This window comes from Enterobacter cloacae complex sp. P14RS (assembly GCF_014895895.1).
Classification (GTDB): Bacteria; Pseudomonadota; Gammaproteobacteria; order Enterobacterales; family Enterobacteriaceae; genus Enterobacter; species Enterobacter bugandensis.
Window position 1 is genome coordinate 284587 of the sequence record NZ_JADBQM010000004.1, and the last position, 56121, is coordinate 340707.

Sequence of the window (56121 nt, forward strand, 5' to 3'; positions counted from 1 at the left end):
CCGTGGCGACCTGCGTTTGTTGCAACATCACCTCGGAGAGCCATACTTTGTAGGGCGTTTTTTCAATTTGCCAGGGCAGGGTTTTACGCCCGTATTTGTCGTACCAGTCCAGCACCTGGGCTGAAAATTGAGAGGCTTGCATGGTCATCGATTCGCATAATCAGGGACGCAGATTGCAGCACAGCGTCAATCTGCTGTAAACCGGATCTTTCCCATGCTTGCATAGAAGCCTTAACTTTGGATAATGCCCGTTTCCCGAACATTCTCACAAGCAGACAACTCTTTTATGAAAAACGACGTCATTTCACCGGAATTTGATGAAAACGGTCGCCCGCTGCGCCGTATTCGCAGCTTTGTCCGCCGTCAGGGCCGCCTGACAAAAGGGCAGCAACACGCGCTGGACAACTACTGGCCGGTGATGGGCGTTGAGTTCAGCGAGCAGCCGCTCGACTTTACCGAGCTGTTTGGCCGCGACGCGCCCGTCACGCTGGAGATCGGGTTTGGTATGGGCACCTCGCTGGTCACTATGGCGAAAGCGCGCCCGGAGCAGAACTTCCTCGGCATTGAAGTACACTCGCCGGGCGTCGGCGCGTGCCTGGCAACGGCCCACGAAGAGGGCGTTGAGAACCTGCGCGTGATGTGTCACGACGCGGTGGAAGTGCTGCACAAAATGATTCCTGACAATTCTTTGAACATGGTTCAGCTCTTTTTCCCTGACCCATGGCACAAAGCGCGTCATAATAAACGCCGTATCGTTCAGGCACCGTTTGCCGAGCTGGTGAAAAGCAAGCTCAAGCTGGGCGGCGTTTTCCACATGGCGACCGACTGGGAACCTTATGCGGAACACATGCTGGAAGTGATGTCGTCGCTGGACGGGTACAAAAATCAGTCCGAGAGCAACGACTACGTACCGCGTCCGCAATCGCGTCCGGTGACAAAATTTGAACAGCGTGGCCATCGTCTTGGTCACGGCGTATGGGACTTAATGTTCGAGAGGGTGAAATAATGGCAAAGAATCGTAGCCGTCGTCTGCGTAAAAAGATGCACATCGAAGAATTCCAGGAAGTGGGCTTCTCCGTTGCCTGGCGTTTCCCGGAAGGCACCAGCGTTGAGCAGATCGACCAGGACGTTGATGCGTTCATCAACGAGGTAATCGAGCCAAACAAGCTGGCCTTCGACGGTAGCGGCTACCTGGCGTGGGAAGGTCTGATCTGCACCCAGGAAGTGGGCAAATGCACCGAAGAACATCAGGCCCTGGTTCGCAAATGGCTTGAAGAGCACAAGCTGGAAGATGTCCGCGTGAGCGAACTTTTCGACGTTTGGTGGGACTAATAAAGCAGTAAGCGGGCCAGCATTAGCTGGCCCATTTTGTCTGAGGGAGTGTTTAAGATGCGCAAAACGTTGCTGGCTGTTGCTTTGATGGCAACCGGATTCACCGCCCATGCGGATTATCAATGTAGCGTCACCCCGCGTGATGACGTGGTGTTAAGCCCGCAAACCGTGCAGGTCAAAGGCGAGAACGGCAATCTGGTGATTACGCCGGAAGGAAACGTCACCTTTAACGGCAAACAGTACAACCTGACTGCCGCACAGCGTGAGCAGGCGAAAGATTATCAGGCCGATTTGCGTACCGCGCTGCCATGGATTAATGAAGGCGCCCTGACGCGCGTCGAAAAGAGCCGCGTCGCGCTGGACAAAATCATCACTAAAGAGGTGGGGGAGAGCAGTAATATGCGCTCCCGCCTTACGAAGCTCGACAAGCAGCTCAAAGAGCAGATGAACCGCATTATCGAGACGCGCTCTGATGGCCTGACGTTCCACTATAAGGCGATCGATCAGGTCCGCGCTGACGGCCAGCAGCTGGTGAACCAGGCGATGGGCGGCATCCTGCAGGACAGCATCAACGAGATGGGCGCCAAAGCCGTGCTGAAAGGCGGCGGTAACCCGCTGCAGGGCGTGCTGGGCAGCCTGGGCGGCTTGCAGACTTCCATTCAGAACGAGTGGAAGAACCAGGAAGATGATTTCCAGCAGTTCGGCAAAGACGTGTGTAAACGCGTGGTGTCGCTGGAAGACAGCCGGAAGGCGCTGGTGGGAACGCTGAAGTAAGTTCCCCTCACCCTAGCCCTCTCCCTTTCAGGGAGGGGGCTGGAGTGAGAGTTGCAGCATTTGCAGCGTCTCAAAGATCCTCTCTAACACCAACTCTTCGTATCCCAGAGTTCGTTGTTCCAGAAAACGAATAATTTCCATCCCCACACTCTGCCAGCCTTTCCCTTAGCCGGCAGAACGGGATGCGAAATCCTGAATCAGCCTTCAGGAATCTTCAGCGAGGAACAGCTCAAGAAGGGAGTTTAAGAACAGCTTGCCGTGCTCGGTGATCTGCCAGCATTCCGCACTCTCGGTGAGATACCCCTTTGCCAGCGCTTCGTCAATCTGCGGACGAATCACCGATTCCGCCAGGCCAGTGTACAGCGAAAACTCCGCGCGCGGCGCGGCTTCCAGCAGGCGGAAACGGTTCATAAAGAACTCAAACGGCTTATCCGCCGCCTCAACGTCGTGCTGACGCTCCAGGTAGCGGCCTTCCATATACCCGCGCGGGTGGCGGGTTTTGGCGGTGCGAAGGATGCGACCATCCGGGAAGGTCACCTTGCCGTGGGCGCCGCAGCCAATCCCCAGATAATCACCAAAACGCCAGTAGTTCAGGTTGTGCTGACACTGGAAGCCCAGCTTCGCGTAGGCGGACGTTTCATACTGCTGATACCCGGCAGCGGTCAAAAGCTTGTGGCCCTGCTCGAAGATATCCCACAGCGCGTCGTCATCCGGCAGCACCGGCGGGCGGGAGCCGAACAGCGTGTTTGGCTCGATGGTGAGCTGATACCACGACAAATGCGGTGGGTTCAGTTCAATTGCCTGGCGCAGATCGTCCAGCGCCTCTTCCAGCGACTGATCCGGCAGGCCATGCATCAAATCGAGGTTAAAGCTGCGCAGCCCAAGCCCCGTTGCCAGGTTCGCCGCGCGCTTCGCCTCTTCCGGGCCGTGAATGCGACCCAGACGCTTCAGCTTCGGCTCGCTAAAGCTCTGCACGCCGATGGAGATACGGTTCACGCCCGCGCGCTGATACTCGACAAAACGGTCGGCCTCAACGGTGCCGGGGTTGGCTTCCATCGTAATTTCCGCATCCGCCGCCAGGTTCAGACGCGCACGCACGCCGTCCAGCAGCGTCTGCATTGCCGGGCCTGACAGCAGGCTCGGCGTACCGCCACCAATGAAAATGGTCTTAACTTCACGTCCCTGTGCGTACGGCACATCGGCGTCCAGGTCGGCCAGCAGATGCGCGACGTAGTCATCGTGCGGCACTTCGCCCTTCAGCGCGTGCGAATTGAAATCGCAGTACGGGCATTTCTGCACGCACCACGGGATATGAATGTAAAGACTCAGAGGCGGCAAATTAGCCATTACGCAGTGCTTCCAGTAACAGTTTCAGCGCGCGTCCGCGGTGGGAAATCGCACTTTTCTCTTCGCGGGTCAGTTCCGCAGCGGTTTTGCCCTCGGTCGGGACAAAGAAAATCGGGTCGTAGCCAAAGCCGCCGTTGCCCGCCGCTTCACGGGTAATCACGCCCGGCCAGCTGCCGTGACAGACAATCGGCGTCGGGTCTTCCGCATGACGCATGTAGACCAGCACGCAGTGGAACTGCGCGGTACGCTGTTCGTCGGGAACGTCCTTCAGGGCCACGAGCAGCTTTTCCAGATTCTGCTGGTCGGTGGCGTCCACCCCGGAATAGCGCGCGGAGTAAATTCCCGGCGCGCCGCCGAGGAAATCCACGGCCAGACCGGAGTCGTCGGCAATCGCGGGCAGGCCGGTTACCTGCGCCGCATGGCGCGCTTTCAGAATGGCGTTTTCGATAAACGTCAGGCCCGTCTCTTCGGCGGACTCCACGCCCAGCTCGGTCTGAGCCACCACGTCCAGCCCAAAATCATTTAATAGCGAGGCCAGCTCGCGCACTTTACCGGCGTTACCGGTCGCGAGAACAACTTTCTGCATGGTTTAGTCCTGTTCTGTCAGAGCCGCGACTTCCGTCGGGATAGATTGCGGATTAAGGATTTTTACCTGTTTATGCCGCCCAAGTTCACCTTTTTCAATGATGACCTGGCTTTTGGCGACGCGAAACTGTTTTGCCAGATATTTGGTCAGATGCGCGTTCGCCTGGCCATCGACCGGTGGGGCGGTGATGGCGACCTTTAGCTCGTCGCCATGCAGCCCAACAATACTGTCACGGCTGGCTTTTGGCTGAATATACAGCCGTAAAACCAGCCCGTCGGTGCAGGTGCTTACTGCACTCATAGCGCCATCCACAGCCCCGGCAGCAGCATATCGCCCGTAGACTGGAGCAGTTCGGCGATCCCCATGTTGATCACATAGAGCAGCAGCACCAGGATCATCGGGGAGAAGTCGATGCCGCCCATGGACGGAAGCAGGTTACGGATCGGACGCAGCAGTGGCTCGGCCAGCTGAATCAAGGCGTACTCTACCGGGCTACGCCCCTGGCTTACCCAGCTCATGATCGCCATCACCAGCAGTACCCAGAAGATCAGCAAACCGACGGTTTTGATCAGAATCAGGACGGCGGCAATCCAGATAATCGGCTGGAAGGTGATGACCATAAACAGCACGATGGCTTTGAGCACGCTCAGAATAAACGCCACCAGCAGCGAAGCGCTGTCGATGGGGCCCATGGCCGGGATAATACGGCGCAGCGGTCCGACAACAGGTTGCGTGATTTTCACGACAAACTGGGAGAACGGATTGTAAAAGTCACAGCGGGCCCACTGCATCCAGACGCGCAGCAAAAGCGCCATCGTGTACAGCTCAATGACCGTTGAGAGCAGGAAAGTCAACGTCTTCATGGCGTTCCTCAGGTTTCCTTATTATTTGGTGTAGTCGCGCGCACCGAAAATGGCTGTGCCGATGCGCACCATAGTGCTGCCTGCCGCGATGGCGGCTTCCATATCATCCGACATGCCCAGTGAAAGCGTGTCTACCGTTTCATAGCGCGCTTTAAGCGCCTCAAATGCTACAGCCATTTGCTGTGCCACGGCAAACTGCCTTTCATAACTTGACTCAGGTGCCGGAATGGCCATCAGCCCGCGCAGGGTTAAGCGCGGCAGAGCGGCCACCTCTGCGGCCAGCGCATCCAGCTCGCTCAGCGCAATGCCGGACTTGCTGTTTTCATCACTGATGTTGATTTGAATCAGCACGTTAAGCGCAGGCATCTCCGCCGGGCGCTGGTCGCTCAGACGGGAAGCAATACGCAGACGGTCGATGGTATGGCACCAGTCAAAGTGCTCTGCTACCAGACGGCTTTTGTTCGACTGCAGGGGACCAATAAAGTGCCATTGCAGATCGGACGTCTCCTGCTCCTGGAAGTAGCGAATTTTATCCACACCTTCCTGCACGTAGTTTTCGCCAAACGCCCGGTGACCTGCAGCAATCGCTTCTGCGATAGCGCTCGCAGGCTTGGTTTTGCTGACTGCAAGCAACGTAATTTCTTCTGAAGCACGGCCGCAACGCGTTGCAGCGGCTGAGATTTTGTCCCGGACCTGTGCCAGGTTATGCGCAATGTCGTTCATTTTCCGAGGAGTAGTCTATGGATGTGGAAGAAATTGTGGCCCTTAGTGTAAAGCATAACGTCTCCGATCTACACCTGTGCAGTGATTCACCACCGCGCTGGCGCAGATTGGGCCGCCTTGAGCCGGCCCCGTTTCCGCCGCCCGATGTCGGGGCGTTGCTAAAGGCGTGGCTCAACGACGAACAGCAGGGCGCATGGTGGGCAAACGGGCAGGTCGATTTTGCCGTGACGGTCGCAGGAGACCAGCGTCTGCGCGGCAGTGCGTTTAAGCAGATGAAGGGCATCTCCGTTACCCTGCGGCTGTTGCCGCGTTCCTGTCCGCAGCTCCCTTCGCTTGGGGTGCCGCGCGCTATTCCCGAACTGTTGTCCAGCGACAACGGGTTGATTCTGGTAACGGGAGCGACCGGCAGCGGTAAATCCACCACGCTGGCCGCAATGGTCGACTTCCTCAACCGCCATACTGACGGCCATATCCTCACGCTTGAAGATCCGGTGGAGTTTATGTACCAGAGTGAACGTTGCCTGATTCAGCAGCGGGAGATAGGCCAGCACAGCCCGTCATTTGCAGAGGCGCTGCGCAGTGCGTTACGCGAGGACCCGGACGTTATTTTGCTGGGGGAGCTGCGCGACAGCGAAACGATCCGCCTGGCGCTGACGGCGGCGGAGACCGGGCATCTGGTGCTGGCGACGCTGCACACGCGCGGGGCAGCACAGGCGATTGAACGGTTGATCGATACGTTCCCGGCGCAGGAGAAAGATCCGGTGCGTAACCAGCTGGCTGGCAGCCTGCGGGCAGTGCTGGCGCAAAAGCTGCTTCCCGATCTTCAGGGCGGGCGCGTCGCGCTGTACGAGCTGCTGGTAAACACCGCGGCGGCGGCGAATCTGATTCGTGAGGGGAAGACGTGGCAGCTGCCCGGCATCATTCAAACCGGCCAGCAGGCGGGAATGCAGAACTTTGACCAGAGCCTGGCGGAGAGACGGGCACAGGGGCGGCTGTAGGCCCCTGCCTTTAAAAGCCCTGTTCGAAGTAGCTTTCGAGGATGATAACGGCTGAAGCGGAGTCTACGCTGCCTTTGTTGAGCGCCCGGAAGCCACCGTGTTCAAACAGGCCTGCACGCGCTTCGACGGTGCTGAGACGCTCGTCGTGAAGCTTCACGGAGACGCCAAAGCGGCCATGGATTTTATTGGCGAATTTACGCGCACGGGCGGTAAGCGGTTGCTCGGTGCCGTCCATGTTCAGCGGCAGGCCGACAATCACGTCGTCCGGCTGCCACTCTTTGAGCAGGCGCTCAATCAGGTTCCAGTCCGGCGTGCCGTCGTTAGCTTTCAGCGCCGTGAGCGGGCGGGCGGTGCCGGTGATCCGTTGACCCACGGCGACGCCGATGCTTTTGGTGCCGAAGTCGAAGGCGAGAAGGGTGCCGCTCATTACGCGTGCCCCGCTACGCCAGGCATGGTCAGAATATCAATGCCTATCAGCTTTGCCGCGTCACGCCAGCGATCGGCAATAGGGGTTTTAAACAGAATATTCATGTCCGCAGGTGCGGTAAGCCAGGCGTTATCGAGGATCTCTTGCTCAAGCTGGCCTTTCTCCCACGACGAATAGCCCAGCGCCACCAGCACTTCGGAAGGCTGCTCAGCGGTGCCCAGCGTTTCAAGCACGTCGCGCGAGGTGGTGATCACGGTGTTATCGGAGATGCGAATGCTGGAAGAGAATACCGGCGGGGTATGCAGGATAAAGCCGCGATCTTCGGCAAGAGGTCCACCCAGCATCACCGGTTTATCAAGCCGGATTTCCGGCAGGCGCGCTTCAGCCGAGATTTTCAGCTTGTCCAGAATCCCTTCAACCTGCAGGTTTTCCAGCGGTTTGTTGATGATAATACCCATCGCGCCGTCTTCATTGTATTCACAAATATAAACCACGGCGCGGCGAAAAATCGGATCCTGGAGAGCAGGCATGGCAATAAGAAAGTGATGCTGTAAATTCATTGTCAGAGGTACTGTTTCCTGGTTTAAAAAGCGACAGCGCCCAGTATGGGGATAAACCCAGGCGCTGTCACAGTTTATTTCTGTAAACGTTTTTCGATAGCGTCCATCAGCATTCCGGTGATCGAGATCGGGAACTCCGCTTCGATTTCGCGAATGCAGGTTGGGCTGGTGACGTTAACTTCAGTCAGGCGATCGCCGATGATATCCAGGCCAACGAAGATCAGGCCTTTGGCTTTCAGCGTTGGGCCAACGCGGCGGGCAATTTCCCAGTCGCTTTCGGTTAGCGGACGCGGCTCGCCGCGGCCACCTGCCGCCAGGTTACCGCGGGTTTCGCCACCCTGTGGGATACGCGCCAGGCAGTAAGGCACCGGCTCACCGTCCACGACCAGCACGCGCTTATCGCCATCTTTGATCGCTGGAATATAGTTTTGCGCCATGCAGTAACGCGTGCCCAGCTCGGTCAGCGTTTCGGCAATCACGCCAATGTTCGGGTCGCCTTCCTTCACGCGGAAAATAGACGCGCCGCCCATGCCGTCCAGCGGCTTCATGATGATGTCGCCGTGCTTCTGCCAGAATTCTTTCAGCTGCGCTTTGCTGCGGGTTACCAGCGTTTCCGGCGTCAGGTCAGAGAACCAGGCGGTGTAAAGCTTCTCGTTGCAGTCGCGCAGGCTCTGCGGCTTGTTGACGATCAGCGTCCCTTTCTCTTCGGCACGCTCAAGGATGTAGGTGCTATAGATGTATTCGGTGTCAAACGGCGGATCTTTACGCATCAGGATGACGTTGAGGTCGGCCAGGGCAATGTCCTGCTCGGTGCCGAATTCGTACCATTTGTCGTAGTTCTGCTCGACGTTAACGATGCGGGTGCGTGCGCGGGCTTCACCGTTGATCAGATAAAGATCGTTCATCTCCATATAGTGGAGCTCATAGCCACGACGCTGCGCTTCCAGCAGCATGGCGAAGCTGGAATCTTTCTTGATGTTAATGTTTGCGATGGGATCCATCACGATGCCGAGCTTTATCATGTTCTTCTCCGTTAATACTTCAACCCAGATCGCCAAACCGTACCTGTAGCGCGGTTATGGCCGTGAGTGCCGTTGTCTCAGTGCGCAGAACGCGAGGTCCCAACAGAATATCAGTAAACTGGTAGCGCGCCGTCATCGCAATTTCGTCCGCCGACAGGCCGCCTTCGGGGCCAATCAGCAGGCGTACGCGCTCAACGGGCAGCGGCAGCGTATTGATGCTGGCGCTGGCGCGCGGATGAAGATTGAGCTTCAGCCCGCTATCCTCTTCTGCACACCAGTCCTCCAGATCCATCGCCGGGCGGATCTCCGGAATACGGTTGCGGCCGCTCTGTTCGCAGGCCGCAATGGCGATTTTCTGCCACTGCTGGATCTTTTTGTTCAGACGTTCCGCATCCAGTTTAACGCCACAGCGCTCGGAAAAAAGTGGCGTAATGAGGCTTACACCCAGCTCAATGGATTTTTGAATGGTGAACTCCATCTTTTCTCCGCGCGACATCACCTGCCCAAGGTGGATGTGCAGCGGCGATTCACGGTCGTCCACTTCGCCGCGCAAGACATTTACATGCACGCTTTTTTTATCCGCCCGCGTGATTTCCGCGTCGAAAACCTGATTAGAGCCGTCGAACAGCTGTATTGCCTGGCCAGCCCCCATGCGCAGCACGCGGCCAACGTGGTTAGCGGCGTCGTCAGACAGGGCGATTTCGCGGCCTGCGGTAATCAGTTCAGGGTGGTAAATGCGGGGAATGCGCATAGTCAAAAATTCCATATGTCATGCGGTATAAGCGAATTGCCGTAGTGTAGGTTAGCTCTTTTGCGCCTGGCAAGCCCGCTGGACGTAAGGGTTATGATTCCCCTGGACTCTGGCGATACGTTCGTCGCGCTGGCATTCCCATTCCGTCACCGGATACTGCTTATCCCAGGCATTGAACAGCTGCGTCTGCTGGCGTGAAAGGTTGAGGTCATAACGGTCACGCATGTAGAAGTAGGTGCGGGCGATGCTGCCGCGCGCGCGGGCAGGGGGCTCGGCGACTTTCTCTTTGAAATCTACCTTCATACCGCACTGGCCGTACTGGCCTTCGCCACCGTTCCACTGGCTGTACATGAAATTGCCGCGGTCGCCGTTCACTTCACCTACCGCAGGCTGCAGGTTATGCATGTCGCTTTCCATCTGGCGATAAACCGGATCTTTGGCGCAGTTTTTACGACCGCCGTCCTGCCAGCACTGGCGCTGGTGACCAAACTGCCAGGCCGGAACGACATGCTCCCACTCGATGCGGCTGGCGCGGTTTTCGTTTTTACGCACCTTATAGCCGCAGGATTCGAGGTCAACGACCCCTTTTTTGCCCTGCCAGTTAATTTTGCAGCCGCAGTAGAAATCGCCCGGCACATCGGCGTTCACCTTCACGCCTGCTGCCTTGGCCTGGGAAAAACTGTTGATACCGTCGGCCAGGGCCTGACCGGAAAGCGCCGTCGCCAGAAAAGCGACCGCGAGAGAAACATTACGGGACATCTTACACTCCGTGTCAAAACGAGCCCGCAACGTAACGAATGTTGTTCCTGTATGCAATCAGTCAGATCAGAAAAGTTCCTGAAAGTTCAGGTGATTACTCTGCAATCAGCGGTTCGCCGCATTTGACGCAGCGGTAGGTCGCCTCGCCGCGCACCACGCGGTTATGGCGGCGGACGGTAAGCTGGTGCTGCTGACACTGGCAGCGATAGGGGAAGGTATTGCGGCGTACCGATTCCAGCTCGAACTGATGGGTACGGCGCGCCGGAACGCCGAGCACCGCTTCCATCATCCACTTCCACTCTTTGCCGTGCGGTGCGACGCGGCCAAAATGCTTCCATACCAGAAGGTGCGCCAGCTCGTGCGGCACCACTTCTTCAATAAACGCCTGCTGGTTTTCCATCATCAGCACCGGGTTCAGGCGGATCTCGTACGGTTCCAGCCAGGCGGTGCCGGCTGCGGTGCCGCGCTGCTGATAGACCAGCTTCGGTTCAGGGTAATTGCGGCCGAGTTTCAGATTCGCCTGGGCAAGTTTTTCCCGCAGGCTGCGCATAACGGCTTGCTGAATGGCGATGGGGAGACGGGGAGCTTTCATAGGGGCAGAGCATAAAGCGGGAAGCGGGGAGGCGCAAGAGGCGCCTCCCGCAAGAGGATTAGTCGTGGGCGCCGATTTCGCGCAGCGGACGACCTTTCATCAGGTTACGTTCAATATGTTCCAGAGAAACATGTTTGGTTTCTGGAACCAGCCAGACGGTCAGCACAATAAAGAAGATATTCAGACCGGCGTAGACCCAGAAGGTGTTGGCATTGCCCAGGGTGTTGAGCATGGTCAGGAACGTTGCGCCGACGATCATGTTGGCAATCCAGTTGGTTGCGGTAGAGCAGGTGATACCAAAATCACGCCCTTTCAGCGGCTGGATTTCAGAGCACAGTACCCAAATCAGCGGACCGGCGCTCATCGCAAACCCGACGATAAACATCAGCAGCATGCCCACCGCGAAGTACTGGGCGGTTGGGGAGTGAATGCCCACATGCATCATCGTACCGAGTACGCCCATACCCGTCGCCATCACCAGGAAGCCCAGGGTCAGGGTTGGCTTACGACCCCAGCGGTCCACCAGGCCGATGGCGATAAAGGTCGCCAGCACGTTGGTCAGGCCCACAATAACGGTGCCCCACATCTGCTCGGTGGTGTTGGTGTAACCCGCCAGTTCAAAGATTTTTGGCGCGTAGTACATGATGACGTTCATCCCGGTGAACTGCTGCATCACCTGCAGCAGCACGCCGAGGAACACCGCCCGACGGAAGTTGCTGTTCTCTTTAAACAGCGCCCAGCCGGACTGTTTTACCTTCAGGCTTTCGCGGATCTCTTCCAGCTCGTTTTTCGCTTCCGCGCTGGTATCGCGCAGGCGGAGCAGCACGCGTTCGGCATCAACGAAGCGGCGCTTGGCGGCAAACCAGCGCGGGCTGTCCGGCAGGAAGAAGACGCCAATCAACAGCAGAATAGCCGGGATGATGATCACGCCGAGCATCCAGCGCCATGCGCCGCTGTAGCTGAACGCGGTATCGGACAGGTAAGCGCCGAGAATACCGATGGTGATCATCAGCTGGTACATGGAAATCATACTGCCGCGGATTTTCTCCGGCGCTATTTCGGAGAGGTAGAGCGGGGCGGTGTAAGACGCCACGCCCACCGCAAGGCCCAGCAGCACGCGGGAAAGAATAAGCACTTCAACGTTAGGGGCGGCAGCGGAGAAGAGCGAACCGGCGACGAAGAGGATCGCACCGATCATCAGGCTCTTTTTGCGTCCGAGCTTGAAGGAGAGCCAGCCGCTGCCGACGGCCCCAACGGCCGCACCGAACATCATGGAGCTAACCACCCATTCCTGGGTATGCGCGTTAATCTGGAATTCGTCTGCGATGAAGGGAAGAGCGCCGGCAATGACGCCGATATCCAGGCCAAAGAGTAATCCTGCCAGGGCGGCGAGGAAGCAGACGAAGAAAGTCATCGCCTTGTTGGACGTACGCCCCTGTTTTTTATTGTCAGGCATTATGCCCTCCAGTTGGGTTATCAGTTTTATTGATGATAAGGGTAGGTGAGCGACCCATAAAAATATGTGAGATTAATCACAATGGTGTAATCGGTTACACTAACGTGAAACCGTAAAAATTATTAAAGCTTTGAAAATATAGAGGTAAACGAGGTGATGCGCATCGCGTTTGTTTGAATTTCAGACTTAACTGAAAGTAAATGTAACAGCAGAAGAAAGGCGATCATGCAAAGAGAATATTCTGAAAGAGGGATATATCCGGTGCGGTGTAATCGCTTTCAGTTGTGCGGCTTTAGCCGCGCCCCGACATAAAAAAAGCCAGCACAAAGGCTGGCCTGTTTAATACTCTCGGCTGTCGATTACTTCAGACCGGCAGCCTCACGCAGCAGAGCGGCTTTGTCGGTTTTTTCCCATGGGAAATGTTCACGACCAAAGTGACCGTATGCAGCGGTTTCCTGGTAGATTGGGTGCAGCAGATCCAGCATCTGAATCAGGCCGTATGGACGCAGGTCGAAGAACTCGCGCACCAGCAGGGTCAGCTGTTCTGAAGGCACTTTTTCAGTACCGAAGGTTTCCACCATGATGGAGGTTGGCTCAGCCACGCCGATAGCGTAGGAAACCTGAATTTCACAGCGGTCGGCCAGGCCGGCAGCAACGATGTTTTTCGCCACATAACGTGCAGCGTACGCGGCAGAACGGTCAACTTTAGACGGATCTTTACCGGAGAACGCGCCGCCACCGTGACGCGCCATGCCGCCGTAGGTATCAACGATGATTTTACGACCGGTCAGGCCGCAGTCGCCCATTGGGCCGCCGATAACAAAGCGTCCAGTTGGGTTGATGAAGAATTTGGTTGCTGAGCTCAGCCATTCGGTCGGCAGTACCGGCTTGATAATCTCTTCCATCACTGCTTCCTGCAGGGATTTCTGATCGATCTCTTCGGCATGCTGGGTAGACAGCACCACAGCGTCAATACCGACGATTTTGCCGTCGTCGTACTGGAAGGTGACCTGGCTTTTCGCATCCGGGCGCAGCCACGGCAGGGTGCCGTTTTTACGCACTTCAGCCTGACGCTGCACCAGACGGTGTGCGTAGGTCACAGGTGCTGGCATCAGCACGTCGGTTTCGTTGGTTGCATAACCGAACATCAGGCCCTGGTCGCCCGCGCCTTGTTCCAGCGGATCGGCACGGTCAACGCCCTGGTTAATGTCCGGAGACTGTTTGCCAATCGCGCTCAGCACAGCGCAGGAGTTGGCATCAAAGCCCATATCAGAATGCACATAGCCGATCTCACGCACCGTGTTACGGGTAATCTCTTCGATATCAACCCATGCGCTGGTGGTGATCTCACCGCCAACCAGAACCATGCCGGTTTTGACATAGGTTTCACACGCTACGCGCGCTTTAGGATCCTGCGCCAGGATCGCATCCAGCACCGCATCGGAGATTTGGTCAGCAATTTTATCAGGATGTCCTTCTGATACGGACTCGGACGTAAACAGGTGTTTTGCCATGTTTTATTTCACCTAAGAGGAATTTGGTTAGCTCAAGCTGCTGTGTGGAATAGCCAAAGGAGATAATTCTACCAAGGCCTGCAGGTTTTTGACACTGGCAGTATGAGTGTTAATCAGTATAGATGGATTAACATCTGGATGGCTATTTTAGGTCACTTCTTCGCCCGATTTCCAGTTTTTTTTGATTCATCTCTCACTGCGTTGAAATGGTTGCTGGAAATTTTTCCTGACGCTGCTGGCAACACGCGTATTTTTGTTTTGCTTTTTAGCCCCCTTCTCGGTATAAAACGCGGCGCGCGGCTCATATAAAATCAGCGCTCGATGAATACATCGTGTCGCCACTTCCAGCCGGGTTGAGCAGTGAACTGTTAGCTTTGGCTTGGGGTCCGTTTCATCAGAGGCGGCCGTGGAGGTGATACGAGATAATGAACCATCGTTTTCCGCTAATTCAGCGCTGCCGTTCTGGCGCGCCATTGATTCCCGCAACCCGCATTTCTAGTCTGCAAACCTGCCGATGTTATACCCATCTCGGCGCTTCTCAGGATTCAAGGGCCGGTTACGCTCTGTGAAAACTGAACAAGGGCGCTCTTGTTAATACAAGAGTTTTCTCGTGGTTTCGCCGAACCTTGTCATACAGAGTTCGGATACGTGTTTTACAATGATATGAATAAGAAACCGGTCGCACGGTCTGGATTTCAGCATACTCTGCTGGGAAACAGAGCCGTTTATGGGTTGTTATCGCCGTATAACGCTGCGATAGTAGTCAACTGTTTTACACTTAATACAAAGAGTTGAGGTTCGCTATGTCTGACGACATGTCTTCTTTTTCGCCTTCGTCAGCGGGCGAACAGGGTGTACTACGTTCTATGCAGGAGGTTGCGATGAGCTCCCAGGAAGCCAGCAAGATGCTGCGCACTTACAATATTGCCTGGTGGGGCAATAACTACTACGACGTCAACGAACTGGGCCACATCAGCGTCTGCCCGGACCCGGACGTCCCTGAAGCGCGCGTGGATCTCGCTAAGCTGGTGAAAGCCCGTGAAGCGCAGGGCCAGCGTTTGCCTGCACTGTTCTGCTTCCCGCAGATCCTGCAACATCGCCTGCGTTCCATTAACGCCGCGTTCAAGCGCGCGCGTGAATCCTACGGCTATAACGGCGACTACTTCCTGGTTTACCCGATCAAGGTGAACCAGCACCGCCGCGTAATCGAATCCCTGATCCACTCCGGCGAACCGCTGGGACTGGAAGCAGGCTCCAAAGCGGAGCTGATGGCGGTTCTGGCGCACGCGGGCATGACCCGGTCGGTGATCGTCTGTAACGGCTATAAAGACCGCGAATACATTCGTCTGGCGCTGATTGGCGAGAAGATGGGCCACAAGGTCTATCTGGTTATCGAGAAGATGACCGAAATTGCCATCGTGCTGGAAGAGGCCGAGCGTCTGAACGTGATCCCACGCCTCGGCGTGCGTGCGCGTCTGGCGTCGCAGGGTTCCGGTAAATGGCAGTCTTCCGGCGGTGAAAAATCCAAGTTCGGCCTCGCGGCGAACCAGGTGCTGCAGTTGGTGGAGATCCTGCGCGAGCGCGGTCGTCTGGACAGCATTCAGCTGCTGCACTTCCACCTCGGCTCGCAGATGGCCAATATCCGCGACATCGCCACCGGCGTGCGTGAGTCCGCGCGTTTCTACGTTGAGTTGCACAAGCTTGGCGTGAATATTCAGTGCTTCGACGTGGGCGGCGGCCTGGGCGTGGACTACGAAGGGACCCGCTCGCAGTCCGACTGCTCGGTGAACTACGGCCTGAACGAATACGCCAACAACATCATCTGGGCGATTGGCGATGCCTGTGAAGAGCACGGCCTGCCGCACCCGACGGTGATCACCGAGTCCGGCCGCGCGGTTACCGCGCACCATACGGTGCTGGTGTCTAATATCATTGGCGTTGAGCGCAGCGAAATCACCGAAGCGACGCCTCCGCAAGATGATGCCCCGCGTTCCCTGCAAAGCATGTGGGAAACCTGGCAGGAGATGCACGAGCCGGGCACGCGCCGTTCCCTGCGCGAATGGCTGCACGACAGCCAGATGGACCTGCACGATATCCACGTCGGCTACTCGTCAGGCACCTTCAGCCTGCAGGAGCGCGCGTGGGCGGAGCAGCTCTATCTGAACATGTGCCATGAAGTGCAGAAACAGCTCGACCCGAGCAACCGCGCGCATCGTCCGATTATCGACGAGTTGCAGGAGCGTATGGCGGACAAAATGTACGTCAACTTCTCCCTGTTCCAGTCGATGCCGGATGCCTGGGGTATCGACCAGCTGTTCCCGGTTCTGCCGCTGGAAGGGCTGAACCACGCCCCGGAACGTCGCGCAGTGCTGCTGGACATCACCTGTGACTCTGACGGCGCGATTGACCATTACGTTGACGGTGACGGTATCGCAACGACGATGCCAATGCCGGAGTACGATCCGGAGAACCCGCCAATGCTGGGCTTCTTTATGGTGGGTGCGTATCAGGAGATCCTCGGCAACATGCACAACCTGTTCGGCGATACCGAAGCGGTTGACGTGTTTGTCTTCCCTGACGGCAGCGTCGAGGTTGAGCTGTCCGACGAAGGGGACACCGTGGCGGACATGCTGGAATACGTGCAGCTGGATCCGAAAAAACTGCTCACCCAGTTCCGCGACCAGGTGAAAAACACCGGTCTGGACGACGCGCTGCAGCAGCAGTTCCTGGAAGAGTTTGAAGCGGGTCTGTACGGGTACACCTACCTGGAAGACGAGTAGGTAAAACTCCCTCTCCCGGTGGGAGAGGGTTGGGGTGAGGGCATCAGACCGCACAATGCCCTATACTCACTTGAACCCGTATGAATTAACGGCGATAATTCGCCCCAATATGCGATTTACGAATCAATCCCTTCCTCGTCGGGTTTAACGACGCGGAGGGGATTTTTTTTCATCTGTTTTTAATGTATCGACGTTAAAAGAGGTCAGGACATGAGCACTTTAGGTCATCAGTACGATAACTCTCTGGTATCTAACGCGTTTGGTTTTTTACGCCTTCCAATGAACTTCCAGCCGTACGACAGCGATGCGGACTGGGTGATCACCGGCGTGCCGTTCGACATGGCAACCTCCGGTCGTGCGGGTGGACGTCACGGCCCGGCGGCAATCCGCCAGGTTTCCACCAACCTGGCCTGGGAGCACAACCGCTTCCCGTGGAACTTCGACATGCGCGAGCGCCTGAACGTGGTGGACTGCGGTGACCTGGTGTACGCCTTCGGCGACACGCGTGAGATGAGCGAAAAGCTGCAGGCGCACGCCGAGAAGCTGCTGGCTGCCGGTAAGCGCATGCTCTCCTTCGGCGGTGACCACTTTGTCACTCTGCCGCTGCTGCGCGCTCACGCGAAGCACTTCGGTAAAATGGCGCTGGTGCACTTCGATGCGCATACCGACACCTACGCGAACGGCTGCGAGTTCGACCACGGCACCATGTTCTACACCGCGCCGAAAGAAGGCCTGATCGATCCGAACCACTCCGTGCAGATCGGCATCCGTACCGAGTTCGACAAAGACAACGGTTTCACCGTGCTGGACGCCGGCCAGGTGAACGATCGCGGCGTGGACGATATTCTGGCTCAGGTTAAGCAGATCGTCGGCGATATGCCTGTATACCTGACCTTCGATATCGACTGCCTGGATCCGGCGTTTGCACCGGGTACCGGTACGCCGGTTATTGGCGGCCTGACGTCAGACCGCGCCATCAAGCTGGTGCGTGGCCTGAAGGATCTGAACATCGTTGGGATGGACGTGGTGGAAGTGGCGCCAGCCTATGACCAGTCCGAGATCACCGCGCTTGCCGCGGCGACCCTGGCGCTGGAAATGCTCTACATCCAGGCCGCGAAAAAAGGCGAATAAGCCTTACGCGCTGATTGCTGCTGCGCGACGCATGCGCAGCAGCAACATTCCCCCGGCAAGCAGGGTGATTACCTGCGAGACGACCAGCACCGAAAAGCCTGAGCTGACTGACCCTACCGACCTCATCACCATCCCCATCAGCAGCGGAATAAACGCCGCGCAGATATTGCCGATCCCGTTGATAATGCCGTAAGCGCTGCCCACCGCTTCCCGCGCGGCGTGATGCTGGATCACCGCCGGAATAGCCGCCCCCTGTAGCCCCCAGAAGATATTCGCCGAGAGCATAAACAGCGCCAGCCAGGCAGGCTGATGGCTGAGCATCAGCGCGACCACGGACAGCGCCGTCAGCGCGCCGCCCACCACAAACAGCATTGGTGCCTGTTCCGGGCGCATTCTGTCGAGCAGCACCCCGCCGAGGAACTTCGAGCCCAGACTCAGCAGGAAGGGAATGGCCGCAAGCATGCCCGTGGCGTGCAGCGAGAAATGATGCTCGTCGCGCAGCCACGCGGGCAGCCAGGCGCTGCTCCCCCAGAGATAGCTCAGGGTGGCAATCTCAACCAGCAGGATCCACCCGAGCAGCGGCGTTTGCCAGGCCAGCGAAAACGTCTCTGCGAAGCCCGGTTTTTTGATTTTCTCCGCACCCCGCGGCGCGGGCAGGAAGCGCCAGACAAGGCCGCCACCCAGCACCAGATTTAATACCGCCAGGGCATAAAACGACCCGGCCCAGCCGAGATGCGCCATCAGCCACGTTACCAGCGGAAAGCCCACGGCCAGCCCGAGCGAGACGCCCAGCGCGGTCACGGCGTTGGGTTTGCCGATCTCCTGCGAGCTAAAGTGATTGCTGATGAAGCGCGTTTTCAGCGAAAAGAGCGGCCCCTCAGCGATCCCCAGGATCGTGCGCGCGACGAGCATGCCCATCAGCGATCCGAGCAGCGGTGAAATGGCGCATACCGCTGCCCACATCGCTATGCTGCTCAATAATCCCTGTCGATAATGGAGTTTGCTTTCAATAACTGGAGTTAATAATAAAGCTGAAAATCCATAACCCAGCAGAAAACAGGTCATAAGCATTCCCTGTAACATTCTGTTTTCATTTAGCTGAAAATGCTGAGCAAATTCCGGGTTTAAAATCATTACAGAAATATTCACCCGGTCAACGTAGGAAATAATAACCAGTAATAACAATGCCACTGTGCCTTGCCATCTTGCCGTCATAACGCCTGCCTTATGTTTTTGCTTATTTCTATTTTTATGCGCGTGATTATCACGTGGGTAAAATGGTTCACCTGTGAAACTCATTGTTTATTAAAGAAAAAATAAAATTAAGTTTCACAGGTGAAACACGATGTTTTTCACTTCTTTTATTTTTAAGGAACAAAAAGAAAAGAAGTCAATCACTGATTATTAAAATTTAAGGCCATCGATAAATCGTATTCTTTCACACCGAAATAATGAAAATTTCATATCGCTGCATTTTTTCGTGATCCTTTGCACACTTAGTTAATTAATTGCTGTTTGATTAACAAATTCGTCACATTGCGGCTTGACGAAACATTCATCGCTTTTATATTGACCGTATTAAATAAGAAACAGAGTTTCATATATGAAACAAAAGCCTGGAGGATCGTGATGAGCTGGATAGGCGTATGTGACGCAGAACAAGTACAGGAAGATTTCCCTTTTAGCGGCAACGTCGACGGTAAAGAGATCGGCGTGTATTTGATTGACGGTGAATATTACGCGCTGGAAGACGTATGCCCCCACGCCTATGCCCTGCTGAGCCAGGGCTTCGTGGAGGACGGCAAGGTGGAATGCCCGTTGCACGAGGCGGTATTCGACGTCAAAACCGGTCAGTGCCTGCACGGCCCCGGCGGGCGCAACCTCAACCGCTACCCGGTTCGGGTTTTTGAAAACCAGATTCAGATTACCTTCGTCGAGGAGACCGTGGCATGAGCGACACCCTGAACTACAACCCGGCGCTGCCGGAAAGCCGTCAGTTTGCCCCACCGGCTGAGGGCGGTAACGGTGCGATCCATAAGCCGGGTGATTACCAGAACCTGATCTGGCAGACCCGCAGCCGCGAGCCGGAAAGCTGGGAAGTGAACCTTATCGCCACGCTGGAAGATCTCTTCGAGCAGGGAGTTGAAACTTTACCGGAGCTGGTGAACGGGCTGAACGCGGTGCGCATGCACGATCAGCAGGGCGAGCCGTGGAGCGAGGCCAGCTTCCAGGCATTCTTACAGGTTAACGGCTACTGAGGGCAACGCGATGACGACTACCGTACAACACTATCTCGATAAAGGTCTGCGCGGCCTCTGGTATCCGGTGCTGGCGAGCTGGGAGGTGCAGTCTGCACCGGTGGGCATTACCCGCCTGGGCGAACAGATTGTGGTCTGGCGCAACAAAGACGGCCAGGTGCAGGCGCTGGAGGACCGCTGTCCGCACCGCGGCGCACGCCTGTCGATGGGCTGGAACCTGGGCGACCGCATTGCCTGCTGGTATCACGGCGTGGAGGTCGCGGGCAACGGCGAGGTGAAAGACGTGCCCGCCGTGGACAAATGTCCGCTGGTCGGCCAGCAGTGCGTGCGCAGCTACAACGTGCAGGAGGCGCACGGCGCAATCTTTCTGTGGTTTGGCGTCACCGCGGACCAGCAGCCGGACGAGCTGACCTTCCCGGACGAGCTCGCCGATACGGACAGCTTCAGCAACTTCCTCTGCACCGCCGCGTGGAAATGCAATTACCAGTACGCGCTGGAAAACGTGATGGACCCGATGCACGGCACCTATCTGCACTCCTCGTCGCACTCAATGGCGGAAGGGGATCGCAAGGCCGACATGGTGCTCCAGCCGACCAAAACCGGCTTTATCTTCGAGAAGAAAGGGCAGAGCGGCGTCAACTTTGACTGGGTGGAGCTGGGCAACAGCGGCACCTGCTGGATGCGCCTCTCCATTCCGTACAAGAAGCGTTTCGGGCCGGGCGGCCACTTCTTTATCGTCGGCATGGTGGTGCCGGAAGATAACGACAACTGCCGCGTCTTCTTCTGGCGCATTCGCCGGGTGCAGGGCTGGCAGCGCGACATGTGGCGCTTCATGTACCGCAACCGTCTGGAAAAACTGCACTGGGAAGTGCTGGAGCAGGACCGCGTGGTGCTGGAAAGCCTGGCGCCAAACGCCCGCGACCATGAATACCTGTATCAGCACGACGTCGGCCTCTCGCGCCTGCGCCGCATGATGCAAAAGGCCGCCAAAGAGCAACTGGCGATGCGCGAAGAACAGCAGGGAGCCGCCTGATGAACGGGCTGCTGAGCGGCAAGCGCATCGTCATAACCGGCGCCGCGCGCGGGCTGGGCTTTCACTTTGCCAAAGCCTGCGCGGAGCAGGGCGCGGCGGTGGTTATGTGCGACATCCTCAAGGGCGAGCTGGCCGAAAGCGCCCACGCCCTGAGCGAGCGGGGCTATGCGATCGAACCGCACGTTATCGATCTGGCCGATCCGCAGTCCATTGAGCAGGTGTTCAGCGCGATTGGCGAGCAGGGTCAGATCGATGGCCTGGTGAACAACGCGGCGATGGCGACGGGCGTCGGCGGCAAAAATATGCTCGATTACGATCCGGATCTCTGGGATCGGGTGATGAGCGTCAACGTCAAAGGCACCTGGCTGGTGACGCGCGCCGCGGTGCCGCTGCTGCGCGAGGGCGCGGGTATCGTGAACGTTGCGTCCGACACCGCGCTGTGGGGCGCGCCGCGCCTGATGGCCTACGTCGCCAGTAAGGGCGCCGTGATTGCCATGACCCGCTCAATGGCGCGCGAACTGGGCGAAAAGCGTATACGCATTAATGCCATCGCGCCGGGGTTAACCCGCGTCGAGGCGACCGAATATGTTCCGGCCGAGCGCCATCAGCTCTACGAGAATGGCCGCGCGTTAACCGGCGCGCAGCAGCCGGAAGACGTCACCGGCAGCGTAGTCTGGCTGTTAAGCGATCTGTCGCGGTTTATCACCGGGCAGCTGATCCCGGTCAACGGCGGTTTTGTCTTTAACTAAGGTGTGGCGATTATGGCAAACGATCAGGAAGTGAAGTATCTGGTGCCGGGGCTGGAGCGCGGTTTACAGCTGCTGTTGGCCTTTGGCGAGCAGCATCGCGATCTGACCTTTGCCGAGCTGCACCGGCTGGTGGATATGCCGAAGGCGACCGCCTATCGCGTGGTGCAGACGCTGGAGTACATGGGCTTTCTGGAGCGCAACGCGCGCACCAATACCTTTTCGCTGGGCATGAACGTGCTGCGTCTCGGCTTTGAGTACATCGCCTCGCTAGACGTGGCGCAGGTCGGCCAGCCGGTGATTGAGCAGCTGCGCGACGTCAGCCAGTGCAGCAGCCATCTGGCGATCCGCGACGGGCGCGACATTATCTACATCGCCCGCGTCAGTGCCGCCGGGTCGCGCATCAATCAGGTCAGCATTGGCACCCGCCTGCCGGTGCACTGCACCTCGCTGGGCCGCATGTTGCTGACCGATATTACCCGCGCCGATTTCGAACAGTTGTTCCCGCACGAGCGCCTGCCGGGCAACACGCCGGGGCAGCTTCACGACCGCGAGGCCCTGTGGCAGATGGTGCAACAGGACAAAGCCCGCGGGTTTGTCATCGGCGAATCCTTCTTCCGCCACGGCATCTCCTCCATCGTCTACCCGGTGTATGACCGAAGCGGACGCGTGGCGGCGGTGGTCAGCATTCTGGTGCCGTCGGAGGAGATCCCGCAGACCGACCGCGAGCGGTTGCAAAACGAGGTTCGCCTCGCGGCGGATAAAATTTCTGGCTTCTTAGGCTATTTGCCACAGGCCAGCTAAATCAGTGAGTTAACGTCAGGCGCTTGACTGCGTCAGGCATGTTTTACGCCCAATTTGGGCCAGATGAGGCAACGAACGATGAGTGTAACCGGAATTGAAAAGCTGGAATTTGGCGTGGAAGACCTGACGCACTGCGCCAAATTTATGCGTGATTTTGGCCTGACGGGCGATGCCAGCGGCCAGCGTTTTACCACCTTGAGCGGCGCGCGCGTGGAGCTGAACCCCATCGACAGCCCCGACCTGCCGCCGGCGTTTGAAGCGGGCAACACCCTGCGCCGCATGACCTGGGCGGTTGCCGCACAGTCCGATCTCGACGCGCTGCGCCCGAAGCTGGCGCAGCAGCCCGGCTTTCGCGAAATGGGCGACGCGCTGGAATGTCTCGATCCGAACGGCATGACCCTGCGTGTGCAGGTCAGCCAGCAGACTGACGTGGAGCTGAACGTTGAGCCGATTAACCAGTGGGGCGATGCCCGCCGTATCGACACGCCCAGCCCGGTTTACGATCGCGCGCAGCCGATCAACGTCGGGCACGTGGTGTTCTTCGTGGAGGAGCTGGCGGCGGTGGAAAAATTCTACCGCGAGGTGCTCGGCTTCCAGGTTTCGGACCGCTACATCAACCGCGCCGTGTTCCTGCGCTGCGGGGTGCGCGGCGGACATCACAACCTGTTCCTGCTGCAACTGCCGAACCGCAGGCGCGGCCTCAACCACGTGGCCTTCACCGTGCGCGACATCCACGAGGTGATCGGCGGCGGTATCGCGATGAATAAAAATGAATGGAGCACCTTTATCGGGCCGGGCCGCCATCCGGTGTCGTCGGCCTATTTCTGGTACGTCAATAGCCCGACCGGCGGCGCGTTTGAGTATTACACCAACGACGACTATCTGACCGAAAACTGGCAGCCGCGCGAGCTGGAGCACTCCCTGGTCTCCTTTACCGAATGGGCGGTAGAAGGCGGGATTGACCACGACACGCGCCGCCAGCAGAAAAAGCCGGAGGCGGTATGACGTCGCGCATTGTCATTATCGGTGGCGGTCAGGCGGGTGGCTGGGCGGCGAAAACCCTGCGCGACGAGGGCTTCGACGGCGAGATCTGCGTGGTGGCGGAAGAGGAGTGGGATTTCTACGAACGTCCGCCGCTGTCGAAAGCGTCTCTGCTGGAGCCGGACGCGGCGCTCCCGCGGCTGTTTAGCGAAGAAGCACAGCAGGCGCTGAACCTGACCTGGTACCGCCCGCTGCGTGCTGAATCAGTCGATCGTGAAGCGAAAACCGTGCGTTTAAGCAACGGCGAACGTCTTAGTTACAACATTCTTTTAATGGCCACCGGCGGGCGGGCGCGCCTGCCTTCGCAGGCGTGGGCGGCGCATCCGCAGGTCTACACTCTGCGCCACTGGCAGGATGCGCAGCGCCTGAAGGCGCGTCTGACGGAAAGTAAAAGACTGGCGATTGTCGGCGGCGGCTGGATCGGCCTTGAGATTGCCGCTTCCGCACGCAAAAGCGGCGTAGCGGTCACGCTGTTCGAGCAGCAGCCCGCGCTGTGCATGCGCTCGGTGAGCGGCGAGGTGTCGCAGCGCTTAGAGGCTATCCATCGCGAGCAGGGGGTGGATATCCGTACCGGCTGCGGCGCGCTGGAGCTGGAGGACGATAACGGCCTGCCGGTCATCCACTGCGACGGCCAGCGCGAAACCTTTGACGCGGTGGTGGTGGGGATCGGTGTCGATCTCAATCTTGAGCTGGCGCGCGATGCGGGACTTCGCTCCGAGCGGGGGATCGTGGTGGACGCCCAGGGGCGCACGTCCGATCCGTTCATCTTTGCCGCAGGCGACGTGGCGCAGCACCATCACTACGGCCTGTGCATCCAGTCCTGGGCCTTCGCGCAGAATCAGGCAGTGGCGACGGCGAAAGCCATGCTTAACCCCGAGGCGCCAGGCTACGACGACGCGCCGTGGCTGTGGTCGGATCAATATCAGCACAACATCCAGATCCTCGGCATTCCGCAGCCGGGCAGCCGAACGATAGTGCGTGAAGAGGCGCTGTATTTCTCGCTGGACGACAACGGTCGGCTAACGCAGCTGGTGGCGTTCAACGATGCGCGCACCGTCAAGCTGGCGAAGCGCTGGATGGCGGCGGGGCGGGACCTGTCGGACGTACCGCTCGCCGATCCGGCTTTTTCACTGATGTCATTGCGATAGCTAACCCGCACCCGTAGGGGGAGACATGACCACATTAGAGACCAACACCGCGCCCGTTGAGGCGAGCGGTGAGGGAACCCGCACGCCTGAAAAAGCGGTGCGCTGGGCCATCCCGCTGTCGCTGCTGGCCTGCGTGCTGCTGGCGTTTTTCGACAAAATCAGCATCGCGGCGCTCTTTTCCGACGGCCATTTCCAGCAGGCGATGGGCATCGATTTTGACACCACGCGCCTCGGCATTCTGATGAGCGCCTTCCTGCTGAGCTACGGCTTTTCGTCGGTATTTTTGAGCGGTTTAGGCGACAAAATCGCGCCGCTGCGCCTGCTCACCGGGATGATGGCGATCTGGTGCGTGCTGATGGTGGCGATGGGTTTTACCCATAACTACACGCTAATGATCGTCCTGCGCATCCTGCTGGGCGTGGCGGAAGGACCGCTGTTCCCGCTGGCTTTCGCCATCGTGCGCCACAACTTCCCGCAGCATTTACAGGCGCGCGCCACCATGCTGTGGCTGCTGGGCACGCCGGTAGGGGCGGCAATTGGCTTCCCGCTCTCCCTCTGGCTGCTGAACACCTTCGGCTGGCAGAGCACCTTCTTTGTCATGGCAATGCTGACCGTGCCGGTGCTTATCTTTGTGCGCGTTGGCCTGCGCGGGATCCGTCTGGAAGCAAAACCCGGTACCTCGCAGGCGTCTCAGGACGAGCGGCGCGCGGCGCGGCGCGAGCTGTTTGTCAGCCCGCACTTCTGGATCATCTGCATCTTTAACATCGCCTTTCTGACCTACCTGTGGGGCATCAATGGCTGGCTGCCGGGCTATCTCATCAAGGGCAAAGGCATTCATCTGGAGCACGCGGGCTGGCTGTCGTCGATGCCGTTCATCGCCATGCTGGCGGGCGAGGTGATTGGCGCGTGGCTCTCTGACCGGGTCGATAAGCGCGCGGCGGCCTGCTTTATCTCCATGGCGGGGGCGGCCATCGGGCTGGCGGCGGTGATGCACCTCGACACCCCGCTTGCCATCATCGCGGCGATGAGCTTCAGCACCTTTATGTGGGGCACCGGCGCACCCAACATTTTCGCCCTGCTGGCGAAGGCCACCCATCCCCGGGTGAGCGCCACGGCGGGCGGCATTTTCAACGGGCTGGGAAACTTTGCGGGCGCGCTGTCGCCGGCGGTGATGGGCGCGCTGATCGCCTTCACCCACAGCATGGATTCCGGGCTGATTTTTCTGGCGGTGATGGCGGCGGTGGGCTGCGTCCTGTTACTGCCGCTGCTGAGACGTTACTGAGGAGAGTGTCATGACTGATTCAACCGTAACCAACAAAACAGGCATCAAACCTGACCACCTGACGATGGAAGAGTGGGTCGAGTCGCGCATCGCGCGCTTCGAAGGCCGTAAATACGACTGGAACGCGCTGAAGTTCCAGGCCGATTTTGACCCGAAATACCGCCGGGCGCAGATGCGCTACATCGGCACCGGCGCAACCGGCGTGGCGAACGACACCAATACCGTGCAGGCGGACCATTTTACCTTCTCCACCATGGTGCTGCCGTCGAAGTGCGAAGGGCCGCTGCACCTGCACGACGACGTGGAGGAGGTGTTCTTCATGCTCAAAGGGCAGATCACGCTGATGATCCAGGACGGCGACAACTACACCGAAACCGTGCTGCGCGAGCGTGACCTGATCTCCGTCCCGCCGGGCATCTATCGCGGCCTGTTTAACCACGGGGAAGAAGAGGCGCTGATGTGCGTCATGCTGGGAACCAACAAGCCGGAAATCCCTACCTATCCCTCCGATCATCCGCTCTCAAAAGTGAAGCGGAACTAAGGGGGCGACATGACGGGTTTTCGTGAACAGGGAAGCGGCATCCCGCTGATGATGCTGCACGGGATCAGCTCTGGCGCTGCGTCCTGGCACAAGCAGATGGCGCTGAACGGTTTTCGCGTGCTGGCGTGGGACATGCCCGGTTACGGCGAAAGCCCGATGCTGGCGGTTGAGCGGGCTAACGCGGGAGATTACGCCGACGCGCTGGCGGCGATGCTCGACCGCGCCGGTGTCTGGCAGGCGGTGCTGGTGGGCCATTCCCTGGGGGCGCTGGTGGCCAGCGCGTTTGCGGCGAAGTTCCCTGAACGCGTTATTCATCTGGTGCTGGCGGACGCCGCGCAGGGCTACGGTAATGCCGCGCCGGCGCAGCGGGAGCAGGTCTGGCGTAATCGCGAGCAGCAGATGGCGCTCGGCGGCGACATCCTCGCGCAGACCCGCGCCGCGAAGCTGCTGCGCCCCGGCGCGCGCCCGGACGATATCGCCACCGTCGCGGCGGGCATGCGCAGGCTGCGCCCCGAAGGCTACCTCGCTGCCGCGTGGATGCTGGCGCATGACGACATTCACGGCTGGCTTAAGCGTTACGCCGGTCAATTTGAAGTCTGGTGCGGCGAGCAGGACGCGATCACACAGCCCGAGCTGGTACAGGGGCTGGCGCTGCGCTACGGCATGCCGTTTACCGCGATTCCCCAGGCCGGACACGCGAGCTATCTCGATAACGACGCGTTTTTTAATCAACAGCTTTTACGCATTAACGAAGAGGTGCGCGATGAATGCACACATTGACGGCCGCGTAGCGGTCGTTACCGGCGGTTCGTCCGGCATTGGCTTTGAAACGCTGCGCCTGCTGCTGGGCGAAGGGGCGAAAGTCGCCTTCTGCGGTCGCGACCCGGACCGGCTCGCCAGCGCCCATGCGACGCTGCAAAACGACTATCCCGACGGGGAGATTTTCTCTTACCGCTGCGACGTGCTGACTGCCGACGAGGTGCAGGCCTTCGCGGTTGCGGTGCAGGCGCGCTTTGGCGCGGCGGATATGCTGATCAACAACGCCGGTCAGGGCTACGTGGCGCACTTCAGCGACACGCCGCGCGAGGCGTGGCTGCACGAAGCCGAACTTAAACTGTTTGGCGTCATTAATCCGGTGCAGGCGTTTCAGCCGCTGCTGGAACGGTCCGATATCGCCTCCATCACCTGCGTGAACTCCCTGCTGGCGCTTCAGCCGGAAGAGCACATGATCGCCACATCGGCAGCCCGCGCCGCGCTGCTGAACATGACGCTGACGCTCTCGAAAGAGCTGGTGAGCAAAGGGATTCGCGTCAATTCCATACTGCTCGGTATGGTCGAGTCCGGCCAGTGGCAGCGCCGCTTTGAAAGCCGGGCGGACAAAAGCCAGAGCTGGCCGGAGTGGACGGCGGAGATCGCGCGCAAACGCGGCATCCCGATGGCGCGCCTCGGCAAGCCGCAGGAGCCCGCGCAGGCGCTGCTGTTCCTCGCCTCGCCGCTGGCCTCGTTTACTACCGGCGCGGCGCTGGACGTTTCCGGCGGCTTTTGCCGCCATCTGTAAGGACACATCATGAAAAAGGTAATGTTAATTGGTTATGGCGCCATGGCGCAGGCGGTGATTGAGCGTCTGCCCGCTGGCGTGGCTATCGGCTGGATCGTGGCGCGCGCGTCTCACCATGCCGCCATTCGCGATCAGTTTGGCGATGCGGTCGAGGCGCTGACCTCGCCGATGGCGTGCGCACAAACGCCCGATCTGGTGCTGGAGTGCGCCAGCCAGCAGGCGGTTGCGCAGTACGGCGAAGCGATTCTGCGTCGCGGCTGGCATCTGGCGGTCATTTCCACCGGCGCGCTGGCGGACAGCGCGCTGGAGCAGCGCCTGCTCGCGGCGGGCGGAAAGCTGACGCTGCTTTCCGGGGCGGTGGCCGGCATCGACGGGCTGGCGGCGGCGAAGGAGGGCGGGCTTGAGCGCGTCACCTATCAGTCGCGCAAAAGCCCGGCCAGCTGGCGCGGCAGCTACGCCGAGCAGCTTATCGACCTTAACGCAGTGTCAGAAGCGAAAGTCTTCTTCGAAGGCAGCGCCCGCGAGGCGGCGCGCCTGTTCCCGGCGAACGCCAACGTGGCGGCGACCGTGGCGCTCGGCGGCGTCGGGATGGATGAAACCCGCGTGCAGCTGATGGTTGACCCGGCAACGAAACGTAACACCCACACGCTGCACGTAGAAGGGCTGTTTGGCGAATTCCATCTGGAGCTGAGCGGGCTGCCGCTGGCGTCTAACCCTAAAACCTCCACCCTGGCGGCACTCAGCGCGGTGCGCGCCTGCCGCGAGCTGGCCCTGAGCTGAGGAGTGACGATGGACGATCTGAAGATTTTTATCGGCGGCCAGTGGCGACGCGGCGGTGGCAACCCGATGCAGAGCTACTTCCCGGCTGACGGGTCGCTCAATGCGACGCTAAACGCGGCAAACCTTGACGATCTGCACGACGCGATCGAGGCCGGCGAGCGCGCGTGGCGCGATCCCGTCTGGCGCAACAGCCTGCCGCACGTGCGGGCGAAGATCCTGCACAAGGTCGCGGATCTGATTGAGTCCCGCGCTGACGAGCTGGCGCAGATGCAGAGCCGGGATAACGGCAAGCCTCTGGCGGAGACGCGCGGGCTGGTGATGAGCGCGGCGGGAACGGCCCGCTACTTCGCCGCCGCCTGCGAGCTGCTGGAAGGGGAGCTGCCCACGCCGCGCCAGCCGGATCTGCTGACGCTAAGCCGCTATGAGCCGCTCGGCGTGGTGGCGGCCATCACGCCGTGGAACTCGCCCATTGCCAGCGAGATGCAGAAGGTCGCCCCGGCCATCGCCGCCGGGAACGCGGTGATCCTCAAGCCTGCCGAAGCCACGCCGCTGATGGCGCTGGAGCTGGCGCGCATTTTTGAACAGGCCGGGCTGCCCGCCGGGCTGCTGAGCGTGCTGCCGGGCAAAGGCTCGGTGATTGGCGACGCGCTGGCGCGCCATCCCCGCGTGCGAAAAATTTCCTTTACCGGCGGCACCGCCACGGGCCGCCATCTGGCGCACGTGGCTGCGGAAAAGCTGATCCCGGCGTCGCTGGAGCTGGGCGGTAAATCCCCGACCATCGTGCTGGAGGATGCCGACGTTGAGCAGGCCGCGCGCGGGATCTGCTACGGCATTTTCAGCTCAGCAGGGCAGGCGTGCATCGCCGGGTCCCGGCTGTTTATCCACGAAAGCCTGTACGCGCCGCTGATGGCGCGGCTGCTGGAATTAACTCGCGGGCTGCGCGTAGGGCACCCCTTCACCGACGGCGTTCACGTTGGGCCGCTGATCAATGAGAAACATCGCCAGAGCGTGCAGGAATACGTCGAGCTGGCGAAGCGCGAGGGGGGCCGGGTGCTGTGCGGCGGGGAGATCTCGGCGGATCCTGACCTCGCAAACGGCAGCTTCTTCCAGCCGACCATTATCGAAGGGCTGACGAACGGCGCCCGCGCCTGCCAGGAGGAGATCTTCGGCCCGGTGCTGGTGGCGATGCCGTTTCGCGATGAAGCGGCGTTGATCCGCGAGGCGAACGACTCGGTTTACGGCCTGGCGGCAGGGATCTGGACCCGCGACACCGGGCGGGCGCTGCGCCTGAGCGAGCAGCTGGAGGCCGGTACGGTGTGGATCAACACCTACAAAGTTTTTGCGATTTCGACCCCGTTCGGGGGCTTTAAAGAGAGCGGTCTGGGCCGCGAAAAGGGCATTCAGGGGCTGAAAGCCTGGATGCAGCAAAAGAGCATTTATCTGGCGACGGGTAACAGCGTCAACCACTGGTGCGACTGAGAAAGGGTGAGCAATGAGCGAAATGATAACCGTCGGCGACGCCATCGCCAGAACGCTGGAGCAGTATCAGGTTGAGGCCATCTACGGCGTCATCTCCATTCACAACCTGCCGATCGCGGACGCGGTAGGGCAGCGGGGCAAAATCCGCTTCGTGCCCGCGCGCGGCGAGGCGGGTTCCGTCACCATGGCCGACGCCCACGGGCGATTTTCCGGCCTCGGCGTGGCGCTGACCAGCACCGGCGCGGGGGCGGGGAACGCGGTAGGCGCGCTGGTGGAGGCGATGAACGCCTGCACGCCGCTGCTGCATTTAACCGGACAGGTTGAGAAGGCCTGGCTGGATGCCGACATCGGGTTTATCCACGAGACCCGCGACCAGCTGACCTTCCTGAAGGCCAGTTCAAAACGGGCGTACCGCATCAGCAATGCCAGCCAGGCGATAGCGATTCTGCATAAAGCCATTCAGGAGGCGCAGACGCCGCCGTGCGGGCCGGTCTCCGTGGAAATCCCGATTGATATTCAGGGGGCTAAAATTCCGCTGTCTCTGGTGACCGCACCGGTGAAACCGGCTTCGGTTGCAGCCGTGGATCCCGCGATGGTGGATGCTTTATGGGCGCAGCTCAGGCAGGCTAAACAGCCGCTGCTGTGGCTGGGCGGCGGGGCGCTGGGAAGCGCTGACGCGGTGAAAAAACTGGCGGATGCGGGCATGACGGTGATCTCCAGCACCCACGCGCGCGGCGTGCTGCCGGACGGCCATCGTGCCAGCCTGCGGGCGTTCCACAACTCGCCGTCGGTTGAGGCGCTGATTGCGCAGTGTGATTTTGCGCTGGTCGCCGGTTCTCGCCTGCGCAGCAACGAAACCCGCTCCTGGACGCTGGAGTTGCCGTCTCCACGCGTGCAGATTGATATCGACCCGGCGGCGGCGAGCCGTAACTATCTGATGGACAACACGCTGATAGCCGACTGTTCAGCGCTGCTTGGCGCGCTGGCTGAAAAAGCGCAGGGCCGCGAGTGGGGCAACGCCCAGTGGGACGCGCAGGTGCAGCTGGTGGTCTCGCAGGCTGAACAGGGTCTGCGCGAGCAGTGCGGCGCCTATGCGAAGCTCAACGACGCCATTGAAAAAGCCCTGCCGCAGGACGGCCTGCTGGTGCGCGATATCACCGTTTCCGGCAGCCTGTGGGGCAGTCGTCTGTTCCGCGCTAACGGCCCGCTGATGAACATTCACTCACTTGCCGGGGCGATTGGCATGGGGCTGCCAATGGCGATTGGTACCGCGATTGCCAACCCGCAGCGCAAGGTGGTGGGGCTGGTGGGCGACGGTGGCCTGAGCCTGAATTTAGGCGAGCTGGCGACGCTGGCGCAGGAGAAAGCTAACGTGACGCTGCTGATCATGAACGACGGCGGCTACGGCGTGATGCGCGGCATTCAGGATAAGTACTTCGGCGGGCGACAGTATTATAACGAACTGCATACGCCGGACTTTACCCTGCTGGCACAGGCAATTGGCCTGCAGGCGTGGAGCGTTGAGCGGGCAGAGGATTTTGAAGCCGTGATGACGGAGGCGCTGGCGATGCCGGGACCGTCGGTAGTGGAAGTGCGGATGGGTCAGATTGGCGCGCTGAAGTTTGCCGGGCCGCCGCAGAAAACGCTTTACTAGCTTTTTCCCCTCTCCCACGGGGAGAGGGAGAAAACAGTAGTCCGGGTAAGGCGAAGCCACCACCCGGCTTGTTTTATCAGAACACGTTAAACGGGTATTCCACGTAGGCGCGGATCTCGTCCCCGCCCACGTTATAGTCGCTGGCGTTGCCGGAGACGCGCAGCACGGAGTAGCGCAGTTTCAGCTTCAGATCTTTCGCCGGGCCGTCCTGCACCTGGTACTGGATCTGGTTAAACCACTCGTGCTCTTTGCCGTTGCTGGTTTCAGACGTCTTAATGTTGTCGCCGCGCACGTAGGCGGTGGTCCAGCTCAGGCCCGGCAGGCCGAGTCCGCCGAAGTCCAGGCCGTAAGAGGCCTGCCATGAGCGTTCGTCTTCACCGTTAAAATCAGACCAGTAGGAGTTCGCCAGCCAGATGGTGTTGCCGCCGTCCCCCACGCCGCCCTTGTCGCGATATCCGCCGTAGTTGTAGCCGGTGCTGCCGCTGCTCTGCTGGTACGCCACTTTGAACGTGTGAATATCCCAGATGTAGCTCGCCGCCAGGCTCCAGATGGTGTTGCTGCGGCCCGTGTCGAGGCTGTCAGCGTAGCCCTGGTCCAGACGCGAGTTATAGCCGTTAAAGTCGAGCACCAGCTGCTGCCCGGTGCTGAACGGCTGTTTGAAATTCAGCCCCAGGTACTGTTTGTCCATCACCTCTTCGTTATGAGAGGCGTATAGCGCGCCGCTGAACTGGTCGTTGAACTGGTAGCTTGCGCCACCGAAAGTCAGGCTTTTCAGGCCGCTGTCGTGGCGGTCGTCGCTTTTACGCTGCTCGTCGGTGAAATAACCGGCGTTCACTTCCAGCCCGTCGATCTCTTTCGAGGTCAGCATGGCACCGGTGTAGCTTTCAAACAGCAGGCGGGAGCTGTCGGCGTTAACGATAGGCAGTTCAGGACGCTGGTTACCGTAGCTCAGCACGGTATTCGAGATCCGCATTTTGGCGGTAGCGCCAAATTTCGCTAAATCGGATTTGGCCCGGCCATCGTCTTCCTGTTTAAAGAAGTCGATACCGCCCGCGCCGCTCTTGCCGCGACCGCCGTCCAGGCGCACGCCGTATTGAGCAATACCGTCCACGCCAAAGCCCACCAGCCCTTCGGTATAGCCGGATTCAAAGGTGGCGATGATGCCCTGACCCCATTCGGCTTTATCCTGCTGGCCCTGATGGTAGTCACGGCTGATATACGCATTGCGTAAAAACAGGTCTAAATGGCTGTCGTCGATAAAACCCTTGCTGTCAGATTGCTGGCTTGCAGCGGCGGGTAATGCGGCGAATAAACTTAAAGCAATTAACGATAATTCTTTTTTCACGGAGGGAACGTCTCTGTCTTAATATATTAAATTGAATTACTGCGCGTTTGATAATTACCGGAAAGATTAACGATTGCAATAAATATGTGACCAGACGTTTCAGCCGGAAAGGGTAGATTTGACGGGGCTTTCAGAGGTGTTACCGATACGTGCGATTTAGTTAGCAATTCATGCGAAATAAAAAGGAGGCAAAATTGCCTCCTTCCAAAATTATTTAATTCCGTCAGCGGCCATTCGGTCGCGAATATGCTGCGCGCGCGCTTCTGAGGCCGGGTGATCGTCAAACATGGAGCTCTGGCGACCCGCTTCCAGTTTTGCCAGCTTTTCGAAGCTGGTGGCTAAACCGGATGGATTAATACCGCGTTTGCGCAACAGATCGTAGGAGTAGTCGTCCGCTTCGGACTCCTGACGCTGCGAGAACTGGGAGTTAACCAGTTTTTCACCTACGTCACCAAGCTGCGACTGGGACAGGCTGCCAACGATGCCGCCCGCAGAGGCCGCCGCCGCGCGAATGGCGTTGGTGCCTAAGGCAACCTGCATCCCTTTCTTCACGTGGCCGAGCGCAACGTGACCCATTTCATGGCCGATAACCGCTTCCACTTCGTTGTCGGTCATCATATCCATCAGCCCGCTGTAGACGCGGATACAGCCGTTAGCCATCGCGAAGGCGTTGACGTCTTTCGCCATGTAAACCTTGTAGTTCACCGGCTGGCCGTTGATGTTATCGCCGAGCGCGGAAGCAATCTTATTCAGACGCTGTGTGTAGGTACTGTCAGCCGGCGCAAGCGTGGCTTTTCCGTCCATATCTTTACAGGCCTGATCGCTCAGCGCTTTAACCTGCGCGTCGCTCAGGGAGTAGGCCTGAAAGGCTTCTGCACCTGAGGTCATCAGACCGTTAGAGTCCATATTCTGACAGCCGCTCAGCACGAGCGTTGTACCCAGGGCCAGCACTATTGCACGCATTTTCATGAGGTTGCTTCCGTACTCGTTAAACTGAATAAAATCCGAAAAGTGCCCCCGCAACGAAGCCGGGGCGGGATAAGTATAAGGAATATCTACAGGCGCGGGCGAGCAGATTGCGCAACATGCGAGCATGATCCAGAGATTTCTTAAGCTGCAAAAGAATGGTCCATGTACATGCCCTGCGGCTTGGGTTACATTGTTGGCACTTTTTTCCGGCGTAGCCCAAAACGCGCTGTCGTCAAGGGCATGGCCTTTAACAGTCCGATCTGGAGTTAAAATGTCCTCACGTAAAGAGCTTGCTAATGCTATTCGTGCGCTGAGCATGGACGCAGTACAGAAAGCCAAATCCGGCCACCCGGGTGCCCCTATGGGTATGGCTGATATCGCCGAAGTCCTGTGGCGTGATTTCCTTAACCACAACCCGCAGAACCCGGCATGGGCTGACCGCGACCGTTTCGTGCTGTCTAACGGCCACGGCTCTATGCTGATCTACAGCCTGCTGCACCTCACCGGCTACGATCTGCCAATCGAAGAGCTGAAAAACTTCCGTCAGCTGCACTCCAAAACTCCAGGTCACCCGGAAGTGGGCTACACCGCTGGCGTAGAAACCACCACCGGCCCGCTGGGTCAGGGCATTGCTAACGCTGTGGGTATGGCGATTGCCGAGAAGACCCTGGCGGCGCAGTTCAACCGTCCTGGCCATGACATCGTTGACCACTTCACCTACGCTTTCCTGGGCGACGGCTGCATGATGGAAGGTATTTCTCACGAAGTGTGCTCCCTGGCTGGTACCCTGAAGCTGGGCAAACTGGTGGCGTTCTACGACGACAACGGTATCTCCATCGACGGTCACGTTGAAGGCTGGTTCACCGACGACACCGCCGCACGTTTCGAAGCCTACGGCTGGCACGTTGTGCGTGGTGTTGATGGCCACGATGCTGACTCGATTAAACGTGCAGTAGAAGAAGCTCGCGCAGTCACCGACAAACCGTCCCTGCTGATGTGCAAAACCATCATCGGCTTCGGTTCTCCGAACAAAGCGGGCACCCATGACTCCCACGGCGCACCGCTGGGCGACGCGGAAATCGCACTGACCCGTGAAGCACTGGGCTGGAAACACCCTGCCTTCGAAATCCCGTCTGAGATCTATGCTCAGTGGGATGCTAAAGAAGTGGGCCAGGCGAAAGAAGCGGCCTGGAACGAGAAATTCGCTGCCTATGCGAAGGCGTTCCCACAGGAAGCGGCTGAATTCACCCGTCGTATGAAAGGCGATATGCCGTCTGACTTCGACGCGAAAGCCAACGAATTCATCGCGAAGCTGCAGGCGAACCCGTCAAAAATCGCCAGCCGTAAAGCATCTCAGAATGCGATTGAAGCGTTCGGTCCGCTGCTTCCAGAATTCCTGGGCGGCTCCGCTGACCTGGCGCCTTCTAACCTGACCCTGTGGTCTGGTTCTAAGCCAATCAACGAAGACACTGCCGGTAACTACATCCATTACGGTGTACGTGAGTTCGGTATGACCGCTATCGCGAACGGTATCGCTCTGCACGGTGGTTTCCTGCCATACACCTCTACTTTCCTGATGTTCGTGGAATATGCACGTAATGCTGTGCGTATGGCTGCGCTGATGAAACAGCGTCAGGTGATGGTCTACACCCATGACTCCATCGGTCTGGGCGAAGATGGTCCAACTCACCAGCCGGTAGAGCAGGTAGCTTCCCTGCGCGTAACCCCGAACATGAGCACATGGCGTCCATGTGACCAGGTTGAATCTGCGGTGGCGTGGAAATACGGCGTTGAGCGTCAGGACGGCCCGACCGCACTGATCCTCTCCCGTCAGAACCTGGCGCAGCAGGAGCGTACCCCTGAGCAGCTGGCAAACATCGCCCGCGGTGGCTACGTGCTGAAAGATTGCGCGGGCCAGCCTGAGCTGATCTTCATCGCGACCGGTTCTGAAGTTGAACTGGCTGTAGCAGCATGGGAAAAACTGACTGCCGAAGGCGTGAAAGCGCGCGTGGTCTCCATGCCGTCTACCGATGCGTTCGACAAGCAGGATGCGGCTTACCGTGAATCCGTACTGCCTAAAGCGGTTTCCGCTCGCGTGGCGGTGGAAGCGGGTATCGCTGACTACTGGTTCAAATACGTGGGCCTGAACGGCGCTATCGTCGGTATGACCACCTTCGGTGAGTCTGCTCCGGCAGAACAGCTGTTCGAAGAGTTCGGCTTCACCGTTGAGAACGTGGTCGCTAAGGCGAAAGAACTGCTGTAATCGCCGTTTTGCCCGGTGGCGCTTACGCTGACCGGGCCTACAAATGGCTCAAAAGTAGGCCGGGTAAGCGCTAGCGCTTACCCGGCTTTTTTTGCGTCATTATTCCAATGAAAATGTGACGCAAGTCATATAGCTCGCTTATTCATCTGGACAGACATTCCTTTTATTCCCCGATTCGCTTATTCTTGCTGAAGCGTTTCAGTCGATTAAATGTTCGACAATTGACCAATCAATCGCAGTTTGTGATAGCAAAGATTCCCCTTCGGGCGTCGCTGGATTACTCTTTCAGCCACCTCAAACTCAGGGATTGCTTTGCAGGAGATCTATGACCGTACGCGTAGCGATTAATGGCTTCGGTCGCATCGGGCGTAATGTGGTTCGTGCTTTGTATGAATCCGGACGTCGGGCGGAAATCACCGTGGTGGCAATCAATGAACTGGCGGATGCTGCTGGCATGGCGCATTTATTGAAGTATGACACCAGCCACGGACGCTTCGCCTGGGATGTGCGCCAGGAAAGAGATCAGCTTTTTGTGGGTGATGACGCTATTCGTGTGCTGCATGAGAACAGCATTTCCGGGCTACCCTGGCGTGAACTGGGTGTGGATGTCGTGCTTGACTGTACCGGTGTGTATGGCAACCGCGAACACGGCGAAGCGCATCTGACAGCAGGCGCGAAAAAAGTCCTGTTTTCTCATCCCGGAAGTAACGACCTCGACGCGACCGTCGTGTTTGGCGTCAACCAGCATGAGCTGCAAGCCGAACACCGCATTGTTTCCAACGCCTCCTGCACCACCAACTGCATTATTCCGGTCATCAAACTGTTAGACGATGCGTATGGCATTGAATCCGGCACCGTAACTACGATTCACTCCGCCATGCACGATCAGCAGGTTATTGACGCCTATCACCCGGATTTACGACGCACTCGCGCGGCGAGCCAGTCAATCATCCCGGTGGACACGAAACTGGCTGCAGGGATCACCCGAATTTTCCCGCAGTTTAATGACCGTTTCGAAGCGATTGCCGTGCGTGTTCCGACGATAAACGTCACCGCAATCGATCTTAGCGTGACGGTGAAAAAACCGGTAAAAGCCTGTGAAGTCAACCTGTTGCTGCAAAAAGCGGCACAGGGAGCATTTCATGGTATAGTTGACTATACGGAATTACCGTTGGTCTCAGTAGATTTTAACCACGACCCGCACAGCGCCATCGTGGATGGCACGCAGACGCGAGTCAGTGGTGCGCACCTTATCAAGACGCTGGTCTGGTGTGATAACGAATGGGGCTTTGCTAACCGAATGCTCGACACCACGTTAGCCATGGCCGCAAAAGGTTTCAGGTAGAGCGCACCTTGCGCTTGCAAAACTTTAAGAATCAACGAGAGGATTCACCATGTCTGTAATTAAGATGACCGATCTGGATCTGGCAGGTAAACGCGTTTTCATCCGTGCCGATCTGAACGTACCGGTTAAAGATGGCAAAGTGACCAGCGACGCGCGTATCCGTGCATCTCTGCCAACCATTGAACTGGCTCTGAAGCAGGGCGCTAAAGTGATGGTCACCTCCCACCTGGGCCGTCCAACTGAAGGCGAGTACAACGAAGAGTTCTCTCTGCTGCCGGTTGTTAATTACCTGAAAGACAAACTGTCCAACCCGGTTCGCCTGGTGAAAGATTACCTGGACGGCGTAGACGTTGCCGAAGGTGAGCTGGTTGTTCTGGAAAACGTTCGCTTCAACAAAGGCGAAAAGAAAGACGACGAAACCCTGTCCAAAAAATACGCTGCACTGTGCGACGTATTCGTGATGGATGCATTCGGTACTGCGCACCGTGCGCAGGCATCTACCCACGGTATCGGTAAATTCGCAGACGTCGCGTGTGCGGGTCCTCTGCTGGCTGACGAACTGGAAGCACTGGGTAAAGCACTGAAAGAACCTGCTCGCCCAATGGTTGCTATCGTTGGTGGTTCTAAAGTGTCTACCAAACTGACCGTTCTGGATTCCCTGTCTAAAATCGCTGACCAGCTGATCGTTGGCGGTGGTATCGCGAACACCTTCGTTGCCGCTCAGGGCCACAATGTCGGTAAATCCCTGTACGAAGCAGACCTGGTTGACGAAGCCAAACGCCTGCTGGGTACCTGTGATATCCCGGTTCCAACTGACGTTCGCGTGGCGACCGAGTTCTCCGAAACCGCAACCGCGACCCTGAAATCTGTAAACGACATCAAAGACGAAGAGCAGATTCTGGACCTGGGCGACGTTTCTGCACAGAAACTGGCTGAAATCCTGAAAAACGCAAAAACTATCCTGTGGAACGGTCCTGTTGGCGTGTTCGAATTCCCGAACTTCCGCAAAGGGACTGAAATCGTGGCTAACGCAATCGCAGACAGCGAAGCGTTCTCTATCGCAGGCGGTGGTGACACCCTGGCAGCAATCGACCTGTTCGGTATCGCTGACAAGATCTCCTACATCTCCACTGGTGGCGGCGCATTCCTCGAATTCGTGGAAGGCAAAGTACTGCCAGCAGTAGCAATGCTCGAAGAGCGCGCTAAGAAGTAAGCCATTCAAGGGCAGGGAAACCTGCCCAATTTTCAGCGCGCTTTTAAGAGCTCGCACCTTTTCTAACGGCCGAAGATACAGGACTAAGCAACATGTCTAAAATTTTTGATTTCGTAAAACCTGGCGTTATCACTGGTGATGACGTACAGAAAGTGTTCCAGGTAGCTAAAGAAAACAACTTCGCTCTGCCAGCAGTTAACTGCGTAGGTACCGACTCCATCAACGCCGTACTGGAAACCGCTGCAAAAGTTAAAGCACCGGTTATCGTTCAGTTCTCTAACGGCGGCGCTGCGTTCATCGCAGGTAAAGGCGTGAAAACTGACATTCCTCAGGGTGCTGCTATCCTGGGTGCTATCTCTGGTGCGCACCACGTTCACCAGATGGCTGAACACTACGGTGTTCCAGTTATCCTGCACACTGACCACTGCGCGAAGAAACTGCTGCCGTGGATCGACGGTCTGCTGGACGCGGGTGAAAAACACTTCGCGGCAACCGGTAAGCCACTGTTCTCTTCTCACATGATCGACCTGTCTGAAGAGTCACTGCACGAAAACATCGAGATCTGCTCTAAGTACCTGGCGCGCATGGCCAAAATGGACATGACCCTGGAAATCGAACTGGGTTGCACCGGTGGTGAAGAAGACGGCGTGGACAACAGCCACATGGACGCTTCTGCCCTGTACACCCAGCCAGAAGACGTTGATTACGCTTACACCGAGCTGAGCAAAATCAGCCCGCGCTTCACCATTGCAGCGTCCTTCGGTAACGTGCACGGCGTTTATAAGCCAGGTAACGTGGTTCTGACCCCGACCATCCTGCGCGATTCTCAGGAATACGTTTCCAAGAAACACAACCTGCCGCACAACAGCCTGAACTTCGTCTTCCACGGCGGTTCCGGTTCTTCTGCTCAGGAAATCAAAGACTCCGTAAGCTACGGCGTAGTGAAAATGAACATCGATACCGACACCCAGTGGGCAACCTGGGACGGTATCCTGCAGTACTACAAAGCGAACGAAGCTTACCTGCAGGGCCAGCTGGGCAACCCGAAAGGCGAAGACCAGCCGAACAAGAAATACTACGATCCACGCGTATGGCTGCGCGCTGCTCAGACGTCCATGGTGACCCGTCTGGAGCAGGCTTTCAAAGAACTGAACGCAATCGACGTTCTGTAATTTGAGCTGCTAACAGCATCAGAAGGCCCGCAAATGCGGGCCTTTTTTTATGCTTTTTCAATATCCTGCAATACCTGTTTTTGTGATCTGTTTGGCAAAGCCGGTGCTTTTTGTTTACCCTTTACTGACCTGCCTGTCTCCATGGGGGATGGATTTTGTGTTTTGGTTTAACAAAAGGAAGAATAAATGGAACAACTCGATGTTGTAGACAGCATCAATAACGCCGGCAACTGGCTGGTGCGCAACCAGGCCCTGCTGCTGAGCTATGCCGTGAACATTGTCGCGGCGATTGCCATCATCATCGTCGGGATGATCGTGGCGCGTATCGTGTCGAACGCCGTCAACCGTGTGATGGTCGCGCGACACATTGACGCCACGGTGGCTGACTTCCTCTCCGCACTGGTGCGCTACGGCATTATCGCCTTCACGCTGATTGCCGCGCTGGGCCGTGTTGGGGTGCAAACCGCCTCCGTGATTGCCGTTCTCGGTGCCGCCGGTCTGGCCATTGGTCTGGCACTGCAGGGCTCGCTTTCAAACCTGGCGGCGGGCGTACTGCTTGTGACTTTCCGTCCGTTCCGCTCCGGTGAATATGTTGACCTTGGCGGCATCGCCGGTACCGTGTTGCAGGTACAGATTTTCTCTACCACCCTGCGTACCGTCGATGGTCGTATTGTGGTGGTACCGAACGGGAAAATCATTGCGGGCAATATCATTAACTTCTCCCGCGAGCCGGTGCGTCGTAACGAGCTCATCATCAGCGTGGCGTATGATTCCGATATCGATCAGGTGAAGTCGCTGATCGCAAATATCATCGCCTCTGACGACCGCATTCTGAAGGACCGCGAGCAGACGGTTCGCCTGAATGAACTGGGTGCTTCCTCTATTAACTTCGTGGTGCGTATCTGGAGCAAAAGCAGCGATCTGCAAAACGTTTACTGGGATGTGCTGGAGCGCATCAAGCGCGATTTCGACGCCAACGGCATCAGCTTCCCTTACCCGCAGATGGACGTAAACGTCAAAAAAGTCAAAGAAGCAGAATAACGTCACCCGTAGCCCGGTAAGCGCTTGCGCCACCGGGCTTTACTTTCATAAGCTCCGCTAATACCCAATTAATATTATCCATTTCCTCTAATGTGATTCGCGCAGTATAGTCAGCCTCCAGAACAACACTGCGAGAAAATCGTCATGCTATCTTATTATTTTCAAGGGCTTGCCTTAGGTGCGGCCATGATTTTACCCCTCGGCCCGCAAAACGCCTTCGTGATGAATCAGGGCATTCGTCGCCAGTATCATCTGATGATTGCCCTGCTGTGCGCGGTGAGCGATCTGCTGCTGATTTGCGCCGGCATTTTTGGCGGCAGCGCGCTGCTGATGCAGTCCCCCTGGCTGCTAGCGCTGGTGACCTGGGGCGGCGTGGCGTTTCTGCTGTGGTACGGATTCGGTGCGTTGAAAACGGCGATGAGCAGCAACATTGAGCTGGCAAGCGCCGAAGTGATGAAGCAGGGCCGCTGGAAGATTATCGTCACCATGCTGGCGGTCACCTGGCTAAATCCGCACGTCTACCTCGACACCTTCGTAGTGCTGGGCAGCCTGGGCGGACAGCTGGACGTTGAGCCGAAACGCTGGTTTGCGCTCGGCACGGTTAGCGCCTCTTTCCTCTGGTTCTTCGGTCTCGCCATTCTGGCGGCATGGCTGGCGCCTCGTCTGCGGACTGCCAAAGCCCAGCGCATTATTAATACCCTGGTGGGGCTGGTGATGTGGTTTATTGCTTTTCAGCTGGCAAAAGAGGGCATTCACCACGTCCAGGAATTGTTCAACTAATCCTTGTCTTATGGACAACTGAGCAAGACCCGCTAAGCTTGCTGGCATGAGCCCTGTTGTTGGGGCACTCTTCGCAACATGGAGGAATGACAGTGAAGTTTAAAGTGATGGCCCTCGCGGCATTAGTAAGTTTAGGTGCGGTGTCGGCGCAGGCAAGTGAACTGCCGGATGGCCCGCACATCGTCACGTCAGGCACCGCAAGCGTGGACGCGGTACCGGATGTTGCAACCCTGGCAATTGAAGTGAATGTGGCTGCAAAAGATGCCGCTTCCGCCAAAAAACAGGCAGACGATCGTGTTGCGCAATATCTCTCTTTCCTGGAACAGAACGGTGTTGCTAAAAAAGACATCAGCTCTGCGAACCTGCGTACCCAGCCCGATTACGACTACCAGAACGGCAAAAGTATCCTGAAAGGCTATCGCGCCGTGCGCACTGTGGAAGTGACCGTGCGTCAGCTGGACAAGCTGAACTCTCTGCTGGACGGTGCGCTGAAGGCCGGCCTGAACGAAATCCGTTCCGTGTCGCTGGGCGTTGCGCAACCGGAGAAATACAAAGACGAAGCGCGTAAAGCGGCAATTGATGATGCCATTCATCAGGCGGAACAGCTGGCGTCTGGCTTCAAGAGCAAGCTTGGCCCGGTATACAGCGTGCGTTACCACGTCTCTAACTACCAGCCAAGCCCGATGGTTCGGATGATGAAGGCGGACGCCGCGCCGGTTTCTGCTCAGGAAACCTACGAGCAGCCAACGATTCAGTTCGACGATCAGGTTGATGTGGTGTTCCAGCTGGAACCCGTTGCAGCACAGCCGAAACCTGCACAATAATCAATAGGCCGGGTAAGGCGTAGCCGCCACCCGGCTTTTCATTTTAATCCTGTCTCAACACCTTATGTCCAAACGCCAGCAGCGCATCAGTCACGTTGCGCATCATGCGGCTTTCTGGCGCAAAACGGTGCCAGTACAGCATCCGGCGCTGATACAGCCCCGGCGTCAGGTCAATCAGCTCGCCGCTTTTCAACTCTTTCTCAATCTGCAAATGCGGGATCATGCAGCAGGTGGTTCCCTGACGCGCGAGCTGTACGAAGGCTTCGGACGAGTTAACGATATGACACGGCACGCTGCCCGGTGGCAGGTCGAAGTTTTGCTGCAAAAACGCCTGGTGCATATCGTCCAGATGGTCGAACGCCACGGCAGGCGCCTTCAGCAGCGCGGCGCGGGTGACGCCATTCGGGAAGTAGCGCTCCGCAAAGGCTTTTGAACCGACAAACAGGTAGTCGAGCGCGCCCAGCTGATCGACAAGACAGCTTGGCAGGGCCTGAGGCTGGATACTGACCGCACCAACTACTTCGCCGCGACGCAGGCGCTCCTGGGTGCGGGTTTCATCTTCGACCTGAAGATTCAGGCGGATAGGGGAGTCGGCCAGCACCGGCGCAAGGGCCGGCAGCAGCCAGGTCGCCAGACTGTCGGCGTTGACCGCCAGCGAGAGCAGCAGCGGCGTGGAACCCGTTTGTTCGTCACCCAGCCACTCGTCTTCCAGCAGTTCAACCTGGCGCAGCAGGGCGAGAAGCTTTTGCCCTTGCTCCGTTGGGCGCGGCGGTACGGTACGCACCAGCAGCGGCTGCCCGAACATGTTTTCAAGCTGTTTGATACGCTGTGATACGGCGGACTGGGTGATGCACAGCTTTTGCGCTGCGCGCTCAAAGCCGCGTTCACGAATAACTGCATCAAGTGCCTGTAGTGTTCTGTAGTCCGGACGTTTCATTGCTCTGGCTGGCTCCTAAATTTTGCTTAATCTGCACTATGACACAATTTTCCCTTCCTGGCAGACGAAATCCATTCGACGTGTTCTATAATGCGCCCTGAGTTTTCACACCACAGGCAAAACGATCATGACGCAGGATGAACTGAAAAAAGCAGTAGGATGGGCCGCTCTCCAGTACGTACAGCCAGGGACCATTGTCGGTGTTGGTACGGGGTCAACGGCGGCGCACTTTATCGATGCACTGGGCACGATGAAGGGGCAGATCGAGGGCGCGGTTTCCAGCTCCGATGCGTCCACGGAAAAGCTGAAAAGCCTCGGCATTACCGTTTTCGATCTCAACGAAGTGGATCGTCTGGGCATTTACGTTGATGGCGCGGATGAAATCAACGGCCATATGCAGATGATCAAAGGCGGCGGCGCGGCGCTGACCCGTGAAAAGATCATCGCCTCCGTGGCGGACAAGTTCATCTGCATCGCGGATGCCTCCAAGCAGGTCGACATTCTGGGTAATTTCCCGCTGCCGGTTGAAGTGATCCCGATGGCGCGCAGTGCGGTTGCCCGTCAGCTGGTGAAGCTGGGCGGCCGTCCGGAATACCGTCAGGGCGTGGTCACCGACAACGGTAACGTCATCCTCGATGTTCACGGTCTGGAGATTCTCGACGCGATTGCGCTGGAAAACGCCATCAACGGCATTCCAGGCGTCGTCACCGTAGGGTTATTTGCCAACCGCGGCGCGGATGTGGCGCTGATCGGTACGGCTGACGGTGTGAAAACCATCGTAAAATGATCTGACGGGGGGAGTGCTCCCCCCGCTAAAAAATTTTTGAAAAGCTAAATTTGGTGACTTGTGTCACGCTTTTCCGCCTCTTTTGCCGATCCTGCCACGTTTGTAAATTTCCTCAGCATTTTACTCTGTCATTTTGCCCTGTATGACTTTTCTTCAGAGTGCCGACGCAAACGTTCATATTGCTGCAATAGTTTTTTTTGATATGTTGGCTACAGCGGATTTCAATCCAGCACAACATCAGTTCAGATAAAAACAGGGTCGGGGAAATGGCAAAGGTATCACTGGAGAAAGACAAGATTAAATTCCTGCTGGTCGAGGGCGTGCATCAGAAAGCGCTTGATAGCCTTCGTGCGGCGGGTTACACCAACATCGAATTTCACAAAGGCGCGCTGGACACGGAAGAGCTGAAAGCCGCCATCCGTGATGCCCACTTCATTGGCCTGCGATCCCGTACCCACCTGACTGAAGACGTGATTGCCGCGGCAGAAAAGCTGGTTGCTATTGGCTGTTTCTGCATCGGCACCAACCAGGTCGACCTGAACGCTGCCGCAAAACGCGGTATCCCGGTCTTTAACGCCCCGTTCTCTAACACCCGTTCCGTGGCGGAGCTGGTAATTGGCGAGCTGCTGCTGCTGCTGCGCGGTATCCCGGAAGCTAACGCCAAAGCGCACCGTGGCGTGTGGAACAAACTGGCCGCGGGCTCATACGAAGCTCGTGGGAAAAAGCTGGGTATCATCGGCTACGGCCACATCGGTACCCAACTGGGGATCCTGGCGGAATCGCTGGGGATGCACGTCTACTTCTACGATATCGAAAGCAAGCTGCCGCTGGGTAACGCGACGCAGGTACAGCATCTGTCTGACCTGCTGAACATGAGCGACGTGGTCAGCCTGCACGTGCCGGAAAACGCCTCCACCAAAAACATGATGGGCGCGGAAGAGCTGGCGCTGATGAAGCCGGGATCTCTGCTGATCAACGCCGCGCGTGGTACGGTGGTCGATATCCCTGCGCTGTGCGATGCGCTGAAGCGTAAGCATCTGGCGGGGGCGGCCATCGACGTGTTCCCTACGGAACCTGCCACCAACAGCGATCCGTTTAACTCTCCGCTGTGCGAATTCGACAACGTGATCCTGACGCCGCACATCGGCGGTTCTACTCAGGAAGCGCAGGAGAATATTGGTCTGGAAGTGGCGGGTAAGCTGAGCAAATATTCCGACAACGGTTCAACGCTTTCTGCGGTGAACTTCCCGGAAGTGTCTCTGCCGCTGCACGGCGGTCGTCGTCTGCTGCACATCCATGAAAACCGTCCTGGCGTGCTGACCGCAATTAACCAGATTTTTGCCGAGCAGAGCGTCAACATTGCCGCCCAGTATCTGCAGACCAACTCGCAGATGGGCTATGTGGTCATTGATATCGAAGCGGATGAAGACGTGGCTGAAAAAGCGTTGCAGAGCATGAAGGCCATTCCGGGAACGATTCGCGCGCGTCTGTTGTACTGATGGTGCGATCTGTGGTGTCGGGTGGCGGCTACGCCTTACCCGACCTACGTTGAGCTTTTGTAGGCCGGGTAAGCGTAAGCGCCACCCGGCTTTATGCTACCAAAGCCACGTTTTACCTGGCGTTACCACCGCAGGCAGCGGAATATCCCATTTCTCCACCGGCAAGGCTTCTACAGCCTGGCAATCATGCGCATAGCCCACCGGCTGCAACCCATACTGCCGCCAGTTTTGCAGCGTTCGGTCGTAAAAACCGCCGCCCATACCTAAGCGCTGTCCCTGCTCATCAAACGCCACCAGCGGCGTAATCAGAACGTCCAGCTGTGACAGCGGGAGTACGTCGCGCACGTCGAGTTTCGGTTCGGTGATTTTCAGACGATTCACCACCAGTTCGCTGTGCGGATGGTAATGCAGAAACAGCAGATTGCCCCGGCTGAACGGATGCAGTACCGGCAGGTAAACTTTTTTCCCGGCGCGCCAGAGCTGGTCGATAAGCGGCTGGGTGTCCAGTTCGCCGTCAAACGAGAGAAACAGCGCGACGGTGTTTGCCATCACCACGGGCGGATAGGCCATCATGCGGGCAGCGGCCTGCTGCGCAAAGTGTGCTTGTTGTTCGGACGTAAGGGCGCGACGACGCTGGCGAATGAGCTGACGGATGTCCTGGCGTGAAGCAGAAACTTCAGGGAATTGAGTCATGGTAGTCGGTAGAAGAAGAGAGAGGGAATCTCCGAGATGCCGCCGCAGGCTGTAACCCTTGAACCCTTGGTTCAAGGTGAATGTGTCGTCATAGTTTTAAGGCTTCTCGGACGAACCGAGCATGCTCACCAACCATGGAGCGCCACATTCTTGTGGTATGAAATATCGGCTCAGGGGACTGGCCCGCTTGCAAACATCTCAGAGAAATTTTGTCTTCACAGTTACTCTACCATAGTCAACTGCGAAGTGTTATTCAAACTTTGGTCCCGGTCTTTCGGGATTGCGACCTTGATCAAGCAACGCCTGTTCAATGGTCTGCTGGAGCATTTTAATGCGCTGCTCCATGCTAGCCGCGTAATCGCGGGTCTTCGCTTTTTCCTGAGTCAGTTCATAGCTGATGTTCAACGCGGCGATGAAAACCAGCTGCTCAGTATTTGTGACTCTAGTGCGTTCTTTTAGATCTTGCAACCGCTGATTCAAATCGTCCGCAGCCTGATTCAAAGCATCCCTTTGTTCAGGCGGACAATTCACTCGCAGTGAACGGCCAAAAATCTGGAGATCGACGGGTTGTGCAGACATGCCACCTTCCTGCTGATTGACTGCGCTGCCTTCGCTTACTGCCCCGGGGGCTGCGAAGGGGCGACACTATAGCTACCCTGATGTGAAGATACAAGCCCTTTTCTGGTATCACCAGGGTCCAAAGTGGTAGCATATCATGAATATCCTCCCTTTGATGACGAATGCGTATGTCTATACAGAACGAAATGCCTGGTTACAAGGATTTAAACCAGTTACTGAACCAGCAGGGAGTCGGTCTTACCCCTGCCGAAATGCACGGTCTGATCAGCGGCATACTGTGCGGCGGAAACAGCGACAGCTCATGGCAGCCGCTGATCCACGACCTCACCAACGAAGGGCTGGCGTTTGGCCACGAACTGGCGGAAGCGCTGCGAAAAATGCACGCGGCAACCAGCGATTCGCTGGAAGACGATGGCTTCCTTTTTCAGCTTTATCTGCCTGAAGGCGACGATGTCAGCGTCTTCGATCGCGCCGATGCGCTCGCGGGGTGGGTAAACCACTATCTGCTTGGCCTGGGCGTCACCCAGCCTAAGCTTGATAAAGTCACCGGCGAAGCGGGTGAAGCGATTGACGATCTGCGCAACATCGCCCAGCTTGGCTACGATGAAGAGGAAGATCAGGAAGAGCTGGAAATGTCTCTCGAAGAGATCATCGAGTACGTGCGCGTGGCGGCGCTGCTGTGCCACGACAACTTTACGCGCTCGCAGCCGACCGCGCCGGAAGTTCGCAAGCCAACCTTACATTAAGAAAAATAACGCACAGGAGGGTGTCATGGTTATCTCGCAACAAGAGTATTTGCGCCGTCGTCAGGCGCTGCTGGCAAACATGCAGCCGGGAAGCGCGGCGCTGATTTTTGCCGCGCCGGAAGTGACGCGCAGCGCCGACAGCGAATACCCCTATCGCCAGAGCAGCGATTTCTGGTACTTCACCGGCTTCAACGAGCCGGAAGCGGTGCTGGTGCTGATTAAGAGCAATGACACCCACAACCACAGCGTGATTTTCAACCGCGTACGAGACTTAACCGCTGAGATCTGGTTTGGCCGCCGCTTAGGGCAAGAGGCCGCCCCGGAAAAGCTGGGCGTTGACCGCGCGCTGGCGTTTAGCGAAATCAACCAGCAGCTCTATCAGCTGCTTAATGGCCTCGACGTGCTCTATCACGCGCAGGGCGAATACGCCTACGCCGATGAGATTGTTTTCAACGCGCTGGAAAAACTGCGTAAAGGCTCGCGGCAGAACCTGTCCGCGCCCGCCACCCTCACGGACTGGCGTCCGGTGGTGCACGAGATGCGTCTGTTCAAATCTGAAGAAGAGCTGAACGTGCTGCGCCGTGCGGGCGAAATCAGCGCCCTGGCGCACACCCGCGCGATGGAAAAATGTCGTCCCGGAATGTTTGAATACCAGCTGGAAGGCGAAATTCACCACGAATTTAACCGCCACGGCGCGCGTTATCCCTCCTACAACACCATCGTTGGCGGCGGGGAAAACGGCTGCATTCTGCACTACACCGAAAACGAAAGCGCGCTGCGCGACGGCGATCTGGTGCTGATTGACGCCGGTTGCGAATATCAGGGCTACGCCGGCGACATCACGCGTACCTTCCCGGTGAACGGCAAGTTTTCGCCAGCGCAGCGGGCGATTTATGACATCGTTCTCGAATCACTCGAGACGGCGCTGAAGCTGTATCGCCCGGGCACCTCCATTCAGGAGGTGACCGGTGAGGTGGTGCTCATTATGATTACCGGGCTGGTTAAGCTTGGGATCCTCAAAGGGGATGTCGATACCCTGATTACCGAGAATGCTCACCGCCCGTACTTTATGCACGGCCTGAGCCACTGGCTGGGGCTGGACGTGCACGACGTGGGCGCGTACGGCCCTGAACGTTCGCGCGTGCTTGAACCGGGCATGGTGCTCACCGTCGAGCCGGGCCTGTACATCGCGCCGGATGCCGACGTGCCAGAGGAATACCGCGGAATTGGCATTCGTATTGAAGACGACATCGTCATCACCGAAACCGGCAACGAAAACCTGACCGCGAGCGTGGTGAAAAAAGCTGACGATATCGAGGCGCTGATGGCAGCGGCGCGCGTATGAGCGTGATTATCGTTGGCGGCGGCATGACTGGCGCCACGCTGGCGTTAGCCATCTCGCATTTGACGAAGGGGCAGCTTCCGGTACATCTGGTTGAAGCCGTCGCGCCGCAGGCGAAGAATCACCCTGGGTTTGATTCCCGCGCCATTGCCCTGGCGCAGGGCACCTGCCAGCAGCTATCCCGCATTGGCATTTGGCAGGCCATCGCCGACTGCGCTACCGCCATTAATACCGTGCACGTGAGCGATCGCGGTCATGCCGGGTTTGTGATGCTGGATGCCCATGATTACCGTATTGATGCGCTGGGTCAGGTCGTTGAACTGCACGATATTGGCCTGCGCCTGTTCCGCCTGTTGCATGACGCGCCGGGCGTCACGCTGCACTGCCCGGCACGCGTTGCCAGCTTCACCCGCAGTGAAGACGGGGTCAGCGTAACGCTGGACAATGGCACCGTGCTTAACGGACAGCTTCTGGTGGCGGCTGACGGGTCGCGCTCGGCGCTCGGCACCCAGTGCGGCGTAGAGTGGCGGCAGCAGCCTTACGGGCAGGTCGCGGTCATCGCGAACGTCTCGACCGCAGCAGAACACAACGGCCGGGCGTTTGAGCGCTTCACCCAGCACGGCCCGCTGGCGATGCTGCCGATGGCGGGCGGGCGCTGCTCGCTGGTCTGGTGCCACCCGCAGGAAAAGGCCGAAGAGGTTAAATCCTGGTCCGACGAACGTTTTTGTACCGAGCTGCAGAAAGCCTTTGGCTGGCGGCTGGGGCGTATTACCCATGCCGGGAAACGTGCGGTCTATCCGCTGTCGTTAACCACGGCATCACAGTCTGTTTCTCACCGCGTGGCGCTGGTCGGCAACGCGGCGCAAACCCTCCACCCCATCGCCGGGCAGGGCTTTAACCTCGGCCTGCGGGATGTGATGAGCCTGGCCGAAACGCTTTCGCAGGCGTGGAGCGAACAAAAAGACTGTGGCGCTTACCCGGTGCTAAGCCATTACCAGACGCGACGTCAGGCCGATAAAGAGGCGACAATTGGCGTCACCGATGGTTTAGTCCATCTCTTTGCCAATCGCTGGGCGCCGCTGGTTGTTGGTCGCAACCTCGGGCTGATGGCGATGGAACTGTTCATTCCGGCACGTGACGTGCTGGCGCAGCGGACCCTGGGTTGGGTCGCGCGTTAAGGAGTTATCACCGTGCAAAATGTTGATGTTGCCATCGTTGGCGGCGGAATGGTTGGGCTGGCGCTGGCCTGTGAATTACAGGGCAGCGGCCTGCGCGTGGCCGTGCTGGAGCAAAAGCAGCCCCAGCCTGTCGCATCAGATGCCCCGCCGGAACTCCGCGTGTCGGCGATTAACGCGGCCAGCGAAAAGCTTTTGACGCGTCTCGGCGTCTGGTCAGATATCGTCGCCCAGCGCGCCAGCTGCTATCACGGCATGGAAGTGTGGGACAAAGACAGCTTTGGCCATATTGCCTTTGATGATGAAAGCATGGGCTATAGCCATCTGGGGCACATCGTTGAAAACGCGGTGATCCACCACGCGCTGTGGCAGAAAGCAGAGCAGTGCAGCGACGTGACGCTGGTTGCGCCTGCGCAGATCCATCAGGTGGCATGGGGCGAAAACGAGGCGTTTATCACCCTGCAAAGCGGCGACATGCTGACCGCGCGTCTGGTGGTCGGTGCCGACGGCGCTAACTCCTGGCTGCGCAGCAAGGCCGATATCCCGCTGACGTACTGGGATTACCGCCATCATGCGATGGTGGCAACGATCCGCACCGAAGAGCCGCACGGCGGCGTTGCGCGGCAGATTTTCCACAACGACGGCATACTGGCGTTTCTGCCGCTTGCCGATCCGCACCTGTGCTCGATAGTCTGGTCCCTGGTGCCGGAGAAAGCCCAGCAGATGCAGGAGGCGACGCCGGAGGCGTTTAACCAGGCGCTGTGCGTGGCGTTTGATAACCGCCTTGGCTTGTGCACGCTTGAAAGCGAGCGGCTGGTTTTCCCGTTAACCGGCCGCTACGCGCGTCAGTTTGCGGCGCACCGTCTGGCGCTGGTGGGGGATGCGGCCCATACCATTCATCCGCTGGCCGGGCAGGGCGTTAACCTCGGCTTTATGGACGCGGCGGAACTGGTGGAAGAATTGCGTCGCCTGCACCGTGAAGGTAAAGATATCGGCCAGCATCTGTATCTGCGGCGCTACGAGCGCAGCCGCAAGCACAGTGCGGCGATGATGCTGGCAGGAATGCAGGGCTTCCGCGAGCTGTTTGCCGGGGCAAATCCGGCGAAAAAACTGCTGCGCGATATCGGCCTCAAGCTGGCCGACACCCTTCCCGGTGTCAAACCTCAACTTCTTCGTCAGGCAATGGGTCTTAACGATCTTCCCGACTGGTTACGCTAACCTCGATCCCCGTCACACTTTATTTTCCCGGCCTCTGCGCCGGGGAAATCCCCTCGTTTGAAATATTCTAATTCCACGCCATTTTTCGCATTAGTTATTCTCATGTCGTGATTTTTACGTGACGGAAATTCGGCCCATTTTTCCGCACGAAATATCACCATGTGCTAAATCCTGTTAGATCATTGTTAATTTTGTGCGGGGTTAATCGCATTTTTCCAGTGAATAACTCTGTAGGCTTTTCAGCGTTTTTTGGTCATAAGCTAATGTGATGACCCGTTTTACCTTATGGTTAACCGCCGGTTTCGGTGGTAAGTTCAGGTAAAAGAGAACGTTTGCGTCGGCATTCGGGAACGAGGCCGATACCGGGTTTCACGGTGAATTTTTCAACGAGGACAAGATGGCTCAACAGACTCCTTTGTACGAACAACACGTGTTATGCGGCGCCCGCATGGTGGACTTCCATGGCTGGATGATGCCGCTGCACTACGGCTCGCAGATTGATGAGCACCACGCGGTGCGCACCGATGCCGGTATGTTCGACGTGTCCCACATGACGATTGTCGATCTGCACGGTAGCCGCACCCGGGAGTTTTTGCGTTATCTGCTGGCAAACGACGTCGCCAAACTGAAGACGCCGGGTAAAGCGCTCTATACCGGCATGCTCAATGCCTCGGGCGGCGTGATTGACGACCTTATCGTCTACTACTTCACCGAAGATTTCTTCCGCCTCGTTGTAAACTCCGCCACCCGCGAAAAAGACCTCTCCTGGATCACCCAACACGCCGAACCTTATGCCGTCGACATCACCGTCCGTGACGATCTGTCGCTGATCGCCGTGCAGGGGCCGAACGCGCAGGCAAAAGCCGCCTCTCTCTTTAACGACGAGCAGCGCACCGCCACCGAAGGCATGAAGCCGTTCTTCGGCGTGCAGGCGGGGGATCTGTTTATCGCCACCACCGGCTATACCGGTGAAGCGGGCTACGAAATTGCGATGCCGAACGAGAAAGCTGCCGATTTCTGGCGTGCGCTGGTAGAAGCGGGCGTGAAGCCTGCGGGTCTGGGCGCGCGCGATACGCTGCGTCTGGAAGCGGGCATGAACCTCTACGGTCAGGAAATGGATGAAGGCGTCTCTCCGCTGGCGGCCAACATGGGCTGGACCATCGCGTGGGAACCGGCTGACCGTGATTTTATTGGCCGTGAAGCGCTGGAGATGCAGCGCGAGAAGGGCACCGAACAGCTGGTGGGACTGGTGATGAAGGAAAAAGGCGTGCTACGCGGCGAGCTGCCGGTGCGCTTTACCGATGCTGACGGCAATCATCGCGAAGGCGTGATCACCAGCGGTACCTTCTCCCCGACGCTGGGCTACAGTATTGCACTGGCTCGCGTGCCGGCGGGCATTGGCGACACGGCGGTAGTGCAAATCCGCAACCGTGAAATGCCGGTCCACGTGACCAAACCGATTTTTGTTCGCGCCGGTAAGCCGGTCGCCTAACTATTTTTATCAGGAGAACTTCAATGAGCAATGTGCCAGCAGAACTGAAATACAGCAAAGAACACGAGTGGCTGCGCAAAGAGGCGGACGGCACTTACACCGTAGGGATCACCGAGCACGCGCAGGAGCTGCTGGGCGACATGGTGTTTGTTGACCTGCCTGACGTGGGCACGACCGTTAGCGCGGGCGACGACTGCGCCGTAGCGGAGTCCGTAAAAGCGGCGTCTGACATCTACGCACCGGTAAGCGGTGAGATTGTTGCGGTCAACGACGCGCTGAGCGATTCGCCAGAGCTGGTCAACAGCGAGCCTTATGAAGGCGGCTGGATCTTCAAGATCAAAGCCAGCGACGAATCGCAAGTTGCCGCGCTGCTGGATGCAACCGCGTACGAAGCACTACTGGAAGACGAATAACGTTGTGCCGGATGGCGCTGCGCTTATCCGGCTTACAGGGCCCGGTAAGCGGTAGCGCCACCGGGCAACAGCGTTACAGATAACTACGATTCACTGCACGTATCAGGAACCATCGCTCATGACACAGACTTTAAGCCAGCTTGAAAACCGTGGCGCCTTCATTGAACGTCACATTGGGCCGGATGCTCAGCAACAGCAGGAGATGCTGAAGACGGTTGGCGCGGATTCATTAGACGCACTGATCGGCCAGATTGTGCCAAAAGACATCCAGCTTGCCACGCCGCCTCAGGTAGGGGAAGCCACCACGGAGTTCGCCGCGCTGGCGGAGCTGAAGGCTATTGCAGGCCTCAACAAGCGCTATAAGTCTTACATTGGCATGGGCTACACCAACGTGCAGTTACCGCCGGTTATCCTGCGCAACATGCTGGAAAACCCGGGCTGGTACACCGCTTACACCCCTTATCAGCCAGAAGTTTCCCAGGGGCGTCTGGAAGCGCTGCTGAACTTCCAGCAGGTGACGCTGGATCTGACCGGTATGGATATCGCTTCCGCCTCTCTGCTGGATGAAGCGACCGCCGCTGCCGAAGCGATGGCGATGGCAAAACGCGTAAGCAAGCTGAAAAATGCTAACCGCTTCTTCGTGGCGGCGGACGTGCATCCCCAGACGCTGGACGTGGTGCGCACCCGTGCAGAAACCTTCGGCTTTGAGGTGATTGTCGACGACGCCGACAAAGTGCTGGATCACCAGGACGTCTTCGGCGTGCTGCTGCAGCAGGTGGGTACCACCGGCGAAGTTCACGACTACGGCGCGCTGATTGCCGAGCTGAAATCCCGCAAAGTGGTTGTCAGCGTTGCCGCCGATTTTATGGCGCTGGTGCTGCTGACGGCGCCGGGCAAACAGGGCGCGGATATTGTATTCGGCTCCGCGCAGCGCTTCGGCGTGCCGATGGGCTACGGCGGCCCGCACGCGGCGTTCTTCGGCGCGAAAGATGAATTCAAACGTTCCATGCCAGGCCGTATCATTGGCGTGTCAAAAGATGCTGCCGGTAATACCGCGTTGCGCATGGCGATGCAGACCCGCGAGCAGCATATCCGCCGCGAGAAAGCGAACTCCAACATCTGTACTTCCCAGGTACTGCTGGCAAACATCGCCAGCCTGTATGCGGTATTCCACGGTCCGGCTGGCCTGAAGCGCATTGCCAGCCGCATTCACCGCCTGGCTGATATTCTGGCCTGCGGCCTGCAGCAGAAGGGCCTCAAGCTGCGCCACGCGCACTACTTCGACACCCTGTGCGTGGAAGTGGCAGACAAAGCCGCCGTGCTGGCGCGCGCGAATGCAGCAGAAATCAACCTGCGCAGCGACATCCACAACGCGGTCGGCATTACGCTGGATGAAAGCACCACTCGCGACGATATCCTGAACCTGTTCAGCGTGTTGCTGGGCGACGCTCACGGTCTGGACGTTGATACGCTCGACAAAGAGGTCGCGCTCGACAGCCGCTCCATTCAGGAAAGCATGCTGCGCAATGACGCGATCCTGACTCACCCGGTGTTCAATCGCTATCACAGCGAAACCGAGATGATGCGCTATATGCACTCTCTGGAGCGCAAGGATCTGGCGCTGAACCAGGCGATGATCCCGCTGGGCTCCTGCACCATGAAGCTGAACGCCGCGGCAGAGATGATCCCGATTACCTGGCCTGAGTTCTCCGAACTGCACCCGTTCTGCCCGCCAGAACAGGCGGAAGGCTATCACATGATGATCAACCAGCTTTCAGACTGGCTGGTGAAGCTGACCGGTTACGACGCGCTCTGCATGCAGCCGAACTCCGGCGCGCAGGGTGAATACGCGGGCCTGTTGGCGATCCGTCACTATCACGAAAGCCGTAACGAAGGTCACCGCGATATCTGCCTGATCCCAAGCTCCGCCCACGGCACCAACCCGGCCTCAGCCCAGATGGCGGGCATGGAAGTGGTGGTGGTCGCGTGCGATAAGAACGGCAACATCGATTTGGCCGACCTGCGTGCGAAAGCCGAGCAGGCGGGCGACAAGCTCTCCTGCATCATGGTGACCTACCCGTCCACCCACGGCGTGTACGAAGAGACCATCCGTGAAGTGTGCGAAGTGGTGCACCAGTTTGGCGGTCAGGTATACCTCGACGGCGCGAACATGAACGCTCAGGTGGGCATTACCTCTCCGGGCTTTATCGGCGCGGACGTGTCGCACCTGAACCTGCATAAAACCTTCTGCATTCCGCACGGCGGTGGCGGCCCGGGCATGGGACCAATCGGCGTGAAAGCGCACCTGGCGCCGTTTGTGCCGGGGCACAGCGTGGTGCAGATTGAAGG

At 58.1% G+C, this 56121-nt stretch carries 58 protein-coding genes and 1 other RNA gene (2 of these 59 cut by a window edge); 37 read left to right on the forward strand and 22 right to left on the reverse strand.

What is annotated here, in order from left to right:
* Window positions 1-142: the start of an A/G-specific adenine glycosylase gene (gene mutY, locus IM295_RS03300; RefSeq protein WP_193066217.1), read on the reverse strand. It extends 911 nt beyond the left edge of the window; 142 of the gene's 1053 nt are visible here — the first part of the coding sequence; its start codon is at window positions 140-142; its stop codon lies off the left edge, out of view.
* A 144-nt stretch (window positions 143-286) separates the two neighbouring features.
* Here mutY and trmB point away from each other — a divergent pair, with 144 nt between their 5' ends.
* From trmB to IM295_RS03315, 3 genes are read left to right on the forward strand one after another with little or no spacing between them, the layout of a single operon-like run.
* Window positions 287-1006, forward strand: coding sequence for a tRNA (guanosine(46)-N7)-methyltransferase TrmB (trmB, locus tag IM295_RS03305; RefSeq protein WP_193066218.1), 720 nt, complete (start codon window positions 287-289; stop codon window positions 1004-1006).
* Window positions 1006-1332 carry a YggL family protein gene (locus IM295_RS03310; RefSeq protein WP_028014375.1) on the forward strand — a complete coding sequence of 109 codons (327 nt, stop codon included), beginning with the start codon at window positions 1006-1008 and terminating at the stop codon, window positions 1330-1332. The genes trmB and IM295_RS03310 overlap by 1 nt, the downstream gene beginning before the upstream one ends.
* Before the next feature lie 57 nt (window positions 1333-1389).
* Entirely contained in the window at window positions 1390-2106 is a 717-nt protein-coding gene (locus tag IM295_RS03315; protein WP_041908321.1) for a DUF2884 domain-containing protein, read from the forward strand.
* 204 nt (window positions 2107-2310) lie between these two features.
* Here IM295_RS03315 and hemW read toward each other — a convergent pair whose 3' ends face one another.
* The 5 genes from hemW to IM295_RS03340 are packed head-to-tail and all read right to left on the reverse strand — an operon-like array spanning window position 2311 to window position 5625.
* The gene (hemW, locus tag IM295_RS03320; RefSeq protein WP_193066219.1) at window positions 2311-3453 is read right to left on the reverse strand and encodes a radical SAM family heme chaperone HemW; all 1143 of its coding nucleotides are present in this window, start codon (window positions 3451-3453) and stop codon (window positions 2311-2313) included.
* Window positions 3446-4039 carry an XTP/dITP diphosphatase gene (locus tag IM295_RS03325; RefSeq protein WP_010435473.1) on the reverse strand — a complete coding sequence of 198 codons (594 nt, stop codon included), beginning with the start codon at window positions 4037-4039 and terminating at the stop codon, window positions 3446-3448. The genes hemW and IM295_RS03325 overlap by 8 nt, the downstream gene beginning before the upstream one ends.
* Before the next feature lie 3 nt (window positions 4040-4042).
* Window positions 4043-4339 carry a DUF167 family protein YggU gene (yggU, locus tag IM295_RS03330; protein WP_047364545.1) on the reverse strand — a complete coding sequence of 99 codons (297 nt, stop codon included), beginning with the start codon at window positions 4337-4339 and terminating at the stop codon, window positions 4043-4045.
* Complete coding sequence (locus IM295_RS03335) at window positions 4336-4902, reverse strand: YggT family protein (protein ID WP_045260768.1); 567 nt, start codon at window positions 4900-4902, stop codon at window positions 4336-4338. The genes yggU and IM295_RS03335 overlap by 4 nt, the downstream gene beginning before the upstream one ends.
* Window positions 4903-4923: 21 nt before the next feature.
* Window positions 4924-5625, reverse strand: coding sequence for a YggS family pyridoxal phosphate-dependent enzyme (locus IM295_RS03340; RefSeq protein ID WP_028014370.1), 702 nt, complete (start codon window positions 5623-5625; stop codon window positions 4924-4926).
* Window positions 5626-5642: 17 nt separating this feature from the next.
* Between IM295_RS03340 and IM295_RS03345 the strand changes: the two genes are divergently transcribed.
* Window positions 5643-6623, forward strand: coding sequence for a type IV pilus twitching motility protein PilT (locus IM295_RS03345; protein ID WP_193031033.1), 981 nt, complete (start codon window positions 5643-5645; stop codon window positions 6621-6623).
* A gap of 10 nt (window positions 6624-6633) precedes the next feature.
* On the opposite strand, the gene ruvX is transcribed toward IM295_RS03345, so the two are convergent.
* The 9 genes from ruvX to IM295_RS23220 all read right to left on the reverse strand — a co-directional run bounded on the left by ruvX (window position 6634) and on the right by IM295_RS23220 (window position 14178).
* Complete coding sequence (ruvX, locus tag IM295_RS03350; RefSeq protein WP_021242076.1) at window positions 6634-7050, reverse strand: Holliday junction resolvase RuvX; 417 nt, start codon at window positions 7048-7050, stop codon at window positions 6634-6636.
* Complete coding sequence (locus IM295_RS03355) at window positions 7050-7610, reverse strand: YqgE/AlgH family protein (RefSeq protein ID WP_028014368.1); 561 nt, start codon at window positions 7608-7610, stop codon at window positions 7050-7052. Before IM295_RS03355 ends, ruvX begins: the two co-directional genes overlap by 1 nt.
* Window positions 7611-7684: 74 nt before the next feature.
* Entirely contained in the window at window positions 7685-8632 is a 948-nt protein-coding gene (gshB, locus tag IM295_RS03360) for a glutathione synthase (protein WP_033146605.1), read from the reverse strand.
* Between the two features lie 19 nt (window positions 8633-8651).
* Entirely contained in the window at window positions 8652-9383 is a 732-nt protein-coding gene (gene rsmE, locus IM295_RS03365; RefSeq protein ID WP_041908327.1) for a 16S rRNA (uracil(1498)-N(3))-methyltransferase, read from the reverse strand.
* A gap of 51 nt (window positions 9384-9434) precedes the next feature.
* On the reverse strand, window positions 9435-10142 hold the full coding sequence (endA, locus tag IM295_RS03370; RefSeq protein WP_028014365.1) for a deoxyribonuclease I: 708 nt from the start codon (window positions 10140-10142) through the stop codon (window positions 9435-9437).
* 94 nt (window positions 10143-10236) lie between these two features.
* Window positions 10237-10734 (reverse strand): SprT family zinc-dependent metalloprotease, encoded by a 498-nt coding sequence (locus IM295_RS03375; RefSeq protein WP_136485047.1) that lies wholly within the window; start codon window positions 10732-10734, stop codon window positions 10237-10239.
* 58 nt (window positions 10735-10792) lie between these two features.
* Complete coding sequence (gene galP / locus IM295_RS03380) at window positions 10793-12190, reverse strand: galactose/proton symporter (RefSeq protein ID WP_041908328.1); 1398 nt, start codon at window positions 12188-12190, stop codon at window positions 10793-10795.
* Between the two features lie 359 nt (window positions 12191-12549).
* Entirely contained in the window at window positions 12550-13704 is a 1155-nt protein-coding gene (gene metK, locus IM295_RS03385; RefSeq protein WP_041908329.1) for a methionine adenosyltransferase, read from the reverse strand.
* 186 nt (window positions 13705-13890) lie between these two features.
* Window positions 13891-14178 carry a hypothetical protein gene (locus IM295_RS23220; RefSeq protein ID WP_253956797.1) on the reverse strand — a complete coding sequence of 96 codons (288 nt, stop codon included), beginning with the start codon at window positions 14176-14178 and terminating at the stop codon, window positions 13891-13893.
* 189 nt (window positions 14179-14367) lie between these two features.
* Here IM295_RS23220 and yqgB point away from each other — a divergent pair, with 189 nt between their 5' ends.
* The 3 genes from yqgB (at window position 14368) to speB (ending at window position 17615) form a co-directional block, all read left to right on the forward strand.
* A complete protein-coding gene (gene yqgB / locus IM295_RS03400; protein WP_139795425.1) occupies window positions 14368-14499 on the forward strand; it encodes an acid stress response protein YqgB in 132 nt (43 codons plus the stop codon).
* Between the two features lie 8 nt (window positions 14500-14507).
* The gene (speA, locus tag IM295_RS03405) at window positions 14508-16484 is read left to right on the forward strand and encodes a biosynthetic arginine decarboxylase (protein WP_028014361.1); all 1977 of its coding nucleotides are present in this window, start codon (window positions 14508-14510) and stop codon (window positions 16482-16484) included.
* A 210-nt stretch (window positions 16485-16694) separates the two neighbouring features.
* Window positions 16695-17615 (forward strand): agmatinase, encoded by a 921-nt coding sequence (gene speB, locus IM295_RS03410; protein WP_193066220.1) that lies wholly within the window; start codon window positions 16695-16697, stop codon window positions 17613-17615.
* A gap of 3 nt (window positions 17616-17618) precedes the next feature.
* Here the strand turns inward: speB and IM295_RS03415 are convergent, their stop codons facing one another.
* Window positions 17619-18830: an MFS transporter gene (locus tag IM295_RS03415; RefSeq protein ID WP_193066221.1), complete on the reverse strand. Its 1212-nt coding sequence runs from the start codon at window positions 18828-18830 to the stop codon at window positions 17619-17621.
* Window positions 18831-19244: 414 nt separating this feature from the next.
* Between IM295_RS03415 and IM295_RS03420 the strand changes: the two genes are divergently transcribed.
* The 14 genes from IM295_RS03420 to IM295_RS03485 all read left to right on the forward strand — a co-directional run bounded on the left by IM295_RS03420 (window position 19245) and on the right by IM295_RS03485 (window position 31939).
* A complete protein-coding gene (locus IM295_RS03420) occupies window positions 19245-19568 on the forward strand; it encodes a non-heme iron oxygenase ferredoxin subunit (protein WP_003860044.1) in 324 nt (107 codons plus the stop codon).
* Window positions 19565-19873 carry a recombinase-like helix-turn-helix domain-containing protein gene (locus tag IM295_RS03425; RefSeq protein ID WP_028014353.1) on the forward strand — a complete coding sequence of 103 codons (309 nt, stop codon included), beginning with the start codon at window positions 19565-19567 and terminating at the stop codon, window positions 19871-19873. The genes IM295_RS03420 and IM295_RS03425 overlap by 4 nt, the downstream gene beginning before the upstream one ends.
* 10 nt (window positions 19874-19883) lie before the next feature.
* Entirely contained in the window at window positions 19884-20906 is a 1023-nt protein-coding gene (locus IM295_RS03430) for an aromatic ring-hydroxylating dioxygenase subunit alpha (protein ID WP_028014352.1), read from the forward strand.
* Window positions 20906-21655: an SDR family oxidoreductase gene (locus IM295_RS03435; RefSeq protein ID WP_003860050.1), complete on the forward strand. Its 750-nt coding sequence runs from the start codon at window positions 20906-20908 to the stop codon at window positions 21653-21655. Before IM295_RS03430 ends, IM295_RS03435 begins: the two co-directional genes overlap by 1 nt.
* Window positions 21656-21667: 12 nt before the next feature.
* Window positions 21668-22456, forward strand: coding sequence for an IclR family transcriptional regulator (locus IM295_RS03440; RefSeq protein ID WP_193066222.1), 789 nt, complete (start codon window positions 21668-21670; stop codon window positions 22454-22456).
* A gap of 78 nt (window positions 22457-22534) precedes the next feature.
* Window positions 22535-23461, forward strand: a complete 927-nt coding sequence (locus IM295_RS03445) for a VOC family protein (protein ID WP_193066223.1) — start codon at window positions 22535-22537, stop codon at window positions 23459-23461.
* Entirely contained in the window at window positions 23458-24645 is a 1188-nt protein-coding gene (locus IM295_RS03450; RefSeq protein WP_193066224.1) for an NAD(P)/FAD-dependent oxidoreductase, read from the forward strand. Before IM295_RS03445 ends, IM295_RS03450 begins: the two co-directional genes overlap by 4 nt.
* A gap of 25 nt (window positions 24646-24670) precedes the next feature.
* Window positions 24671-25927 (forward strand): MFS transporter, encoded by a 1257-nt coding sequence (locus IM295_RS03455; RefSeq protein ID WP_063155139.1) that lies wholly within the window; start codon window positions 24671-24673, stop codon window positions 25925-25927.
* 10 nt (window positions 25928-25937) lie between these two features.
* Complete coding sequence (locus tag IM295_RS03460; RefSeq protein WP_017382915.1) at window positions 25938-26468, forward strand: cupin domain-containing protein; 531 nt, start codon at window positions 25938-25940, stop codon at window positions 26466-26468.
* Window positions 26469-26477: 9 nt separating this feature from the next.
* Complete coding sequence (locus tag IM295_RS03465) at window positions 26478-27248, forward strand: alpha/beta fold hydrolase (RefSeq protein ID WP_193066225.1); 771 nt, start codon at window positions 26478-26480, stop codon at window positions 27246-27248.
* Window positions 27232-28026, forward strand: a complete 795-nt coding sequence (locus IM295_RS03470; RefSeq protein ID WP_193066226.1) for an SDR family oxidoreductase — start codon at window positions 27232-27234, stop codon at window positions 28024-28026. Before IM295_RS03465 ends, IM295_RS03470 begins: the two co-directional genes overlap by 17 nt.
* Before the next feature lie 9 nt (window positions 28027-28035).
* On the forward strand, window positions 28036-28806 hold the full coding sequence (locus IM295_RS03475; RefSeq protein ID WP_041908340.1) for an aspartate dehydrogenase: 771 nt from the start codon (window positions 28036-28038) through the stop codon (window positions 28804-28806).
* 9 nt (window positions 28807-28815) lie between these two features.
* Window positions 28816-30285 carry an aldehyde dehydrogenase gene (locus tag IM295_RS03480; protein WP_193066227.1) on the forward strand — a complete coding sequence of 490 codons (1470 nt, stop codon included), beginning with the start codon at window positions 28816-28818 and terminating at the stop codon, window positions 30283-30285.
* Between the two features lie 13 nt (window positions 30286-30298).
* A complete protein-coding gene (locus tag IM295_RS03485; protein WP_193066228.1) occupies window positions 30299-31939 on the forward strand; it encodes a thiamine pyrophosphate-binding protein in 1641 nt (546 codons plus the stop codon).
* A gap of 76 nt (window positions 31940-32015) precedes the next feature.
* Here IM295_RS03485 and IM295_RS03490 read toward each other — a convergent pair whose 3' ends face one another.
* Window positions 32016-33284 (reverse strand): OprD family outer membrane porin, encoded by a 1269-nt coding sequence (locus IM295_RS03490; protein WP_193066229.1) that lies wholly within the window; start codon window positions 33282-33284, stop codon window positions 32016-32018.
* A 210-nt stretch (window positions 33285-33494) separates the two neighbouring features.
* Window positions 33495-34253, reverse strand: coding sequence for a M48 family metallopeptidase (locus IM295_RS03495; protein ID WP_028014340.1), 759 nt, complete (start codon window positions 34251-34253; stop codon window positions 33495-33497).
* Between the two features lie 271 nt (window positions 34254-34524).
* On the opposite strand from IM295_RS03495, the gene tkt reads away from it, so the two are divergent.
* From tkt to IM295_RS03530, 7 genes are all read left to right on the forward strand, one after another.
* Complete coding sequence (gene tkt / locus IM295_RS03500) at window positions 34525-36516, forward strand: transketolase (RefSeq protein ID WP_041908344.1); 1992 nt, start codon at window positions 34525-34527, stop codon at window positions 36514-36516.
* 325 nt (window positions 36517-36841) lie between these two features.
* Window positions 36842-37861, forward strand: a complete 1020-nt coding sequence (epd, locus tag IM295_RS03505) for an erythrose-4-phosphate dehydrogenase (protein ID WP_047367434.1) — start codon at window positions 36842-36844, stop codon at window positions 37859-37861.
* Window positions 37862-37910: 49 nt separating this feature from the next.
* Window positions 37911-39074 (forward strand): phosphoglycerate kinase, encoded by a 1164-nt coding sequence (gene pgk / locus IM295_RS03510; RefSeq protein ID WP_028014337.1) that lies wholly within the window; start codon window positions 37911-37913, stop codon window positions 39072-39074.
* 92 nt (window positions 39075-39166) lie between these two features.
* Window positions 39167-40246 carry a class II fructose-bisphosphate aldolase gene (fbaA, locus tag IM295_RS03515; protein ID WP_008499731.1) on the forward strand — a complete coding sequence of 360 codons (1080 nt, stop codon included), beginning with the start codon at window positions 39167-39169 and terminating at the stop codon, window positions 40244-40246.
* Window positions 40247-40432: 186 nt separating this feature from the next.
* On the forward strand, window positions 40433-41287 hold the full coding sequence (mscS, locus tag IM295_RS03520) for a small-conductance mechanosensitive channel MscS (protein WP_003860082.1): 855 nt from the start codon (window positions 40433-40435) through the stop codon (window positions 41285-41287).
* A gap of 144 nt (window positions 41288-41431) precedes the next feature.
* Window positions 41432-42067: an arginine exporter ArgO gene (argO, locus tag IM295_RS03525; protein ID WP_047367435.1), complete on the forward strand. Its 636-nt coding sequence runs from the start codon at window positions 41432-41434 to the stop codon at window positions 42065-42067.
* Between the two features lie 92 nt (window positions 42068-42159).
* Window positions 42160-42891 carry an oxidative stress defense protein gene (locus tag IM295_RS03530; protein WP_014885152.1) on the forward strand — a complete coding sequence of 244 codons (732 nt, stop codon included), beginning with the start codon at window positions 42160-42162 and terminating at the stop codon, window positions 42889-42891.
* A 43-nt stretch (window positions 42892-42934) separates the two neighbouring features.
* Here the strand turns inward: IM295_RS03530 and argP are convergent, their stop codons facing one another.
* Window positions 42935-43828: a DNA-binding transcriptional regulator ArgP gene (gene argP / locus IM295_RS03535; RefSeq protein ID WP_003860089.1), complete on the reverse strand. Its 894-nt coding sequence runs from the start codon at window positions 43826-43828 to the stop codon at window positions 42935-42937.
* Between the two features lie 127 nt (window positions 43829-43955).
* On the opposite strand from argP, the gene rpiA reads away from it, so the two are divergent.
* Together rpiA and serA are read left to right on the forward strand one after the other, a co-directional pair.
* Window positions 43956-44615 carry a ribose-5-phosphate isomerase RpiA gene (rpiA, locus tag IM295_RS03540; RefSeq protein WP_003860091.1) on the forward strand — a complete coding sequence of 220 codons (660 nt, stop codon included), beginning with the start codon at window positions 43956-43958 and terminating at the stop codon, window positions 44613-44615.
* Window positions 44616-44881: 266 nt separating this feature from the next.
* A complete protein-coding gene (gene serA, locus IM295_RS03545) occupies window positions 44882-46114 on the forward strand; it encodes a phosphoglycerate dehydrogenase (protein ID WP_041908347.1) in 1233 nt (410 codons plus the stop codon).
* A gap of 96 nt (window positions 46115-46210) precedes the next feature.
* On the opposite strand, the gene IM295_RS03550 is transcribed toward serA, so the two are convergent.
* The 3 genes from IM295_RS03550 to zapA all read right to left on the reverse strand — a co-directional run bounded on the left by IM295_RS03550 (window position 46211) and on the right by zapA (window position 47386).
* A complete protein-coding gene (locus IM295_RS03550; protein ID WP_048960956.1) occupies window positions 46211-46807 on the reverse strand; it encodes a 5-formyltetrahydrofolate cyclo-ligase in 597 nt (198 codons plus the stop codon).
* A 24-nt stretch (window positions 46808-46831) separates the two neighbouring features.
* Window positions 46832-47015, reverse strand: a non-coding RNA gene (gene ssrS, locus IM295_RS03555) — 6S RNA.
* Window positions 47016-47056: 41 nt separating this feature from the next.
* Complete coding sequence (gene zapA / locus IM295_RS03560; protein ID WP_006811891.1) at window positions 47057-47386, reverse strand: cell division protein ZapA; 330 nt, start codon at window positions 47384-47386, stop codon at window positions 47057-47059.
* 167 nt (window positions 47387-47553) lie between these two features.
* Between zapA and IM295_RS03565 the strand changes: the two genes are divergently transcribed.
* The 7 genes from IM295_RS03565 to gcvP all read left to right on the forward strand — a co-directional run.
* A complete protein-coding gene (locus tag IM295_RS03565) occupies window positions 47554-48132 on the forward strand; it encodes a YecA family protein (RefSeq protein ID WP_028014333.1) in 579 nt (192 codons plus the stop codon).
* A 31-nt stretch (window positions 48133-48163) separates the two neighbouring features.
* Complete coding sequence (gene pepP, locus IM295_RS03570; protein WP_193066237.1) at window positions 48164-49477, forward strand: Xaa-Pro aminopeptidase; 1314 nt, start codon at window positions 48164-48166, stop codon at window positions 49475-49477.
* The gene (ubiH, locus tag IM295_RS03575) at window positions 49474-50652 is read left to right on the forward strand and encodes a 2-octaprenyl-6-methoxyphenyl hydroxylase (protein WP_193066230.1); all 1179 of its coding nucleotides are present in this window, start codon (window positions 49474-49476) and stop codon (window positions 50650-50652) included. The genes pepP and ubiH overlap by 4 nt, the downstream gene beginning before the upstream one ends.
* Window positions 50653-50664: 12 nt before the next feature.
* Window positions 50665-51867, forward strand: coding sequence for an FAD-dependent 2-octaprenylphenol hydroxylase (gene ubiI, locus IM295_RS03580; protein WP_193066231.1), 1203 nt, complete (start codon window positions 50665-50667; stop codon window positions 51865-51867).
* A 397-nt stretch (window positions 51868-52264) separates the two neighbouring features.
* Window positions 52265-53359, forward strand: a complete 1095-nt coding sequence (gene gcvT / locus IM295_RS03585) for a glycine cleavage system aminomethyltransferase GcvT (RefSeq protein WP_069732738.1) — start codon at window positions 52265-52267, stop codon at window positions 53357-53359.
* 23 nt (window positions 53360-53382) lie between these two features.
* Complete coding sequence (gene gcvH, locus IM295_RS03590) at window positions 53383-53772, forward strand: glycine cleavage system protein GcvH (RefSeq protein WP_008499718.1); 390 nt, start codon at window positions 53383-53385, stop codon at window positions 53770-53772.
* 118 nt (window positions 53773-53890) lie between these two features.
* Window positions 53891-56121, forward strand: partial view of an aminomethyl-transferring glycine dehydrogenase gene (gene gcvP, locus IM295_RS03595; RefSeq protein WP_193066232.1) — the 5' portion only. It continues 643 nt past the right edge of the window; only the first 2231 of its 2874 coding nucleotides appear in the window; the start codon lies at window positions 53891-53893; its stop codon lies beyond the right edge, outside the window.

Coding starts and splice junctions, on each gene's coding strand:
- trmB (WP_193066218.1), top strand. CDS start 287: ATGAAAAACGACGTCATTTCACCGGAATTTGATGAAAACGGTCGCCCG.
- IM295_RS03310 (WP_028014375.1), top strand. CDS start 1,006: ATGGCAAAGAATCGTAGCCGTCGTCTGCGTAAAAAGATGCACATCGAA.
- IM295_RS03315 (WP_041908321.1), top strand. CDS start 1,390: ATGCGCAAAACGTTGCTGGCTGTTGCTTTGATGGCAACCGGATTCACC.
- hemW (WP_193066219.1), bottom strand. CDS start 3,453: ATGGCTAATTTGCCGCCTCTGAGTCTTTACATTCATATCCCGTGGTGC.
- IM295_RS03325 (WP_010435473.1), bottom strand. CDS start 4,039: ATGCAGAAAGTTGTTCTCGCGACCGGTAACGCCGGTAAAGTGCGCGAG.
- yggU (WP_047364545.1), bottom strand. CDS start 4,339: ATGAGTGCAGTAAGCACCTGCACCGACGGGCTGGTTTTACGGCTGTAT.
- IM295_RS03335 (WP_045260768.1), bottom strand. CDS start 4,902: ATGAAGACGTTGACTTTCCTGCTCTCAACGGTCATTGAGCTGTACACG.
- IM295_RS03340 (WP_028014370.1), bottom strand. CDS start 5,625: ATGAACGACATTGCGCATAACCTGGCACAGGTCCGGGACAAAATCTCA.
- IM295_RS03345 (WP_193031033.1), top strand. CDS start 5,643: ATGGATGTGGAAGAAATTGTGGCCCTTAGTGTAAAGCATAACGTCTCC.
- ruvX (WP_021242076.1), bottom strand. CDS start 7,050: ATGAGCGGCACCCTTCTCGCCTTCGACTTCGGCACCAAAAGCATCGGC.
- IM295_RS03355 (WP_028014368.1), bottom strand. CDS start 7,610: ATGAATTTACAGCATCACTTTCTTATTGCCATGCCTGCTCTCCAGGAT.
- gshB (WP_033146605.1), bottom strand. CDS start 8,632: ATGATAAAGCTCGGCATCGTGATGGATCCCATCGCAAACATTAACATC.
- rsmE (WP_041908327.1), bottom strand. CDS start 9,383: ATGCGCATTCCCCGCATTTACCACCCTGAACTGATTACCGCAGGCCGC.
- endA (WP_028014365.1), bottom strand. CDS start 10,142: ATGTCCCGTAATGTTTCTCTCGCGGTCGCTTTTCTGGCGACGGCGCTT.
- IM295_RS03375 (WP_136485047.1), bottom strand. CDS start 10,734: ATGAAAGCTCCCCGTCTCCCCATCGCCATTCAGCAAGCCGTTATGCGC.
- galP (WP_041908328.1), bottom strand. CDS start 12,190: ATGCCTGACAATAAAAAACAGGGGCGTACGTCCAACAAGGCGATGACT.
- metK (WP_041908329.1), bottom strand. CDS start 13,704: ATGGCAAAACACCTGTTTACGTCCGAGTCCGTATCAGAAGGACATCCT.
- IM295_RS23220 (WP_253956797.1), bottom strand. CDS start 14,178: ATGGCGCGCCAGAACGGCAGCGCTGAATTAGCGGAAAACGATGGTTCA.
- yqgB (WP_139795425.1), top strand. CDS start 14,368: ATGAATAAGAAACCGGTCGCACGGTCTGGATTTCAGCATACTCTGCTG.
- speA (WP_028014361.1), top strand. CDS start 14,508: ATGTCTGACGACATGTCTTCTTTTTCGCCTTCGTCAGCGGGCGAACAG.
- speB (WP_193066220.1), top strand. CDS start 16,695: ATGAGCACTTTAGGTCATCAGTACGATAACTCTCTGGTATCTAACGCG.
- IM295_RS03415 (WP_193066221.1), bottom strand. CDS start 18,830: ATGACGGCAAGATGGCAAGGCACAGTGGCATTGTTATTACTGGTTATT.
- IM295_RS03420 (WP_003860044.1), top strand. CDS start 19,245: ATGAGCTGGATAGGCGTATGTGACGCAGAACAAGTACAGGAAGATTTC.
- IM295_RS03425 (WP_028014353.1), top strand. CDS start 19,565: ATGAGCGACACCCTGAACTACAACCCGGCGCTGCCGGAAAGCCGTCAG.
- IM295_RS03430 (WP_028014352.1), top strand. CDS start 19,884: ATGACGACTACCGTACAACACTATCTCGATAAAGGTCTGCGCGGCCTC.
- IM295_RS03435 (WP_003860050.1), top strand. CDS start 20,906: ATGAACGGGCTGCTGAGCGGCAAGCGCATCGTCATAACCGGCGCCGCG.
- IM295_RS03440 (WP_193066222.1), top strand. CDS start 21,668: ATGGCAAACGATCAGGAAGTGAAGTATCTGGTGCCGGGGCTGGAGCGC.
- IM295_RS03445 (WP_193066223.1), top strand. CDS start 22,535: ATGAGTGTAACCGGAATTGAAAAGCTGGAATTTGGCGTGGAAGACCTG.
- IM295_RS03450 (WP_193066224.1), top strand. CDS start 23,458: ATGACGTCGCGCATTGTCATTATCGGTGGCGGTCAGGCGGGTGGCTGG.
- IM295_RS03455 (WP_063155139.1), top strand. CDS start 24,671: ATGACCACATTAGAGACCAACACCGCGCCCGTTGAGGCGAGCGGTGAG.
- IM295_RS03460 (WP_017382915.1), top strand. CDS start 25,938: ATGACTGATTCAACCGTAACCAACAAAACAGGCATCAAACCTGACCAC.
- IM295_RS03465 (WP_193066225.1), top strand. CDS start 26,478: ATGACGGGTTTTCGTGAACAGGGAAGCGGCATCCCGCTGATGATGCTG.
- IM295_RS03470 (WP_193066226.1), top strand. CDS start 27,232: ATGAATGCACACATTGACGGCCGCGTAGCGGTCGTTACCGGCGGTTCG.
- IM295_RS03475 (WP_041908340.1), top strand. CDS start 28,036: ATGAAAAAGGTAATGTTAATTGGTTATGGCGCCATGGCGCAGGCGGTG.
- IM295_RS03480 (WP_193066227.1), top strand. CDS start 28,816: ATGGACGATCTGAAGATTTTTATCGGCGGCCAGTGGCGACGCGGCGGT.
- IM295_RS03485 (WP_193066228.1), top strand. CDS start 30,299: ATGAGCGAAATGATAACCGTCGGCGACGCCATCGCCAGAACGCTGGAG.
- IM295_RS03495 (WP_028014340.1), bottom strand. CDS start 34,253: ATGAAAATGCGTGCAATAGTGCTGGCCCTGGGTACAACGCTCGTGCTG.
- tkt (WP_041908344.1), top strand. CDS start 34,525: ATGTCCTCACGTAAAGAGCTTGCTAATGCTATTCGTGCGCTGAGCATG.
- epd (WP_047367434.1), top strand. CDS start 36,842: ATGACCGTACGCGTAGCGATTAATGGCTTCGGTCGCATCGGGCGTAAT.
- pgk (WP_028014337.1), top strand. CDS start 37,911: ATGTCTGTAATTAAGATGACCGATCTGGATCTGGCAGGTAAACGCGTT.
- fbaA (WP_008499731.1), top strand. CDS start 39,167: ATGTCTAAAATTTTTGATTTCGTAAAACCTGGCGTTATCACTGGTGAT.
- mscS (WP_003860082.1), top strand. CDS start 40,433: ATGGAACAACTCGATGTTGTAGACAGCATCAATAACGCCGGCAACTGG.
- argO (WP_047367435.1), top strand. CDS start 41,432: ATGCTATCTTATTATTTTCAAGGGCTTGCCTTAGGTGCGGCCATGATT.
- argP (WP_003860089.1), bottom strand. CDS start 43,828: ATGAAACGTCCGGACTACAGAACACTACAGGCACTTGATGCAGTTATT.
- rpiA (WP_003860091.1), top strand. CDS start 43,956: ATGACGCAGGATGAACTGAAAAAAGCAGTAGGATGGGCCGCTCTCCAG.
- serA (WP_041908347.1), top strand. CDS start 44,882: ATGGCAAAGGTATCACTGGAGAAAGACAAGATTAAATTCCTGCTGGTC.
- IM295_RS03550 (WP_048960956.1), bottom strand. CDS start 46,807: ATGACTCAATTCCCTGAAGTTTCTGCTTCACGCCAGGACATCCGTCAG.
- zapA (WP_006811891.1), bottom strand. CDS start 47,386: ATGTCTGCACAACCCGTCGATCTCCAGATTTTTGGCCGTTCACTGCGA.
- IM295_RS03565 (WP_028014333.1), top strand. CDS start 47,554: ATGTCTATACAGAACGAAATGCCTGGTTACAAGGATTTAAACCAGTTA.
- ubiH (WP_193066230.1), top strand. CDS start 49,474: ATGAGCGTGATTATCGTTGGCGGCGGCATGACTGGCGCCACGCTGGCG.
- gcvT (WP_069732738.1), top strand. CDS start 52,265: ATGGCTCAACAGACTCCTTTGTACGAACAACACGTGTTATGCGGCGCC.
- gcvH (WP_008499718.1), top strand. CDS start 53,383: ATGAGCAATGTGCCAGCAGAACTGAAATACAGCAAAGAACACGAGTGG.